Annotated in this window: 51 protein-coding genes, 5 tRNA genes, 3 rRNA genes and 1 pseudogene (2 of these 60 cut by a window edge); 19 read left to right on the top strand and 41 right to left on the bottom strand. The window is 52.2% G+C overall.

Going from position 1 to position 57671, the window contains the following annotated elements; translation table 11 throughout:
* The 3 genes in view from CMUST_RS12310 to clpS are tightly spaced (at most 5 nt apart) and all read right to left on the bottom strand, a layout consistent with a single transcriptional unit that may run on beyond the window.
* On the bottom strand, positions 1 to 940 hold the 5' portion of the coding sequence (locus tag CMUST_RS12310) for a P1 family peptidase (RefSeq protein WP_047262768.1). Its footprint begins 26 nt before the window's first position; only the first 940 of its 966 coding nucleotides appear in the window; it begins with the start codon at positions 938 to 940; its stop codon lies off the left edge, out of view.
* Entirely contained in the window at positions 937 to 1485 is a 549-nt protein-coding gene (locus CMUST_RS12315) for a DUF2017 domain-containing protein (RefSeq protein WP_047262769.1), read from the bottom strand. The genes CMUST_RS12310 and CMUST_RS12315 overlap by 4 nt, the downstream gene beginning before the upstream one ends.
* Before the next feature lie 5 nt (positions 1486 to 1490).
* Positions 1491 to 1814, bottom strand: coding sequence for an ATP-dependent Clp protease adapter ClpS (clpS, locus tag CMUST_RS12320; protein WP_083987568.1), 324 nt, complete (start codon positions 1812 to 1814; stop codon positions 1491 to 1493).
* A gap of 121 nt (positions 1815 to 1935) precedes the next feature.
* Here clpS and CMUST_RS12325 point away from each other — a divergent pair, with 121 nt between their 5' ends.
* Genes CMUST_RS12325 through CMUST_RS12340 form a run of 4 tightly spaced genes read left to right on the top strand, consistent with a single transcriptional unit; the run spans position 1936 to position 7211 of the window.
* Positions 1936 to 2502, top strand: coding sequence for a CAP domain-containing protein (locus CMUST_RS12325; RefSeq protein ID WP_052844745.1), 567 nt, complete (start codon positions 1936 to 1938; stop codon positions 2500 to 2502).
* A gap of 39 nt (positions 2503 to 2541) precedes the next feature.
* Positions 2542 to 3846, top strand: a complete 1305-nt coding sequence (locus CMUST_RS12330; RefSeq protein WP_047262770.1) for a nicotinate phosphoribosyltransferase — start codon at positions 2542 to 2544, stop codon at positions 3844 to 3846.
* A gap of 3 nt (positions 3847 to 3849) precedes the next feature.
* On the top strand, positions 3850 to 5820 hold the full coding sequence (locus tag CMUST_RS12335; RefSeq protein ID WP_047262771.1) for an ATP-dependent DNA helicase: 1971 nt from the start codon (positions 3850 to 3852) through the stop codon (positions 5818 to 5820).
* Positions 5820 to 7211, top strand: coding sequence for an AMP-binding protein (locus CMUST_RS12340; protein ID WP_047262772.1), 1392 nt, complete (start codon positions 5820 to 5822; stop codon positions 7209 to 7211). The genes CMUST_RS12335 and CMUST_RS12340 overlap by 1 nt, the downstream gene beginning before the upstream one ends.
* Here the strand turns inward: CMUST_RS12340 and CMUST_RS12345 are convergent.
* The 5 genes from CMUST_RS12345 to nrdF form a co-directional block, all read right to left on the bottom strand.
* Positions 7208 to 7963 carry a YwiC-like family protein gene (locus CMUST_RS12345; protein ID WP_047262773.1) on the bottom strand — a complete coding sequence of 252 codons (756 nt, stop codon included), beginning with the start codon at positions 7961 to 7963 and terminating at the stop codon, positions 7208 to 7210. The genes CMUST_RS12340 and CMUST_RS12345 overlap by 4 nt on opposite strands.
* A 24-nt stretch (positions 7964 to 7987) precedes the next feature.
* Entirely contained in the window at positions 7988 to 8758 is a 771-nt protein-coding gene (locus tag CMUST_RS12350) for a peptidyl-tRNA hydrolase (protein WP_047262774.1), read from the bottom strand.
* Positions 8759 to 10045 (bottom strand): phosphoserine phosphatase SerB, encoded by a 1287-nt coding sequence (serB, locus tag CMUST_RS12355; protein ID WP_047262775.1) that lies wholly within the window; start codon positions 10043 to 10045, stop codon positions 8759 to 8761.
* Positions 10046 to 10171: 126 nt separating this feature from the next.
* Complete coding sequence (ctaD, locus tag CMUST_RS12360; protein ID WP_047262776.1) at positions 10172 to 11887, bottom strand: aa3-type cytochrome oxidase subunit I; 1716 nt, start codon at positions 11885 to 11887, stop codon at positions 10172 to 10174.
* Positions 11888 to 12321: 434 nt separating this feature from the next.
* Positions 12322 to 13311: a class 1b ribonucleoside-diphosphate reductase subunit beta gene (gene nrdF, locus CMUST_RS12365; protein WP_047262777.1), complete on the bottom strand. Its 990-nt coding sequence runs from the start codon at positions 13309 to 13311 to the stop codon at positions 12322 to 12324.
* A 476-nt stretch (positions 13312 to 13787) separates the two neighbouring features.
* Here nrdF and CMUST_RS12370 point away from each other — a divergent pair, with 476 nt between their 5' ends.
* On the top strand, positions 13788 to 14273 hold the full coding sequence (locus tag CMUST_RS12370) for a ferritin (protein WP_047263630.1): 486 nt from the start codon (positions 13788 to 13790) through the stop codon (positions 14271 to 14273).
* A 283-nt stretch (positions 14274 to 14556) separates the two neighbouring features.
* On the opposite strand, the gene nrdE is transcribed toward CMUST_RS12370, so the two are convergent.
* The 4 genes from nrdE to ykgO all read right to left on the bottom strand — a co-directional run bounded on the left by nrdE (position 14557) and on the right by ykgO (position 18739).
* Positions 14557 to 16716, bottom strand: coding sequence for a class 1b ribonucleoside-diphosphate reductase subunit alpha (gene nrdE / locus CMUST_RS12375; RefSeq protein WP_047262778.1), 2160 nt, complete (start codon positions 16714 to 16716; stop codon positions 14557 to 14559).
* A gap of 53 nt (positions 16717 to 16769) precedes the next feature.
* Positions 16770 to 17219 (bottom strand): class Ib ribonucleoside-diphosphate reductase assembly flavoprotein NrdI, encoded by a 450-nt coding sequence (gene nrdI, locus CMUST_RS12380; RefSeq protein WP_047262779.1) that lies wholly within the window; start codon positions 17217 to 17219, stop codon positions 16770 to 16772.
* Positions 17220 to 17346: 127 nt separating this feature from the next.
* A complete protein-coding gene (gene nrdH / locus CMUST_RS12385) occupies positions 17347 to 17580 on the bottom strand; it encodes a glutaredoxin-like protein NrdH (protein ID WP_047262780.1) in 234 nt (77 codons plus the stop codon).
* 1036 nt (positions 17581 to 18616) lie between these two features.
* Positions 18617 to 18739, bottom strand: coding sequence for a type B 50S ribosomal protein L36 (gene ykgO, locus CMUST_RS12390; RefSeq protein ID WP_003852698.1), 123 nt, complete (start codon positions 18737 to 18739; stop codon positions 18617 to 18619).
* Positions 18740 to 19010: 271 nt separating this feature from the next.
* Here ykgO and nadE point away from each other — a divergent pair, with 271 nt between their 5' ends.
* Positions 19011 to 19841, top strand: a complete 831-nt coding sequence (gene nadE / locus CMUST_RS12395; protein ID WP_047262781.1) for an ammonia-dependent NAD(+) synthetase — start codon at positions 19011 to 19013, stop codon at positions 19839 to 19841.
* On the opposite strand, the gene CMUST_RS12400 is transcribed toward nadE, so the two are convergent.
* A complete protein-coding gene (locus CMUST_RS12400; protein WP_047262782.1) occupies positions 19838 to 20602 on the bottom strand; it encodes a fructosamine kinase family protein in 765 nt (254 codons plus the stop codon). The two genes, nadE and CMUST_RS12400, sit on opposite strands and share 4 nt — an antisense overlap.
* Positions 20602 to 21015: a pyridoxamine 5'-phosphate oxidase family protein gene (locus tag CMUST_RS12405; protein ID WP_144414211.1), complete on the bottom strand. Its 414-nt coding sequence runs from the start codon at positions 21013 to 21015 to the stop codon at positions 20602 to 20604. The genes CMUST_RS12400 and CMUST_RS12405 overlap by 1 nt, the downstream gene beginning before the upstream one ends.
* Before the next feature lie 54 nt (positions 21016 to 21069).
* On the opposite strand from CMUST_RS12405, the gene CMUST_RS12410 reads away from it, so the two are divergent.
* From CMUST_RS12410 to CMUST_RS16610, 3 genes are read left to right on the top strand one after another with little or no spacing between them, the layout of a single operon-like run.
* The gene (locus CMUST_RS12410) at positions 21070 to 21402 is read left to right on the top strand and encodes a DMT family transporter (protein WP_047262784.1); all 333 of its coding nucleotides are present in this window, start codon (positions 21070 to 21072) and stop codon (positions 21400 to 21402) included.
* Position 21403: 1 nt separating this feature from the next.
* Positions 21404 to 21721 carry a DMT family transporter gene (locus tag CMUST_RS12415; protein ID WP_047262785.1) on the top strand — a complete coding sequence of 106 codons (318 nt, stop codon included), beginning with the start codon at positions 21404 to 21406 and terminating at the stop codon, positions 21719 to 21721.
* Positions 21690 to 22184, top strand: a complete 495-nt coding sequence (locus CMUST_RS16610) for a hypothetical protein (RefSeq protein WP_144414212.1) — start codon at positions 21690 to 21692, stop codon at positions 22182 to 22184. The genes CMUST_RS12415 and CMUST_RS16610 overlap by 32 nt, the downstream gene beginning before the upstream one ends.
* Here CMUST_RS16610 and CMUST_RS12425 read toward each other — a convergent pair.
* The 13 genes from CMUST_RS12425 to pgm all read right to left on the bottom strand — a co-directional run bounded on the left by CMUST_RS12425 (position 22181) and on the right by pgm (position 32419).
* On the bottom strand, positions 22181 to 22525 hold the full coding sequence (locus tag CMUST_RS12425) for a hypothetical protein (protein ID WP_047262787.1): 345 nt from the start codon (positions 22523 to 22525) through the stop codon (positions 22181 to 22183). The two genes, CMUST_RS16610 and CMUST_RS12425, sit on opposite strands and share 4 nt — an antisense overlap.
* Before the next feature lie 10 nt (positions 22526 to 22535).
* Positions 22536 to 23444: a DUF7638 domain-containing protein gene (locus tag CMUST_RS12430; protein ID WP_047262788.1), complete on the bottom strand. Its 909-nt coding sequence runs from the start codon at positions 23442 to 23444 to the stop codon at positions 22536 to 22538.
* Between the two features lie 607 nt (positions 23445 to 24051).
* Entirely contained in the window at positions 24052 to 24255 is a 204-nt protein-coding gene (locus CMUST_RS17075; protein WP_236690115.1) for a GNAT family N-acetyltransferase, read from the bottom strand.
* Positions 24256 to 24531, bottom strand: coding sequence for a hypothetical protein (locus CMUST_RS17080; protein ID WP_236690116.1), 276 nt, complete (start codon positions 24529 to 24531; stop codon positions 24256 to 24258).
* A gap of 200 nt (positions 24532 to 24731) precedes the next feature.
* Entirely contained in the window at positions 24732 to 25484 is a 753-nt protein-coding gene (locus tag CMUST_RS12440) for an ABC transporter permease (protein WP_047263631.1), read from the bottom strand.
* A gap of 1 nt (position 25485) precedes the next feature.
* The gene (locus CMUST_RS12445; protein ID WP_052844752.1) at positions 25486 to 25758 is read right to left on the bottom strand and encodes a P-loop NTPase family protein; all 273 of its coding nucleotides are present in this window, start codon (positions 25756 to 25758) and stop codon (positions 25486 to 25488) included.
* Between the two features lie 26 nt (positions 25759 to 25784).
* Entirely contained in the window at positions 25785 to 27242 is a 1458-nt protein-coding gene (locus CMUST_RS12450) for an IS1634 family transposase (RefSeq protein ID WP_052844452.1), read from the bottom strand.
* Between the two features lie 80 nt (positions 27243 to 27322).
* Entirely contained in the window at positions 27323 to 27961 is a 639-nt protein-coding gene (locus CMUST_RS12455) for an ABC transporter ATP-binding protein (protein ID WP_052844754.1), read from the bottom strand.
* Position 27962: 1 nt separating this feature from the next.
* Entirely contained in the window at positions 27963 to 28508 is a 546-nt protein-coding gene (locus tag CMUST_RS12460) for a TetR/AcrR family transcriptional regulator (protein ID WP_047262789.1), read from the bottom strand.
* 647 nt (positions 28509 to 29155) lie between these two features.
* Positions 29156 to 29228, bottom strand: a tRNA-Ala gene (locus CMUST_RS12465).
* An 83-nt stretch (positions 29229 to 29311) separates the two neighbouring features.
* Positions 29312 to 30034: a DsbA family protein gene (locus CMUST_RS12470; protein WP_047262790.1), complete on the bottom strand. Its 723-nt coding sequence runs from the start codon at positions 30032 to 30034 to the stop codon at positions 29312 to 29314.
* 178 nt (positions 30035 to 30212) lie between these two features.
* Entirely contained in the window at positions 30213 to 30668 is a 456-nt protein-coding gene (locus CMUST_RS12475) for a DoxX family protein (protein ID WP_052844756.1), read from the bottom strand.
* Positions 30669 to 30763: 95 nt separating this feature from the next.
* On the bottom strand, positions 30764 to 32419 hold the full coding sequence (pgm, locus tag CMUST_RS12480; protein ID WP_047262792.1) for a phosphoglucomutase (alpha-D-glucose-1,6-bisphosphate-dependent): 1656 nt from the start codon (positions 32417 to 32419) through the stop codon (positions 30764 to 30766).
* A gap of 124 nt (positions 32420 to 32543) precedes the next feature.
* On the opposite strand from pgm, the gene CMUST_RS12485 reads away from it, so the two are divergent.
* Positions 32544 to 32870, top strand: a complete 327-nt coding sequence (locus tag CMUST_RS12485; RefSeq protein WP_052844758.1) for a CrcB family protein — start codon at positions 32544 to 32546, stop codon at positions 32868 to 32870.
* Complete coding sequence (locus CMUST_RS12490) at positions 32867 to 33211, top strand: fluoride efflux transporter FluC (protein WP_047262794.1); 345 nt, start codon at positions 32867 to 32869, stop codon at positions 33209 to 33211. Before CMUST_RS12485 ends, CMUST_RS12490 begins: the two co-directional genes overlap by 4 nt.
* Before the next feature lie 54 nt (positions 33212 to 33265).
* On the opposite strand, the gene CMUST_RS12495 is transcribed toward CMUST_RS12490, so the two are convergent.
* The 5 genes from CMUST_RS12495 to murA form a co-directional block, all read right to left on the bottom strand.
* Positions 33266 to 33520: a hypothetical protein gene (locus CMUST_RS12495; RefSeq protein WP_047262795.1), complete on the bottom strand. Its 255-nt coding sequence runs from the start codon at positions 33518 to 33520 to the stop codon at positions 33266 to 33268.
* A 195-nt stretch (positions 33521 to 33715) separates the two neighbouring features.
* Positions 33716 to 33832: ribosomal RNA gene (rrf, locus tag CMUST_RS12500) — 5S ribosomal RNA — on the bottom strand.
* A gap of 101 nt (positions 33833 to 33933) precedes the next feature.
* A 23S ribosomal RNA gene (locus tag CMUST_RS12505) occupies positions 33934 to 37047 on the bottom strand.
* A 398-nt stretch (positions 37048 to 37445) separates the two neighbouring features.
* Positions 37446 to 38975 (bottom strand): 16S ribosomal RNA (locus CMUST_RS12515).
* The 16S, 23S and 5S rRNA genes sit together here, the layout of an rRNA operon.
* A 557-nt stretch (positions 38976 to 39532) precedes the next feature.
* A complete protein-coding gene (gene murA, locus CMUST_RS12525) occupies positions 39533 to 40786 on the bottom strand; it encodes a UDP-N-acetylglucosamine 1-carboxyvinyltransferase (RefSeq protein ID WP_047262797.1) in 1254 nt (417 codons plus the stop codon).
* Positions 40787 to 40826: 40 nt separating this feature from the next.
* Here murA and CMUST_RS12530 point away from each other — a divergent pair, with 40 nt between their 5' ends.
* Positions 40827 to 41399 carry a cob(I)yrinic acid a,c-diamide adenosyltransferase gene (locus CMUST_RS12530; protein WP_047263634.1) on the top strand — a complete coding sequence of 191 codons (573 nt, stop codon included), beginning with the start codon at positions 40827 to 40829 and terminating at the stop codon, positions 41397 to 41399.
* Positions 41400 to 41461: 62 nt separating this feature from the next.
* Here the strand turns inward: CMUST_RS12530 and ramA are convergent, their stop codons facing one another.
* A complete protein-coding gene (gene ramA / locus CMUST_RS12535) occupies positions 41462 to 42307 on the bottom strand; it encodes an acetate metabolism transcriptional regulator RamA (protein ID WP_047263635.1) in 846 nt (281 codons plus the stop codon).
* Between the two features lie 844 nt (positions 42308 to 43151).
* Here ramA and cysK point away from each other — a divergent pair.
* Together cysK and epsC are read left to right on the top strand one after the other, a co-directional pair.
* A complete protein-coding gene (gene cysK, locus CMUST_RS12540) occupies positions 43152 to 44087 on the top strand; it encodes a cysteine synthase A (protein ID WP_047262798.1) in 936 nt (311 codons plus the stop codon).
* Positions 44088 to 44227: 140 nt separating this feature from the next.
* On the top strand, positions 44228 to 44821 hold the full coding sequence (gene epsC, locus CMUST_RS12545; protein WP_047262799.1) for a serine O-acetyltransferase EpsC: 594 nt from the start codon (positions 44228 to 44230) through the stop codon (positions 44819 to 44821).
* A gap of 127 nt (positions 44822 to 44948) precedes the next feature.
* Here epsC and CMUST_RS12550 read toward each other — a convergent pair whose 3' ends face one another.
* Positions 44949 to 45233, bottom strand: a complete 285-nt coding sequence (locus CMUST_RS12550; RefSeq protein ID WP_047262800.1) for a GNAT family N-acetyltransferase — start codon at positions 45231 to 45233, stop codon at positions 44949 to 44951.
* A gap of 193 nt (positions 45234 to 45426) precedes the next feature.
* Between CMUST_RS12550 and CMUST_RS16115 the strand changes: the two genes are divergently transcribed.
* Together CMUST_RS16115 and CMUST_RS16120 are read left to right on the top strand one after the other, a co-directional pair.
* Positions 45427 to 46353 (top strand): LbetaH domain-containing protein, encoded by a 927-nt coding sequence (locus tag CMUST_RS16115; RefSeq protein ID WP_052844760.1) that lies wholly within the window; start codon positions 45427 to 45429, stop codon positions 46351 to 46353.
* Positions 46353 to 47228, top strand: coding sequence for a hypothetical protein (locus CMUST_RS16120; protein WP_052844762.1), 876 nt, complete (start codon positions 46353 to 46355; stop codon positions 47226 to 47228). Before CMUST_RS16115 ends, CMUST_RS16120 begins: the two co-directional genes overlap by 1 nt.
* Positions 47229 to 47267: 39 nt before the next feature.
* On the opposite strand, the gene CMUST_RS12565 is transcribed toward CMUST_RS16120, so the two are convergent.
* Positions 47268 to 47340: transfer RNA gene (locus tag CMUST_RS12565), tRNA-Phe, on the bottom strand.
* 22 nt (positions 47341 to 47362) lie between these two features.
* Positions 47363 to 47436 (bottom strand) — tRNA-Asp (locus CMUST_RS12570).
* Between the two features lie 422 nt (positions 47437 to 47858).
* Here CMUST_RS12570 and CMUST_RS12575 point away from each other — a divergent pair.
* Both CMUST_RS12575 and CMUST_RS12580 read left to right on the top strand, forming a co-directional pair.
* Positions 47859 to 50387 carry an ABC transporter ATP-binding protein/permease gene (locus tag CMUST_RS12575; protein WP_047262801.1) on the top strand — a complete coding sequence of 843 codons (2529 nt, stop codon included), beginning with the start codon at positions 47859 to 47861 and terminating at the stop codon, positions 50385 to 50387.
* Positions 50387 to 52108, top strand: a complete 1722-nt coding sequence (locus CMUST_RS12580) for an ATP-binding cassette domain-containing protein (protein ID WP_047262802.1) — start codon at positions 50387 to 50389, stop codon at positions 52106 to 52108. The genes CMUST_RS12575 and CMUST_RS12580 overlap by 1 nt, the downstream gene beginning before the upstream one ends.
* Positions 52109 to 52198: 90 nt before the next feature.
* Here CMUST_RS12580 and CMUST_RS12585 read toward each other — a convergent pair.
* The 3 genes from CMUST_RS12585 to CMUST_RS16125 all read right to left on the bottom strand — a co-directional run bounded on the left by CMUST_RS12585 (position 52199) and on the right by CMUST_RS16125 (position 53140).
* A tRNA-Asp gene (locus CMUST_RS12585) sits at positions 52199 to 52272 on the bottom strand.
* 41 nt (positions 52273 to 52313) lie between these two features.
* Positions 52314 to 52386: transfer RNA gene (locus CMUST_RS12590), tRNA-Glu, on the bottom strand.
* Between the two features lie 115 nt (positions 52387 to 52501).
* Positions 52502 to 53140 (bottom strand): DUF1345 domain-containing protein, encoded by a 639-nt coding sequence (locus tag CMUST_RS16125; protein WP_052844764.1) that lies wholly within the window; start codon positions 53138 to 53140, stop codon positions 52502 to 52504.
* A 157-nt stretch (positions 53141 to 53297) separates the two neighbouring features.
* On the opposite strand from CMUST_RS16125, the gene CMUST_RS12600 reads away from it, so the two are divergent.
* Positions 53298 to 53936: a DUF2335 domain-containing protein gene (locus CMUST_RS12600; protein WP_047262803.1), complete on the top strand. Its 639-nt coding sequence runs from the start codon at positions 53298 to 53300 to the stop codon at positions 53934 to 53936.
* Positions 53937 to 54008: 72 nt separating this feature from the next.
* Here CMUST_RS12600 and CMUST_RS12605 read toward each other — a convergent pair whose 3' ends face one another.
* Positions 54009 to 57431: a Swt1 family HEPN domain-containing protein gene (locus tag CMUST_RS12605; protein ID WP_047262804.1), complete on the bottom strand. Its 3423-nt coding sequence runs from the start codon at positions 57429 to 57431 to the stop codon at positions 54009 to 54011.
* 18 nt (positions 57432 to 57449) lie between these two features.
* Positions 57450 to 57671: pseudogene (locus CMUST_RS12610) on the bottom strand (DUF1156 domain-containing protein) (it continues 2532 nt past the right edge of the window).

Here is a 57671-nt window from a genome sequence, read left to right on the forward strand (position 1 = left end):
CGAAAAGCTCGTTTAGGGTGGTGAGCCCATAGCCGGGTTCTGCGTTCATTACTGCCGCGATGATGGCTTCTGATACGACCGTAGCTGCGGCGTGGGACAAGTGCCGCATGGTGTCTGTATCAACGTTTGCCGGTTCCTGAGCAGTAGTGAGGGCAAAAAGGGTGTCGCCGTCGAGTGGACTGTGGGCAGGTCGTATCGCCCAGGCTATCCCGTCGTGGCCCGCGATGGCGAGTCGTTTCGCTTGGGATTTGGTGATTGGTGCGTTGGTGGCTATCACGCCAATTGTCGTGTTCAGCTGCCCGGTATGGGATGCTAATGCGCGGTATTTCGCCAGGTTGATCCGAATATCTGGCCGCGCCCAGAGCGCACCAGTTTCTACGTCAACAATCTCGCCAACCGGGTTAGCAACGATCGCTGCGGCAACCACCCAGTCCCCGACGTGAGTCGACGCTTGCCCGAATCCGCCACGCAGTTTCCCGGCGGTTGCTCCGCAGCCTGCCCCAATGTTGCCATTGCTTTTCGACGGCTCCCTGGTCAGCGCCGCCTGCGCAGCCTGGTATCCATCCGTGGCCGTGGGCCGATTATCTGCATCTCCGACCAATAGGTCGAAGATGACTGCGGCGGGCACAATGGGGACTATCGGACCGGTCACGGATTCCCCCAATACCGGGAAGCCAATCCCGGATTTCTCCAATAGGGTCATGACGCCGTCAGCGGCCGCCAACCCGTAGGCGGATCCGCCGGATAATGTGATGGCATGAATGTGCTGTACCGTGTTATGCGGTTCTAGGAGGTCTGTCTCCCGGGTGCCTGGTCCGCCTCCTCGAACGTCAACTGCACAAATTGCTGGGGTTTCTGGCAGTATGACGGTACAGCCGGTATCTCCTAGGCTGCGGTGCCCAACTCGGATGCCGGGGACGTCGTCAAGCGTTCCACTCACGAGGGATGTTCTCCTGTCATTGCGCTCAACAGCGATTCTTGGTTATAGGCCAACCATTCCACTAAATTATCTCGGTCTTCCGCATGTTCTGTATCGGGCACATCGCTGGCTGCGAGGAAGAGCCGCATATCATTGAGTGCGATCAGCCAGGCGCGGGCTTCTTCTTCTGTGATGGTCACTGATATTGACCCGTCTGGGCCCACCGCCTCGCCCAGGATTGCGAGATTGCTCAGTTTTTCCTTGGTTATATCCGATTCGTGGAGGGATCTGAGCAATGAATTGTCGCCGTCGTATTCTTCGTCGCCGTCGCGTTCAAAATTAGGCAATAGCCGTAAAAGCGCTGGATCGGTCGGGGCGTCTTTGTGGCCGGAGGGCATTCCTGCTAATTCGGCTAGTTCGTCCCTTGGTGCGGATTGAGCCCGGTGCATAAGAGCATCGGCGACGGTGGCTGCAATATTGCCCAATACTTCTCTTTCGATCGGCTCGAATACGCAGTGGTATTTGGGCTGGCTAAAAATCCCTTTTTTGCGTTTCCATGATTTCATGTTTTCTAACCCGCCTGTTGCATGGTGGCCCACAGTCCGTGGGTGTGGAGCTTTTTCACGTCTGCTTCTACTTTGTCTTTTTCGCCGGAGGAGACAACTGCTTTTCCTTCGGTGTGGACTTGCATCATTAATTCCATGGCTCGTTTCTTGTCGTAGCCTAGAACCGTTTGGAAAACATAGGTGACGTAGCTCATGAGGTTTACTGGGTCATCCCACACGATGCATAACCAAGGTAGGTTTTCGCTGGTTGCCACGTCGACGACAATGTCCTCATCGAGTTCCGGCGAGGCCATTGGGGAAGACAGCGTGACTGTGTGGTTTGTGTTCATGGCTAATACAATAGTCAACCTCTTAAAGCCTGTGCACTGTAAGGGATAGTCAAAGTGTATTTCTTATGAGAAATTTCTTGGTAGAATGAGCTTCCGAAATGCAGGTGGAAGGTGTTAGGTGATGAATCAGATTGTTAATTGGTTGGTGCAGTGGATTCCTGGAGTGAACCAACCTGAGCGATATCGACACATCCAAAATTTGCTATCTGTGATTTTGGCGGCACTCACATTCGCGGGTGCAGCAGTAAATTCCTACAATTCCCTCACTGATGCTGGCAGTTCGGATAATAAGGCTGATCAGCCGAAGTTGTCGGAATTGGTTCAGCCGCTGGATACATCCCGGTTATGGGAGGACACCAATATCCGTAATGATTTGACCAATATTTTGAATCAATCTCGGATTGAAGCTGGCCGGAGCATCGTTGAGCCCAATTATGACTTGAGCATGAGTGCCCAGCGGTGGGCGGAACGTAACGCCATGACCGACAGTTTCAAGCCAACTCCGGACAACGTGGTTATGGTTCAGTCCTCATTGCCTTCTGCCGATGCAAAAGCGGCCCGGTTCTTAGGCGGTTGGTTCAACGATCCGCAAAGCCAGGAAGCGCTGGGGAAATCCGACTTACGCCATATTGGTGTCGGAGTTGCTAGTGCCAATGGCAAAACTTTTGCGGTGATTCAACTTAGCTAATCACAGGCTCGCCCATTAAGCTGGGGTGCTGTGAATCCTATGCAATCTACTGCCCTGTTAACAGACATGTATGAGTTGACCATGTTACAGTCAGCTCTTGCCGATAACACCGCGCACCGGATGTGTACCTTCGAGGTATTTGCCCGCCGACTGCCTAACGAGCGTCGTTATGGTGTTGTGGCGGGAACCGCCCGAGTGTTATCTGCCATTAAGGAATTCCGGTTCACCGAGGAACAAATTCAATCGCTGGATTTCCTTAACGACGAAACCCGTGACTACCTGCGTTCCTATTCCTTTTCCGGCCAAATTGATGGTTACCGTGAGGGGGAACTGTATTTCCCCCACTCCCCAATCTTGACGGTACGTGGGACTTTCGCTGAGTGCGTGATTTTGGAGACGGTTATCTTATCCATCCTCAATGCGGATTCAGCGATAGCCTCCGCCGCTGCTCGTATGGTCACCGCGGCGGATGGTCGCCCAATCATCGAAATGGGGTCACGGCGTACCCATGAGCTGGCCGCTGTCACAGCCTCTAGGGCTGCTTATCTGGCGGGTTTTGTTGCCACCTCGAATCTGGAAGCAGTTCACCGCTATGGCATTCCCGGCTCTGGTACCGCAGCGCACGCCTGGACATTGCTGCATATTAATGATGATGGTTCTCCTAATGAGGCCGCAGCCTTCCAATCCCAGGTGGATTCCCATGGGGTTGGGACCACCTTACTAGTCGATACCTATGATATAACCCAAGGGGTGAAAACGGCCATTGAGGTGGCTGGCACTGAATTGGGTGCGGTTCGAATCGATTCCGGCGATCTGGGGGTATTAACCCGTCAGGTGCGTCAGCAGCTGGATGATCTAGGCGCGCACAACACCAAGATCATCGTGTCCTCTGATTTGGACGAATATGCGATTGCCGGCCTGCGTGGCGACCCCGTCGATGGCTTCGGTGTGGGTACTTCAGTTGTGACTGGTTCCGGTGCACCTACCGCATCCATGGTGTACAAGTTGGTGGAGGTCGACGGACACCCCGTCGCAAAGCGATCGCGCAATAAGCAGTCGGCAGGCGGGACGAAGCGAGCCATCCGCACCCACCGGGATACTGGCACCGCGGTGGAAGAGATCGTATTCCCCTTTGACGCTGATATGCCGGATATCGGCCATTTGAATGCTACCGAGCTTACGATTCCGCTCATGCGGGATGGCGAAATTGTTCCCGGCCTGGCTACGTTGAGCCAGTCGCGTGATTACTTGGCCAAACAACTGATCACACTGCCGTGGGAAGGCTTGGCTCTAAGTAAGGATGAGCCCGTAATTAATACTCGTTACGTTGGGTTTTCGCGTTAGTACATGAGCACGGAACTAGCCTGCACCACCGAGGAAGTACTAACCGCTGCAGTTGACAGTATCGGCGGCGCCACCCGAGACGGCCAGGTGGCGATGGCTCAAGCAGTCACCCGCGCACTGGAAACTCAGCGGCATTTGGCGGTGCAGGCAGGAACCGGAACCGGAAAATCGTTAGCGTATTTGGTACCAGCCATCCGCTACGCGCAGTTAACAGATTCCACCGTGATTGTTTCCACCGCCACCATTGCGCTGCAACGTCAATTGGTTGAACGGGATCTCCCCCGCTTGGCGGACGCATTGGAGCCAATTCTTGAAAACCGTCCTACCTTCGCCATCATGAAGGGGCGGCATAATTATTTGTGTCAGAATAAGGTCGCACATGCCGAAAGCCTCGCAAACGAGGAAGATGCGCTTTTAGACGAATCCGAGATCAGTTGGTTAGGGGCGCAAATAGCCCGCCTGTATGACTGGGCGAATGAAACCGAAACCGGTGACCGTGACTCACTGGAACCAGGCGTATCCGATTTGGCATGGCGGCAAGTATCCGTTAGCTCCAAAGAGTGTATTGGGGCAAGTCGGTGCCCGCACGGCGATACATGTTTTGCGGAATTGGCCCGGCGTCAAGCCAAAGACGTCGATATTGTCGTGACCAATCATGCCATGTTGGCCATTGATGCCATGTTAGATATCAACGTTTTGCCGGAGCACGACGTGGTCATTATCGACGAGGCTCATGAATTAGATGGCCGGATCACGTCAGTTTCCACAATGGAGATTTCCACCACCGCTTTGACATTGACCGCACGGCGCGCTGGGAAACTGGGCGCTGAGGGAAGGGATGAGAAGCTCAAAGAGGTGGCCACACAGTGGGAGCAATCCATGTTGGGGGTTGAGCCAGGTCGGTTAGTGGCGTTACCTGAGCAGCTGGGGCCTACGTTGACCGCACTGCGGGATTGTTTATGGCAGTTGAAACAAACCATTGGGCAAGCCCCAGCAGGTGAGGCCGCGCACCAACCGGAACAACACGCGGAGCGGTTAAGCCTGGCCAATCATATCGAAGATCAGCACGATTGCGTGGTGCGGATCTTGGAGGTTTTCGCCCAGCCAGACGAGTCCCAGCATTCAGATGTGGTGTGGGCAGTTGTTGATGAGCGCAGGGGCACGATGCTCAAGGTTGCCCCGCTGTCGGTGGCGGGATTGCTGCACGACCGGTTGTTCGGTTCCAACACGGTGGTACTTACCTCTGCGACGTTAACTATTGGTGGGAATTTTGCAGCGATGGCCGCGAGCTGGGGGTTGCCGAAGGGAAGTTGGGATCATTTAGATGCGGGCACCCCGTTTGATCCGGCGAAGTCAGGGATTTTATATACGCCCCGCCACATTCCGGAGCCAGGCCGAGACGGATTGCCGCAGGAAATGGTGGACGAGATTTATGATCTCATCATGGCTGCGGGGGGCCGCACGCTGGGGTTGTTTTCCTCACGCCGGGCTGCAATGCAGGCCACGGAATTATTGCGGCCACGGTTACCTTTCGATATTTTGTGCCAGGGCGACGATACCACTGGCGCACTGGTGGATCGGTTTGCTAAACAAGAAAACACGTGTTTATTTGGTACGTTGACGTTGTGGCAGGGGGTGGACGTACCAGGTAAAAGTTGCTCGTTGGTGTTTATGGATCGAATTCCATTTCCCCGCCCTGATGATCCGTTATTGCAGGCACGTAAGGAGGCCGCTGATGCGGCTGGCCGAAATGGTTTTATGGAAGTTGCTGCGACCCATGCCGCGCTGCTGATGGCCCAGGGGGCGGGTAGACTGCTCCGGCACGTAACGGACCGGGGCGTTGTTGCGGTGTTGGATAAGCGCATCGTGGAGAAGCGTTACGGTGGGTTTTTACTAAATTCAATGCCGCGATTTTGGCGAACTACGGATAAGGCTGTGGTTACCGCCGCATTGGGTAGATTGGTGACTGGCTAGTGGATTTCCCCAATGTATCGTTAACCCGGTTGCTTTTCGACGCCGCCCCGCCGGAGCGCACCGCTATCGTTTCCGCGTCGGGCACGCGAAGCTACCGGGAGCTTTTCCAGGATATTCGGCAATTGGCTGCCCGGTTGGATATTTCTCCCGGCGCGGTGGTGGGGGTTCAGTTACCCAATGGGGTGGATTTCGTGATTGCGTTTCACGCAGTGCTGTCTGTCGGCGGGGTGGTCACGCCTGTCCCGATGTCCGCCACTGAGACGGATGTGGCGTATCAGGTGAAGAAAACTGGGGCGGTTATGGTTATCACCGCTTCTGAATTGACCCGGCTGCGTGCCCGCCCCCCTATTGTTCAAATGTCGGTGACATTTGAACAAGCGACGGATCTTGCGTGTTTGCCGATGAGTTCGGGAACAACCGGGTTGCCGAAAGCAGTGATGTTAACGCACCGCAATTTGGTTGCTAATACCATGCAGTTTGCCCAGGTGGTGCCGGTTTCTCCCGGCGAGCGGTGTTTGTCTGTTTTACCGTTTAGTCATATCTATGGTCTCACGGCGCTTTTACATACTCCGTTGTATTTAGGGGCCACGGTGATTGCTCAGCCTTTTACCGCCGAGTCGTTTATCCAGGCACATGAGCAGCACGATATTAATGTGACGTTTATTGCGCCGCCGCTTGCCACGTTGTTAGCGCGGCATCCATTGGTGGACACAACCGATTTCTCTTCGCTGCACACAATAATAAACGGCGCGGCGGCATTGCCGACTGCCACGGGGGCGATCGTCGAAAAGCGAGCCGGGGCGCGCGTGATTCAGGGGTACGGTATGACGGAAGCGGCACCAGTTACACACTTAGCGCAGCACGGTGACACGCCCATGTCGTCAATCGGGAGTGTTTTACCTGCGACGGAAGCTAAGGTAGTTGATCCCGACACCGGAATGGAATCCGGGCGTGGCGAATTATGGGTACGTGGGCCGCAGGTCATGGCTGGATATCTATCTGATGTTGCTGCCACCACGGCCACGCTTGTCGACGGCGGCTGGTTGCGCACTGGCGATATTGTTATCCGTGACGGCGAAGACTTTTTTGTGGTGGATCGGTTAAAGGACATCATTAAATCACACGGAATACAAGTGTCCCCGCAAAAGCTGGAGAATATCATCGTCACAATACCAGGTGTGGTGGATTGCGCAGTTGTACGGGGTTTTGGTGCCGATGGAGAGGAACAACCAGTGGCGGTGATCGTGGGTGATGTCGCAGAGGCCACGGTCATGGACGCCGTGGCGGCCCAAGTCACTCCCGCTGAACGGATTAGGCAGGTTCGGTTCACCGATAGCATTCCGCGTTCGGCTTCGGGGAAAATCCTCCGGCGGCTACTGCAAGATGGTTAGGAGACCAACACAACAGCGGCTAATGCGGCACTGGCGAACATTTCCCCAATACCTATTTGTTTCGGTCGCCACTTTCGATTCATTGTAGGAATCCACCAGGCACGCAGCCCATAGGCTAGGAACAGCGGTAGTGCCCACCAGCTAACCAGCTGGTTCCAGGCAAGCTTGGCGACGATAAAAACCGCCACCGCATGGAAGCCTACTGATCCTTGTAACCAGGCGGGATCTTGTCGGTTCCGAATCAATGTCTTCACATAGGGAATTGTTCCGCAAAAATACAGAGCAACCAGGAGGGTTCGCGCCCACACCGACCATGGATCTGCGCCTGCGGCAGCAACGGTTACTGGCAACATCAATGCGCTGGCAAGAACCGTTGCTAGGCCAGAGATCAGTGATCGGGGTCGATGTTTGATTGCTTCCCATGCTGCCACCACCACGAGAGGAGCAAACAGTATCCCAAACCACATCAGTTGCGGGTTTAGCCAGACGGTTATTAGGACAGCGACGGCCGAGATGCTGGCGTAGGTGATAAGCGCTGGCAGGTATTGGGCTTTTCTGTTGGGGCGTGCTTTTATCCATAAAGATGCCGCGAAAAAGCAAAAATAGCCCACTAACCAAGCGATAAGCAGGGGCAGGTGAATAAGATGCGGTCGTGCGATAATGACACCTAAGGTAAATGGCAGGAATACCATAACCCATGCGCCGTGTTGATCCGGTATCCATGCCCGATTACGCACTATCTTTCCCATCATCTTTTAAGTTGATATTTTCCAGCACTAAAGTATAGCCCGCGGGGCGGCAAGAGCTGTTGCGCTTCCGGCAGCTACCTCCGTGAAACCTGCATCACGGACAACCACTACGTCGGTGCTTTCAAGAAGCTGACCAAAAACCTGCGAGTCAACTTTTTCCACTGCTAGCGGAAAGTCAGCACGCGCCCACTCCTGTACCCAATCCAACGACATGTTGGCGGCTAATAGCATCGATGCATGTCCAGCCTGGGCGGCCAGTTTGCCCGTAGACATGTCCAGACCAGCATCGAGATAAATATGCGGGCAGTCAGATGGCCGCTTGTCGACGTTGCCATCATCGACGTTGGTTCCGCCAATCTGAAGCTTTGCTACCACCGGATCTACCCGATGCACGGCGCTCGGCACAATTGCCCGTGCCTGCGCACCGTCATAGCTGGCGGTAATTCCGGGAACCAGCTGTACTCGCTCCCACGCGGCGTTACGTGCCCGGCGAGTGACTTTGCGAATCCTATGCTGATACCACGCATCAATTGCTGCGGCGAAAGAACCATCGCCTTGCTCGAATCCAACGCCGGCCCGGTCATCCAGACACAACCGCACTGTCGCTTCAGCGGCTGCCGCCACCAACGCCAACTGCGGCGGTGGATCAAGCTTCGGAATGTTCACCACAATCTGCATGGCATGAATGGTTTCTGGGTCGCTGGGGTCCTCGCCGTGCTTGTCCCAGTCCCGATTCGTTACGGCCTGTTGAAGGCGTCGAAAAGCAGTATCGAAAAACTCCGATTGTGGATCTAACACCTAAGGCTCCAACGGGACTCGATGGACAGTACCAGCTTGTTCATCAGCGGCATCAACCTCAGCTCGGGTAATGCCCAGCATGTGTAAAACTTCATCCAAGAACGGGGAATTCACCGATGTATCAGCAACTTCCCGTAAGGCTGGTTTAGCGTTAAAAGCGATCCCCAAGCCAGCAGCAGAAATCATGTCAATATCATTAGCCCCATCCCCCACAGCAACGGTTTGGTGCATCTCCAACCCAGAATCGGCGGCAAATTCCGCCAGAAATTCTGCCTTGGCGGCACGATCCACAACCTTGCCAATAACGTTTCCAGTGAGTTTGCCGTCTATTATCTCCAGGGTATTCGCACGAACATAATCTAGGTCTAATTCCTTGGCCAGATCGGCTAATACCTGAATGAAACCGCCGGAAACAACAGCTGTTTTATAGCCCAAGCGCTTCAATGTTCGGATTGTTGTACGCGCGCCAGGTGTTAAAACAATATCGGCCGCAACCTTATCGATAACTGATGCGTCTAACCCTGCGAGAGTTTTCACTCGTTCCCGCAAGGATTCCTCAAAGTCCAGTTCCCCGCGCATGGCACGTTCTGTCACCTCGGCGACTTCTTTCTCACGCCCCGCATGAGCCGCGAGCATTTCGATCACTTCTCCGGTGATTAGCGTCGAGTCACAATCGAAACAGATCAACCGTTTGGACCTACGCTGCAAACCAGCCCGTTCGATTGCAATGTCGACCCCCAGTTCCGGAGTAAGCTGAGCCAATGCCTTACGAATCGGAATCCCGCCACCTGGTTTGGGATTAGGAATAGTTACCTTCAGTTCAAGCCCCGTCACCGGGTAGTCAGCAATACCACGGATGGTGTCGATATTGGCACCGTAATCCGCAAGAGTCTGGCCAATTCGGGAAATATCCTTAGCTTCCACCGGATTACCAAGAATCACAATCTCGTGAGTGGAGCGAGGCCGGGACGACTGGGCCTCGGCTTGCAATTCCACGGACACCGTCTGCCCATACCCTTTCAGTGTTTCCCGTAGCCCTTCGTCGACCTTGTCCACTTTCGCCGCAGCGATACCGACGAAAGCCGCCAACGATAAATAGCCACGAAACTGAGACTGTTCAACGTCGAGTACCTGGACACCGTTTGCCGCCAACACCCGGAAAAAAGCGGCGGTCACCCCCGGGCGATCATTGCCCGAAATAGTCACCACTGCGGGAATTAACCCATGTTGTAGCGCAACTGTTAACTGAGTGGAATTTGCATCAGACACGTTGTTGTATTCTTCCATGAAACTCCAGACGGAGAAATTCCGGCCCGCCTACTGCCCTAAACAAGGGGACAACAAAAAGGGTTAACGGTGACAAACAATGTCCCGTTAACCCTTTATGTAAAAGTCAGTGAGGTAAAGCAGACTTTACTTCTTGTTCACCGGCTCGTGGTGGTGCCCAACGTGAGCTTCACGACGCATCCGCTCCACCATGTGTGGATAATGCAGTTCGAATGCAGGACGCTCCGAACGGATACGCGGCATGGACACGAAGTTATGGCGAGGCGGTGGGCAAGAGGTAGCCCATTCTAAGGAGTTACCGTAACCCCACGGGTCATCCACGGTGACGATCTCGCCGTAACGCCAGGACTTAATGACATTCCAAATAAACGGAATGACCGACATACCCAGCAAGAAGGAGAATACGGTAGAAATCTGGTTAAGCGTAGTGAACCCATCGGAGTCGAGATAGTCAGCGTACCGACGAGGCATACCCATGTTACCGACCCAGTGCTGGATCAGGAAGGTGCCGTGGAAACCTACGAAGGTGAGCCAGAAGTGCACCTTACCCAAACGCTCATCAAGCATGCGGCCAGTCATCTTCGGGAACCAGAAGTACACGCCAGCAACAGCGGCGAATACCACAGTACCGAACAGGGTGTAGTGGAAGTGAGCGATCAAGAAGTAAGACTCAGCCAAGTGGAAATCCAACGGTGGCGACGCGAGCATAATGCCGGTCAAACCACCGAAGAGGAAGGTAACCAAGAAGCCCACTGCCCAAATCATTGGGGTCTCCCAGGAAATGTGACCCTTCCACATGGTGCCCAGCCAGTTGAAGAACTTCACACCGGTTGGAACCGAAATCAGGAAGGTCATGAAGGAGAAGAACGGCAGCAAGATTGCGCCAGTCACGAACATGTGGTGCGCCCACACAGCCATCGACAGCGAACCAATGGACAACGTAGCGAATACCAGGCCGATGTAACCAAACATTGGCTTACGGCTGAACACTGGGATGATCTCAGAAACGATGCCGAAGAATGGCAGCGCGAGAACATAAACCTCGGGATGCCCGAAGAACCAGAACAAGTGCTGCCACAAGATAGCACCACCGTTACCTGGATCGTAGATGTGCCCACCCAGCTTGCGGTCATACAAAACGCCCAATGCTGCAGCGAGCAGCAGCGGGAAGATCATGAGCACGATGACTGAGGCAACGAAGATGTTCCAACAGAAAATTGGCATACGGAACAAGGTCATGCCTGGAGCACGCATGGTCAGTAGCGTGGTGATCATGTTGATTGCGGAAGCAACGGTACCGACACCGGTAGCACCGACACCGACGATCCACATATCGGAACCAATACCTGGGGAGTGAATAGAGTCCGCCAATGGCAGGTACATGGTCCAGCCGAAGTCAGCAGCACCACCTGGGGTAAGGAAGCCTGCCAACATGGCAACAACGCCGATGGTGGTAATCCAGAAACCAAAAGCGTTCAATCGGGGGAACGCTACGTCAGGTGCGCCAATCTGGAGCGGCAGCACATAGTTAGCGAAGCCCCACACAACAGGTGTACCGAATGCAAGCAGCATGATTGTGCCGTGCATCGTGAACAACTGGTTGAATTGTTCGTTGGACAGGAACTGGAGTCCTGGGGTGAAAAGCTCGGCACGGATAAGAAGTGCCATTAAGCCACCAAGGAAGAACCACACGAAGGACATGATGATGTACATAATGCCCAGCAGTTTGTGGTCAGTGGTGGTCAACATCTTCCAGGCCAGAGAGCCAATGCGGGCCCCTCCGGTTGGTGCGGGCCGAGTTGGCTCGGAGTAATTCTCCTGCCGTGGCACCACAGCGGTCATACGATCCTCCTGACTTTATGAGATAGCGGTCCCACGTTCTAAGCGTCTGGACTGTATCTAAAAATTACGCTTCCTTATTCTAAGGGAGCGCAACGCGGATATACTAGCTATTCCCAGCTAGACTTCCCTCTACCCTACCTGTGTTCTTTGCTGGTTAAAAAGTATTTTTTGACAGCCCCTAGGGTTTTCGCCGCCACCACCTGCGGTGAGCTTAGATTTCACCCAATTTGTGTGATCGTCAACACATTTGTGACGCATGGTGCCACCAGCCCGCCACCCCCGTTCTTGGATAATCCACACCCCCAGGTGGTATCAATCCAAAGGTGGATCGAAAGATGATGATCACATTCCACCCTCATTCGTCGTAACGCAAAAAATGGCCCGGATGCTACCCCGCCCCCGAGATAGCATCCGGGCCATTTTGCCGAAATTACTTAAAAGTCCCAGTCGTCGTCGGTGGTGTTTTCAGCCTTACCAATAACATAGGAAGAACCAGATCCCGAGAAGAAGTCATGGTTCTCATCAGCATTCGGAGACAAAGCTGACAAAATCGCTGGCGATACTCGACATTCATCAGCCGGGAACAATGCTTCATAGCCCAAGTTGTTCAACGCCTTATTGGCGTTATACCGCAGGAAGCGTTTGACATCTTCAGTCCACCCCAACGGGTCATAGAGATCTTCGGTGTAGTGAATCTCGTTCTCATAGAGATCGTAAAGGAGATCGTATGTATACTCCTTGAGCTCTCCTTGCCGCTCCGGCGATTCGTGACGCAGCGCTTGTTGATATTTATAGCCAATGTAATATCCGTGCACCGCTTCGTCACGAATAATTAGCCGGATGATATCCGCAGTATTAGTTAACTTGGCATGGCTTGACCAATACATAGGAAGATAAAATCCGGAATAAAAAAGGAATGATTCCAGCAAGGTGGAGGCAACTTTACGTTTGAGCGGATCGCTACCTTCATAATAGGAAAGAATAATCTTCGCCTTCTTTTGCAGGTTCTCATTCTCCTCCGACCACCGGAATGCCTCATTGATTTCCTTAGTTGAGGCCAGAGTCATGAAGATATTGGAATAGCTCTTGGCATGTACCGATTCCATAAAGGCAATGTTGGTAAGGACCGCCTCCTCATGCAGGCTCACCGCATCCGGCAACATAGCCACCGCACCAACGGTTCCTTGAATAGTGTCAAGTAGCGTTAATCCGGTAAAGACCCGCATTGTTGTTTGTTTTTCCAGATCATTAAGCGTTCCCCAGCTCTTAATGTCATTTGATACTGGAATTTTTTCCGGCAACCAGAAGTTTCCGGTTAGCCGGTCCCATACCTCAAGGTCTTTTTCATCCGGAATGGTGTTCCAGTTGATTGCTCGCACTGGCTTGGGGTGGGTTTGGATATATGCATCCTCAACGCTATTCATAAAGCGCATTCTCCTCGATCCAACAGGACTATCGGTGGTATTAACATTTGTGCGCCAACACACAGAATCACTAGCCGTGAGCACGCAATATAGACGCATACGACATCACGGTCACGCTGATTACGCGAATAGTTAAACAGTACCCGAATATCCGCTGTTTCTATATTCCCCCACCGCAACAACCCGTTTCAAGACCACCTTGCCCCATAAAACCACAACCCAAAATATGATCTTAGTCACAAAATGATTTCTGGCCTTAATTTTACCTACCCTTAGTAGCATCCGCGCCAGAGGCGAACAACTCCACCAGCCCCAGCCATCAAAAGTGGCATTCACCACATTAATTAGACGACTGTTTCAATAATCCAACCAGTATTTTGGATAGGTTATCTTAGGGTATCCAAATTGCATAAATGCGGGTTAAGCTGGGCTAACTTTAGCTGACAATGTGGTTTATTGCCCTTAAACTCCTTTGCATGAGGATTAATGAAAAACTTGCATCAGCAATCAATAATCAAGTAACTGCCGAACTTGAAGCCGCAATGGTTTACCTGCAAATGTCCTACATTCTTGAGGATATGTCGCTTACCGGAATGGCTTCCTGGATGAAGAAGCAGCACGAGGAAGAGCTGGATCACTCACAGCAGTTTGCTCAGCATCTACTCGACCGTGGCTACACCCCACAGATCGGCGACATCGCACCACCAAAGGTGGATGTTTCCTCCGCAGTCGATGCCTTCGAAGCAGCATTGGCACACGAGCAGAAGGTCACCGCCATGATTCGGGAGATCGCCGTTCTGTCCGATTCCCTACAGGATTTCGAATCCCGCCCATTCTTGGATGAATTCCTTCAGGAGCAGATCGAAGAAGAGTCCTCCGTTGAGGAAATCCTCGACCGCCTGAAGCTTGCCGGCGAAGGCCTCGGCACCATCATCATGGATGGCGAATTGGGCAAGCGCTAATCCGCCCCATAGCAGACGGATACACACAGTAACGCCACTACCCCACCGGTTTAAACTGGTGGGGTTTCGTGTTGGTTATAACAACCATCCTGCCGCTTTGCACGAAAACTATCGAGCACACCTAGTAACAGCGGGATTAGGCGTTAATCTACCTGTTTTGCCATATACCTAGGACCGATACCTAAAGCATCTCCCCTAACTAACAAGGATTATGTCTATATAGAAAAGGTCTAGGGCACCAAACATGTCGAAGTCCCTAGACCTTTTCTATGCGTATAGCGCGTTACAGCATGCAGGATACGCAGCCTTCGACTGCGGTGCCTTCAAGGGCCACCTGCCGCAACCGGATGTAGTAGAGGGTCTTGATTCCGTTACGCCACGCGTAGATCTGTGCGCGGTTGATGTCACGGGTGGTCACGGTGTCTTTGAAAAACAGCGTCAGCGACAACCCCTGGTCAACATATTTGGTTGCCACCGCATAGGTGTCGATGACCTTTTCGTAGCCGATTTCGTAGGCGTCTTGAAAATATTCCAAATTGGAGTTATCCATGTGTGGCGCCGGGTAGTAGACGCGCCCGATCTTTCCTTCTTTGCGGATTTCAATCCGGGAGGCAATCGGGTGGATCGACGATGTGGAGTTATTGATGTAGGAAATCGACCCGGTTGGCGGCACAGCTTGCAGATACCGGTTGAATAACCCGTGTTCCATAACATCAGCACGTAGTTGTGCCCAATCCTCAGCGGTTGGGGTGTGGATGCTGGAGTTAGCGAATAATTCCTTAACTTTGTCGGTCTGCGGCTGGAAATCAGCCGGGTCGAATCGATCGAAATATGCACCGCTTGCGTATTCGGAGGTTTCAAACCCACCGAATTTGACGCCGCGTTCCCGTGCGATCTTATTGGAAGCGCGCAGGCACTGGTACAACACAGCGGCAAAGTAGGCATTGGTGAAATCCAGTGCTTCCTCCGACCCATAGAAGATCCGTTCCCGCCCCAGGTAGCCGTGCAGGTTCATTTGCCCCAGGCCGATCGCGTGTGCGTCGTCGTTGCCTTTGCGGATAGACGGAACGGAATTGATAGAGGTTTGTTCTGACACGGCCGTTAATGCCCGAATGGCGGTCTCAATGGTGTCGGCGAAGTTCGGAGAGTCCATCGCCATCGCAATATTCAGCGAGCCCAAGTTACACGAAATGTCTTCACCAACCTCCGAATAGGTAAGGTCGTCGTTGTAGTACGACGGGGTGTTTACCTGGAGGATTTCGGAGCATAGGTTGGACATGTTAACGCGGCCAGCTATCGGGTTGGCCTTGTTCACGGTGTCCTCGAACATGATGTAGGGATAGCCGGACTCGAATTGGATTTCAGCCAAGGTTTGGAAGAATTCTCGTGCGTTGATCTTCTTCTTGCGGATCCGGGGATCTTCAACCATCTCCTGGTAGTGTTCGGTGACTGAGAGGTCGGCGAATGCTTTTCCGTAGACCCGTTCGACGTCGTATGGGCTAAAGAGGTACATGTCAGAATTGGTCTTAGCCAATTCGAATGTGATGTCAGGGATAACCACCCCCAGGGAAAGCGTCTTAATCCGAATCTTCTCGTCTGCGTTTTCGCGTTTGGTGTCGAGGAAGTTGAGAATATCTGGGTGATGTGCGTTCAAATAAACGGCACCAGCGCCTTGACGTGCTCCTAATTGGTTGGCGTAGGAGAAGGAATCCTCCAATAGTTTCATAACAGGAATGACGCCAGAGGACTGGTTTTCGATGTGTTTAATCGGTGCGCCAGATTCCCGCAGGTTAGACAACAGTAAGGCCACACCGCCGCCACGCTTGGATAGTTGCAGTGCGGAGTTAATGGATCGCCCAATCGATTCCATATTGTCTTCGATGCGTAGCAGGAAGCAGGATACTGGTTCACCACGCTGGGCTTTACCCATGTTGAGGAAGGTTGGGGTGGCAGGCTGGAACCGGCCGGTCATGATTTCGTCGACAAGGTGGCGGGCGAGATCACGGTCGCCGTCGGCTAGCGCGAGCGCCACCATACATACCCGGTCTTCGAAGCGTTCGAGGTACCTGCGCCCGTCGAAAGTTTTAAGGGTGTATGAGGTGTAGTATTTGTACGCCCCTAGGAAGGTTGGGAACCGGAATTTATGGGCGTATGCCTGTTTAAAGAGGTCTTTGATAAACGCGAAATCGTACTTATCCAACACCGCTGGATCGTAGTACTTGTTTTCTACCAGGTATTCCATTTTTTCTTCCAGATCATGGAAGAAAACCGTGTTCTGGTTGACGTGCTGCAGGAAGTATTGGTTGGCCGCTTCGCGATCTTTATCAAATTGGATCTGGCCGTCCTCGGAATAGAGATTCAACAGTGCGTTGAGGGCGTGGTAGTCGAGTTGTTCCTCACGAGAGGCGGGTTCTGCCACGTTTTTTCCGTAGGTAGTTGTCACGTCGGTTGCACCTTTGCGGGTTGTGTCGTTTTTATCGTTCTAGCAAGTGATATTTAGTTGGAAGCTTGGGTGTAAAGGGGTTGAAGGCCGAGTGTTTGTGCGTTGTCGATCAACCCTTGTCGCACTGCGGCTACATCTTCAGGCATTCCCATGAGTTCAAAGCGATAAACGTAAGGAACGTTGCATTTTGCAGCGATCAAGTCGCCCGCTTTGCCGAAGTCCGACCCAAAATTTGAGTTGCCGCCTGCGATGACTGCCCGCAATAGATCCCGGTTGTGTTTGTTGTTGAGAAACCGAATGACTTGCGGTGGCACCGGTTTGGTGTTGGTCGCTCCACTTATCGACGCCCCACCGCCATATGTGGGACAAATGAGGACGTATGGCTTGTCGACGATCAATTCTGGATCCGTTTTATGTAACGGAATCCGCTTCGCTGGCAAATCAAGCTTTTCGACGAATCGATGTGTGTTTTCCGTCGCAGAGGAAAAATAGACAACCAACATTGTGTCTTTCCATCAGTGGGGCTGGATATGAAAGTGCTGCCCACCATACCACTTTCCATACCTGCCAATTACAGTGTTTTCGGCGGGCTCGGTGAGGGCGTTTGGGCAGCTATATCGAAAGATTGAGTTAAGCCACCTGGCTGGCAAGTCCACTGATGCGCTCCGGCCGGAATCCAGACCAGTGCTCGCCGTTCGCTTCCACCACTGGCGCCTGGAGGTAACCAAGAGCCATCACGTAGTCACGAGCTTCCTCATCAATGCTGATATCCACGAGGTTGTAGTCGAGCCCTGCGCGGTCAAGTGCCTTCTTGGTTGCGTTGCACTGCATGCAAGCTGGCTTGGTAAAGAGAGTGATCGACATAGCTCAAAATTCCTTAGTTCGCTTTCGGCTGACCACAGTGGTCGTCCTATGGGGATTTTTGTTACGAGCCGCTACTTCACCTGACTACCGATGGCCATTGCGGTGTCACGCTGCGTCCGTGGCGACAAAAACGACACTATACGTTGTGGCAAATTAACGCAACAAGCACTACATATAGTAGTTACAACAATGAAATTCCCAGCAAACAACCACCCATAGCACCACATGTAGGCATTGGTTCACCCAATCAAATTACAAAGATGTGAGCTTCAACTTTCACACACGTAACATCTTCCCAGCTCGTAGCCGCCATCGCTCAAAAATGTGATTTACAGCACATATAAGATAAAGTGCTACCCCATACCCCCTGCAAGAAAGATGTTTTTCATAAAGTAAACATTGAGTAACATCTACCCAATCCTTATCAAAAAATTAAGTTTAGGATCGCGTTTACATAACAATCACAGCTACATAACCAATCAAGTGCAGCATGGTTGCTATTCTAATAATTCTAAAAACCTATGACTGATTCGATGGAATATACCGGTAAAAATGAGAAATTATGCAGCACAATTTCCCTCGAAAAGTTTGTTGACAAAACATGAAAATAACACCGATAAACAGCCCGCACCTATCACGCTTAGTTGTCATGACACCTAGCCAGCGGCGCTACGATAATCGCAATCACATCAACATAATTCAAGAAATACCTTAAACGGCACCAACTCAATCAATAGGACTTCAGCTACCCCCATCGACCTTTCGACTACCCCGGATACCCCCGCCCCATTTCAGCTACCCCCAGCTGCGCTCGGGGCGTCGACAAGCGGGCACCCGAAACCACAACACGATCCTACAAACCTGCGAACTGCAGTACCCATCGCACATAACCCGCCAGCACGACAAAGCCGCACAGGTTTTAGCCCATGCGTCCGCATGAGTTACTTAGCAGTACAAAGGATAAAACCGCCTGGAAGAGATTCGCTAACCGAAACCAACCAGGCGGCTAAATAAAGCTCGCGCGTTGAGGATGTAATTAACCTTGACGAGCCTTGAAGCGTGGATCCTTCTTATTAATCACGTAGACCTTGCCACGACGGCGCACAACCTGAGCGCCCGGCTTGTTCTTCAGCGACCGAAGGGATTTACGGACCTTCATCGGGCGCTCCTTTCTTGTTAAGGGAAAGCCAGTTGCGACTTACACATTCCTAGTGGCTGGGACAACGAATATGTGTATCCAGCCAATGACACGAGGAACAATGTTATCGTACGTTTAGCGTAAATACCAAACTGGTTACCTACGCCTACGATCACCCAACTGCGCATGCCACTCCAATAATCACCCAGTATTCGTTCTTTGCACAAGCACCGCCCTAAGCTATAGAGCCAGCACGCTTCACTGGGACTTTTTGACGCTAAGCTTAACAAGCATGGATCTTGATTTACAGCGGGAAATCCGCGCTCAACTTCACACCACCCCAACCATTGATCCCGCTGCTGAGGTTACCAGCCGGGTGTCGTTCTTGGTCGATTATCTCCGTCACTCCCGCACAAACGGGTTCGTTTTGGGAATTTCTGGCGGCCAAGATTCCACCCTTGCTGGACGGCTCGCCCAGTTAGCAGTAGAGGAAATTCGCCGCACTGGCGGCAATGCGGAGTTCTGGGCGATGCGTTTGCCCTACGGAGTTCAGTTTGACGAAGAAGACCGCGACATTGCATTGCAGTTTATTCGTCCTGATCACACGCTGACCTGCAATATTAAAGACGCTACCGACGCGATTGCAGACAGCGTGGCACAAGCGCTGGGTCAACCGCGCCTGGGAGATTTTAATAAAGGAAACGTTAAAGCACGCCAGCGCATGATCGCCCAGTATGCGCTCGCTGGGGAAAAAGGGTTATTGGTTATCGGCACTGACCATGCAGCCGAAAACGTCACCGGCTTTTTCACGAAGTTTGGCGATGGTGCAGCGGATCTCATGCCATTGTTTGGACTTAATAAGAGCCAAGGCGCAGCGATGTTGCAGTATCTTGGTGCACCGGAATCCACCTGGCTCAAGGTACCTACCGCTGATCTGGAAGAGGATCGCCCAGCGATTTCCGACGAGGACGCATTAGGGATTCGCTACCGCGATATTGATGGGTATTTATCAGGTGAAACCGCCATCAATGACATTGCGGCAAGCCGGATTGAGCATCTATGGCGGATCGGCCAGCACAAGCGTCATCTGCCAGTGACCCCACAAGACACCTGGTGGCGTTAGCCAAGCAGTGCAACCACCAGACGAGCACATGCCACTAATTCATCACCATAGGCTGCAGAATGTGTAACAGCGTGGACTGCCAGGGGATGCAACTGGTGAACCGGGATATAATCCGCCCAGGTATCCGGCAGCGGCGACACTGTGTGGTAGCCAGCGATAATATGCTCAAAATAATCCGCACCGAACAGCGCCAACATAGCCAGATCAGTTTCTGGGTGTCCGCCGTGCGCCGCAGGGTCGATAAAAACTGGGCGCACCCCGGTGCCAGTATTCTCGTAGAGAAGATTGCCACGCCATAAGTCGCCATGAATGCGGGCAGGCGTGACAGCGCCGAAATCATGATGGCTGATGCATTCCAGAGCACGTTCGATAACACCCTCCGGGTCATGAAGATTGCCGTTATCGACGGCAGCAGCAACGAAAGGCGCGACCCGTTGCTCGACGTAAAAAGTGGCCCAATCGTCGGTGGGGACGCACAGCTGTTGTTGCGTGCCAATAAAGTTTGGGCCCTCCCAATCAGGCGGAGGGCTGCCAAACGCCGACGCGCCCGCCCGGTGGATCGTTGCTAATTGCTCCCCCGCAAAAATCGCCGCGTCTGCTGTGGGCATGGCAAGGCGGACTTTGCGGGTGGCAATCCGCGTCGGCGTTGCCTCTATGACGTCAACAACACTTGTCGACGCTTCCCGCAGCCACCGCAACCCTGCTGCCTCGGCTTCAGCGGCGCCTGGTTGCGCCGGATACTTAACAAAACTCTCCGGCATTAGTAGCGTTCCGGTTCCTCCCCTAACCGGAAGGCCCGGCCACTAATTTCTTTAGGCTCGATGCGGACATAGTTGTATTTCAAGGTCGGGACCCACGGCCGCAGTGGCAAAGCGTCGCAGCGTTGAATCTCGCTATAATCTCGCACAATCTCGGCATGGCCTTTAATCACCACTGACCAAGCGGTATAGGCAGTGGAATTATCAACCTCGAACAAAACATAATTATTTAATCCCACGCTAAAAAGCTTGTTGCCTTCCGCCGTTCGGAAATAGATATTTTTGCCATCAACAACGTAATTGATGGGGAAAATATCCATATCATCGGAACGACGAACAACAAGCCGACCAAGCTTCTCGGTCTCAAGCTTAGAATAGGATTCATCTTCGGTAAGAACAATCACTGGGCTACTCATACTTTCCATACTGCCATTTCCGCCCCACCTATGGGTAGGTGTACCGTTTTGGGGGTGGGTAAATGGTGGTTATTGACACTTACTGTGTGTTGTGAAGTGACAGCAACACTGTGTTTAAAAGCGGCGCTCTCCTACCCGTGGCTTTACGCCATTGTGGTGGCAGGATACGTTGCTTCTTACTGGTTACTGTCAGTTCTCCTCCGCCGCGGCATGCCACTCGGCGTCACTTACGGAATCTGGGGTGCATGCGGTGTGGCATTGACTGCGGTTTTAGGCTCAGTATTCTACCAAGAACACATCACAGTTCTAAGTGGGATAGGAATTGCGGTGATTATTGCAGGTATCGCACTGGTGGAATTCGGTTCCCCACACTCGGGTGGGAATTAACATGGCGTGGTTGTACCTTTCGGCGGCAATCATCTTGGAAGTCATTGCCACCCTAAACCTTAAAATTGCCACAACAAAGCCCTGGGCATACGCTATCGTGGCGGTTGGTTATATCGGGGCTTTCGCCGCGCTTTCCGCTTCGCTTGCCGCCGGTATGGGTATTGGGGTGGCCTATGGATTATGGACCGCGTTTGGGGTGGCATTAACGGCGTTATTATCACGGGTGTTATTCAAAGAAACGCTTACCCCCACCATGATTGCTGGAATTGGGCTTATTATTACAGGCGTTGTTCTCGTGGAATTTGGAGTTAACCATTAACCGCATTATTTCGCTTTTCGACGCCGAATTAGCCGCTTTTGGCACCCAATCCGAATGGACTTGTCAGCCCACCGAATCCGGCTGCGCTGCCCGACATCTGCCATCTGGTGCCCTTTTCCATATTTCTGAGGCCAAACCCGACCTGGAACTGTTCATTCACGAAATAGTGGCACGCACCCATCGCACCCCGATGCAGTTGCAGCGTGACGACCTGGTTTCCGGCACGTTTGTATACCAGCTCCACGAAAACGCGATATTTGACACTGCCCTGTGCGCTGAATTGATTGCCACACTCTCAGACAACACTGATCCTGCTGATGTCGCCTGGCTGATCGCAGCGGTGGATGCGCACTTTTCCTATCACCACGATGAATCCGACTTATTTGTGATTCGCAATTACACCGCCGAAGTGGAAGATCAATGGCGCACAGTTTTTAAACCACAGTTGGCCTATCACAGCTAGTGGCGCAGACCGCCATCAACTTCGAGCACCGCCACCTGCGGCGGGTCGACGGCGTCGAACCCCTCGATATAGCGTGCCAAAATCCCAGCGCGATCAGCATTCCACTGCCGCTGCATTTCCACATCACCGCATTCAGCAACTATGCGATCTGCAAAATCCACAAAGCCACCCGGCCCTGACTCCGCAAACCAAGCCCACACGAGATCACGGCAATCGACGAATACGGTGGTGTGCTTGTCCGGCTTGTCTGCGTCGTCAAGCTTTGACAGCGCAAACCGGGCTTCCTCAAAGGCACGAATCGACGCCAGCGCTGGTTGTCCGTTAAATAAATCCGTAATCATCACTTTTCGCTTATACTTCGCGTTTATCGTCGGTGTACAAAATCCGATAGTAATCGTAATCTTTGGAGTCCATGTCCCCTAAATAACGGCGTTCATGTTCCGGCACCGCTTCATATGCCTCCCGTAGCATCTCGCGACTAAAGTCACTTGGCTCCTTCAAATACTCGAAATATGCCTGCCTGCACTTTTCTGCTGCCATCTGTTTCCCCACCGCGCGGGCACTTTGCCCCTGGAGCGATTTCTTAAACTCCGTCACATTCTCTACGATCGCGAACTCGGGCTTTAACCGCAGCTCCCCGATATTCGCCACCCGCACCCAGGCATCTTCGGTAATGGTGATCGCCAGGTCACCAGCGTCGATCATGTTTTCACATTCAGCAAAGCTGAAATCACGTTCCCCGATTACCGAAAGGCGAAACGTCTCGTCGGCGAACGGCACGATTGTTGTTATCTCCCAACCGGCATCCGTGCGAAGAAAAGCCTCTAAGTTAAACGCCACCGTGGCACCTGCATGATTGAGGTTATACATGGGATCAGTTTTCTTCGGGTGCGGCTCATCCAGATTCGCCCGCGAAAGCGGAAAATCCGGCACGGGGTGCGACTGCTCACCACGAAGCTTATCCACCACAGATTCAAGAAAACCCAGGTATTCACCCGGCGTGGCATGCGACCACCGCGCTTCCAACACCCGGAAATCCCCCAATTCAGAAATGCGGACCGTCTCGCCGACCGGAATCGCGGGCACAACCCAGCCCGATTCCACATGATCCCGCATACCGGCCACATCCGTCTTACCCCAACAATCGACAATACCGTCCTCATAGACAGTGAAATCCGTGAGAAAATACCCGCCGTTGTTGATCATCCCGTAAACAGTGACTCCGGAAACCTGTTGTAACCGATACACCGGAATTGGCATTTTTGTTATTCCCCTTAACAAGATTTTCTCACTAGAAATCTTTACTGAGCTTTGTGTGCTGGGTATTTATGGCGATGACGGGTACTTGTGTAGGAGAAAGCATATTTTCACCGTGATACCTGGTCTGTTGCCCTTCGAGAATTTTCCTGGTGAGAAAACCTTAACATGTCCAATTAATCGCTAACCCCCGAACAATCCTCATCTCTGACAGAAAAACACCTAGCGGACCATACTGGCACAATTCTTGCGGTGAGCATTCAGTTTCGTCATAACACTGTACATAGTGACTAGCGACGACAAAATGCGTAATGAGCACCGAGTACATTTTAACCTGGTCTGCACCATTATGGACAATGCGGTGAATCTTTGGTATGTGGCCTAGATTTTTGATAATCCAGAAATAACTTTTTCTGTGTTAAGCATCTCCGAGTTAGATTTCATAAACCCCAAAACAAGCATGCAGTGGGTTCATGATGCAACTCGACTCATTCGCTTCCCACACCGTGTAACCAACCACCAACTCACGAAATAGTCGAGTTGTCTTTAGGATACCTACACCAATTACCCGTCTCGCTGAGACTGTTGAATTACACCGTTGCGGGGGTATTTAAGTGGCCAAGGACTTGACCATCACTCCATCATGTCCTCTTCCTGCAACATCAAAAAAGCCTTCGGCAAGGTATAAGCTCTTGGCAATATTGTCAGCTTCCACCGATAAACTAAGCTGTAATAATTCCCTGCACCTAGCCTCAGCTACTATGGCACGCAATAGCTGTCGACCAAGACCACATCCACGAGCGTGCGGTGCCACCTAGAGACTAAGTTCAGGGGTGGTTTCATCAATGAAACCGAACCCAGGATTTGACTGCGGCAAAAACAACGCCCACACTACACCGGTCTGAATACAAGCATCTTCGGCAACAATTCCGAAATCACCTCTGTTTGGTTGCAATCGAGTGTAATGTGCGAACAACTCATTCTCGCGAACGTCGTCAAGCGTAAATCGCTCTTCACACCAGTTGATGTTTCCCAACGTCGCGGTTTCCAGCAATTCGCTTTCCAACGCCGACAATGCGCGAAACTTCATAACTGCCACTCCCTCCCATTATTTCCGCACCTCGACGTTTTACGGCGCAAGCTTGCGGTGATCTGACCCGATTCTATTGGACATACCCGTGTAATGAGAGGAATATCCATCTTTTTACTCACGAAAGTCGGGTGCATCAAATCGAAAAGATGACACATCATGTTGCTATTCGTTTCACGCTTTCTTGCTCGAACATACCTTCATCGATCAAGCTCCAGATGCCTCCATGACCAGCACACAAGAAAAGCGAAACCAGCAGCAAAACCAGCCGTAAAAGCGAGTTGCAATAGCGATACTGCAGTTCCAGCCGATAATGCCCAAAGGGCAGGAACAGCAGGTGGCACCCAGCCACCAATGCCAGCAAGAATACCAATCTGAGCGAGAACAATCAATACAATAGTGCTGGCAACCCCAGCCAACAACGAACGAGTCAAGGTAACGATCCAGGCTACCGGAGTCACCAGTACGATAGAAAACATCAACAACACCCATAGCCGCCCAAATGCTGCCCACGCATCCGCGTCAGGCACCCCGTAACCAATCAACAACCCGAGAACAAAAACCACAAGTAAAACAGCATTGCTCACGGTGAAGGCCCAAGTCAGGTATACGGCAAATTTGGCAAGCGCAATACGGGTAAGACTAATAGGCAACGCAAATAAAGCAGTGACAGTATGATCCGAAAACTCACGTCCAAAAATCCATGCCAACACAATTCCGAACCCAAGAAGCATAGAAACAGTGGAGATCTGCGTTGCCGCTGAAAGCAAGCCACTCCAATCCAGCGTTGCCGCTGTACCAGCCTTCCTTATCAGGTCTGGATTTCCAGTTACAATGCCAGCAGTTATTCCACCAAGTAGACATATTACGCCGAATACAATGACAAACGTAGCCACGATGCCAACCAGCGATCGAGCCAGCTTAAGCGATTCGATATAGAACGCAGCTTTCATTTCAACCACGCCCTATCATCCTGCGACGTTCATCATCAAGTTGAATGTGCTGAAAAAAGGCTCGTTCTAGGTCGTTTCCTGTCGTATCCAATTCGCCAATCAGCCGACCCGCGTTCATCAATAACACTCGGTCTGCAATTCGTGCCACCTCGTCTAAGTGGTGGCTGCTTACTAGGATCGCGGCTCCTGCTTCAGCGCGTTTTATAAGCTCTTCGCGTAGGAGAATTACTGAGGCGGGATCCAGTGAATTGCTTGGTTCATCTAGCAAGATCAACCGAGGATCACCTGACTTGCACAGTTTTAGTACGACATTTTGTTGAGGATTTCTTGGGCTTCTGGTGTGATTTTTGTGGGGATGGTTATCGGGCCGTGGGGTGTGTTGATGGTTACGTCTCGTAAGGGTTCGAGGATGTTGATGATTTTTTGTCGACTGAATCCGGTGAGATCTTGTAGGAAACGTGCGACGGCTAGGGCGACAAAGACGAGATTTAGGTGGGCGCGGATGGAATCTTCTTTCCGTACGTACATTGGCCTGGCTTGAAGGTCGCTTTTTGCCATTCGGAAACTTCGTTCCACTTCGTATAGGTCATGATATGTTGCAATGATTTGTTCACCTGACATGTCCTCGGCCGAGATGTTGGTGATGTATCCTTTCCAGCCTGCTAGTTGTGACGCTTTTTCAAAATCATCAGTGTTGAACTCACAACGGCCGCTGGTGTGGGTAACAAACCGTGCCCGTTTTTGTTTCCGCGTTCCTGTGACGATTTCTTCAGCACGTTGACGTTGCTTGGCAAGAGTGTGCTTGTCGTTGGCAAATCGCTTGTGTGAATACTGACAGACCATTCGCCGTGTGGTTCGGTGAGTTGTGCTAGGGCCCATTGTTTTCGTTGATTCGACGATATGCCCATCATCAATAGCGTGTCCTGTCTCATTGATGGGCATATCCATCTTGTAGGGAGCTTTGGACATTCTTGCCCCGATAATGAATTGAAACCCAAGCGCTTCTAGATGATTGCAGTTGTCCGCAGAAATCATGCCAGCATCGGCGACAACAATGATATTTTCCACGTTATGCCGCCTGCGAAAGCTATTCAGTACATCAATCATGGTGAGTGCTTCTGCTTTGTTTCCCTCGAAGCAGGAAATTTCCAAGGGAAGTCCACGGCTATCAACAAGCAGTCCCACAACAACCTGTGGATCGATACGACGCTCTTTCGAGTACCCCACTTTACGTAAATCGTCTTCACGATCTGCTTCAAAATACAACGTCGTAACGTCATAAAGCACCCACGCTACTGTGCCACGTGCCAGGCTGAAATCAAAACATGCTCGGGAAAACGCACTGTACTTATCCTCATCAAAAGCTGTTTTCACTGCAGCTGAAACCGTGTTGCGATGAACAGCAGGTAACCCTAACCGTTGAAGCACCATGGGTACTTGTGACTTCGAAGAAGGCTGGACTACACGTGCAAAAACAGTGCGGGCAAAAACAGAATCCACCGGATAGATCGCATCAAAACCAAGCGTCGACCACGCACAAGCAAAAACATCCAATAATACGCGAGCAGTCATCGACTCCACCGTCAACGAGTCTTCGGTATCACCTGCCACTGGTAACTCAAGATCTAACTCAAGCTGATCAGCGTAAAGCAGATCACGCGCTTTTTTGAGTAAAGCGTGAAGTTCAATCTCGTTATGGGCAGAACCGACATGATAATCCACCACAGTTCGGCGATGCACATCCCGCACGATCTGCACGGCAGTCGCACCGCTAGCAGTCCTAACTTTCCTAATCCGCACCACACAACAAGACTAACAAGCCCAAAAAACCCACCAAATTAGTACGACAAAAACCCAAAAAACACCCTAAAACCCCAGCTCACCCACAACCAAACCCACCAAAACCACAAACCACTGTGCAACTCAGGTACTAGGATCGCGGCTCCTGCTTCAGCGCGTTTTATAAGCTCTTCGCGTAGGAGAATTACTGAGGCGGGATCCAGTGAATTGCTTGGTTCATCTAGCAAGATCAACCGAGGATCATGTTGAAGTGATGCAGCAAGACCTACACGCTGTTGGTTACCCTGCGAAAGAAGTCGGAATTTCTTATCAGCTACTAAGTCGAGTCCCCACATTGCAATCATTTTATCGACGCGCTCGAGTCTTCCCTGATGCATCAAACACGCAGCACGCAGATTTTGGCGTACCGAAAGTTCTGGGTAGGCAAAAGGAACCTCAACTAGCACCCCCACCTGAGCCCATACTTTGGCAGATATCTTGCCCAGCGAGGAGCCAAATATCCGTATTGCACCTTGCTGCGGACGTATCATCCCTAACGCAAGCCGCATCAGTGTGGTCTTACCAGCACCATTTAGCCCGACTAGCGCAACGATTTCGCTGGGCATCACACTAAACGTTAGGTTTTGTACGCCCGAGCCACCACGAAATAGACGACCAACACTTTCAAATGAAAGCATCTCAGTTACCACCTAAAAGATCACATGCCGATTCTAAGGCCTCACTCAGCGTGCACCGTTCCGTGTTCGCCCATATGAGTAATGCGGTACTCAATCCGGCGATCACTGCAGAGGATGCGATACGCGCCCATACGTCATCAACCCCCCGATCAACCAGTGCATTTGCCAATTCCATGACAGTTTTTCCATTAGATCGCTCTATCGCACCAGTTAATGCTGGCGTCTGTGCGATTATTTTCAAGCGCCTTCTCAAAAATGCCACCGCTTCTTCCGGCAGCTCTACCCAAGCAGCCCTTACCCCTTCGGTCAACGCTTGCATTGGCGGCTCGCCAACAGGACGAACTCGTACCGCTTCAGCCATAAACGGGTCGAAAGAATCAGCCACAATAAGGGATTCTTTCGTAGGAAAATGTCGAAACAAAGTCATCTCACTAACACCAACATGCTCAGCAACCTGCGCAGTCCCCGTAGCCTCATACCCGTACTCAGTGAATAAATCTAATGCCGCCTTCCTTAACGCTTCATGCGTTCGTTCCCATCGTCCCATAACAAAAATGTTAGTGACTAACATAAAGTTTGACAAGTCTCAATGTACAATAAATAGCCAGGTATACGTTCAAGGTTCTCCCAACCCCGGTACCCAAAACCATGTGTGCAGCAATACAGTAAAGGAAAAGCGCGACGCAGCTGCCGACAAATGGCAGTAGTAATTGCAGCGCTATCAATTCAAAAGCTGTTGACGTTGTTTGTGAATGTCATTGATGTCAAGATTGTTTAAATGCTGTTTTACGTTGCTGAAAGTTGCTGGTTGATAATGATTTTTCATTCGGTCTAGAAGTGTGTGACCGGGGTGCAATCAGGTCAATACAACAGCATCCATATCAGCTTTTGAATTGAGACCGCTATGATTGATCAAAGCCTTTGTTCTTAGGCATCCCCACACATGAGCGAATCTAGCGCTTCGTTCCGACACCCAAATTAGTGCCTGCGGGACGCAAAGGAGCAATTCCAATTTTCACCCAACACGGGGACGATTCCCTCAACTTACCAAACACGAAGATCACACAGGCGTATCCCTTCTTCGCCTCTTAACCCCCTTTTGAATCCCTTAACCCTTTGGTGTTATCCACACAGCATACGCAGAGTAAAACCCGCTCCCCTGATGTTTCCACCATAGGAGCGGGTTTAGTAGGGTGGAGCTAACGGGATTCGAACCCGTGACCCCCACACTGCCAGTGTGATGCGCTACCAGCTGCGCCATAGCCCCGTTTCGCTCCTTCTACCGAAGGCAACGCATTAAGGCTACACGACAATAGTCAAAGCTATCAAATCGGCAGGTTATTCCGAATCTTACTTCCTAACAACTTCGTTAACCCAATCAAACACCGACTCTCCCTGGATTTCGGTACCATCCACAATTACACGGGGAGAAGATACCGTTCCGGTTTCCTTTTCCAATTTGTCAGCATTCTGTTTGGCTAATTTTTGATATTCTTCAATAAAAGTTCCAGAAGTAATGTGGTTCAAGGTTTCTTCTGAGGCACCGACAGCACGAGCTGCACTGACAAAATCATCAGTATCCCAGCTTCCGTAAATATCCTCCTGATCCTCCATCAGAATCTTTCGATAATTCCAGTAAACATTCGCTGGTTCATTTTTCGCAATAACATATGCAGCAGCACCAGCGTTTGTCGAATGACCAATTTTTCCCCGATCAAGGAAGTTAAGGCTCCAAATAGTTACGACGACTTCACCATCCTCAATTGCTTTTTTCATATCTGCATCGGTGCTTTTAGCCAGCTGCGAACAATAGGAACAAGAATAATCTTCGTATAGATCAACTTTTTTTGCATTTGCCTTAGCATTCGCTGCTTTCAATGTAATACCATTGTCTTCGTATGAAGTCTCAAACGCTACGGTTTCCGTTGCTCGTTGAGCAAGCTCTTCTTCTTTAGCATTTTTCCCGGAAACGACGACGTACCCAATCAGGATAGCCGCTAGTGTCAACAGTACAATTACTGCCCAGATAAATCCTGAGCCCTTTTCATTCGGATTTTTTATTTTTGTGCTCATTTGTTCCACACCTTGTTTAGTATTCCTTTCAAGAGTTACGAAGTAATAGCAGTCGCTTGTCGCAACCGTCAGAAAGCAACTTAACTATTACACAATCATTTAAACTACATTAACTGTTCATTCATTCCATAAAAGTTAAAAAATACCGAACAATTTCATCAAAAATAGCTGGGAATCATCAAGGATGAATGGCAAAACGCTTATATGGCCGGTACATTACCCAGAGCGACATCAGGAACAGCCCGACATCCCGGAGAATTGTATACAGATAATCCATGCCTCCATCCGATAGATCTACATCACCGAAGCACCCACAGTCGATTACCAGACCACGCACCCAGGCTTGTCCCACCCCGATCATAAATAAGATCAGAACCATTGCAGAAATTTTTGCGGCAGAACGAAGAAAGATACCAACCAGAAGCACAACGCCACCAGCAAGTTCGAGCGGCCCAATAATCCTTCCCAAAAATATCGACCATTCAATAGTAAAGATCTCATACCCTTGAATAGCTTGCGCCTCTGCCATGGTTTTACCAAGTTTTTGCCAACCTGCAACAATCCATACTACTGCAAGCCCAAATCTTGTTAGGAAACTGATAGTATCCGAGACTTTTGTATTTAGTCTAGTCACGGTAATTCAGCATAATTGTTTAACGCCCTAAATGGCGAACCTTTGTTCTTGCGATCAATCGCATAAGATTCACACTACTTAGGGTTTTACGCAGGTTAGCTACCTAGTACGGCAGATACCAGTGCCTGCGCTTCCTTTTGTACTTCCACAAGATGAGATTCACCTTTGAAGGATTCGGCGTATATCTTGTATTTGTCTTCTGTTCCGGATGGGCGGGCGGCGAACCAGGCGGATTCGGTGCACACCTTGAGGCCACCGATAGCAGCACCGTTGCCTGGGGCAGCAGTGAGTTTCGCGGTGATGGGTTCCCCGGCGAGTTCGGTGGCGGTTACTTGTTCCGGCGACAGGGCCTTGAGAATCGCCTTTTGTTCCCGGTTTGCGTCCGCATCGGTACGGGCATATACCGGCGCACCGAATTCGGCAGCGAGTTCCGCGTACCGCTGCGATGGGGTCTTGCCAGTGACTGCGGTGATTTCGGCAGCGAGCAGGTCCAAAATGATGCCGTCTTTGTCGGTGGACCAGACGGTGCCGTTGTGGCGTAGGAAGGAAGCACCGGCGGATTCTTCGCCGCCGAAGCCGATGGAGCCGTCGATAAGCCCTGGCACGAACCATTTAAATCCGACGGGAACTTCCACCAGTTTTTTGCCGAGGTTTGCCACCACGCGGTCGATCATGGAGGAAGATACCAAGGTCTTACCCACCGCGTCGGTACCCCAATCGGGCCGGTGGGCGAAGAGATAGTCGATAGCGACCGCGAGATAGTGATTCGGGTTCATAAGTCCCGCATCGGGGGTGACGATACCGTGGCGGTCGGCGTCGGCGTCGTTACCGGTAGCAATGTCGTATTTGTCACGGTTGTGGACCAAAGATGCCATGGAATTAGGGGATGAGCAGTCCATGCGAATCTTGCCGTCAGTATCCAAGGTCATGAACCGCCAGGTAGCGTCGACAAGCGGGTTGACCACGGTCAGGTTGAGCTTATGCGCATCGGCAATCGCACCCCAGTAATCTACCGAGGCGCCACCCATGGGGTCGGCACCGATGGCCAAACCTGAGTCCCGGATTGCCGCGATATTAATCACATTCGGCAAATCAGCCACGTAGCTGTCGAGGTAGTTATACGGCGTCACGCGTGGATCAAGCACACCAGCAACGCTAGTGCGGTTAACCTCAGCCATACCGCCCCGCATGATTTCGTTGGCGCGGGCTGCGATCCAATCGGTAGCATCGGTATCCGCCGGGCCGCCGTTTGGCGGATTGTACTTAAAGCCACCGTCGCGTGGCGGATTGTGCGACGGAGTAATTACAATGCCGTCGGCACGTTTCGGGTCGGTGCCGGTCACTCCGCCGTCTAGCTTGGCGTTGTGCGCCAAAATAGCGTGCGATACCGCAGGAGTTGGGGTGTAGCGGCCCCGATCATCGACAAGCACGGTGCAATCGTTGGCAAGGAGAACCTCAAGCGCGGAAATCATGGCTGGCTCGCTCAGCGCGTGCGGATCCCGCCCAATAAAGACAGGGCCGCCGATGTTTTGGCTACAGCGATAATCGACGATCGCTTGAGTGGTTGCCAAAATGTGGTTTTCGTTAAAGGCAGTATCCAGTGACGATCCCCGGTGCCCGGAGGTGCCGAAAGCAACTTGCTGGTCGGGGTTTTCCACGTCTGGGGTGCGGGTATAGTACGCCGTGACTACTTCTGCGATGTCAATGAGATCCTGCGGTTGTGCAAGTTGGCCTGCGCGTTCATGAGCCATTACGGGAAACTCCTTTTAGTGAAGGTAATGATACGACTTACATTCCATCATCTACTTTTTATTCCGGTTGCGCACGATTTCGCTATAAAAGTCACAATAAGGGCTATGTTAAAGGGGTATGCGTATGGTTTTTGTCGCTGCGGCTGGGGCCGCCGCCGGGGCTGGATGTCGGTTTATCCTGCATCAAAATTCACTTTTCGACGCCCCGACGTCTGTCCTACTCATCAATGTCCTGGGAAGCTTCCTGTTTGCCACCGTGCCGAGCGAACCAACATGGTTAAGGCCCCTTGTATGTTCCGGTTTCTTGGGTGGTTTTACGAGCTTTTCGACGTTCCTCGTGCTGGCGGTCTCCCACACAATCATTGGGGCAGCCATCTACACCTTGATTACCGTCACCTCCTGTCTCGCCGCCTGGCTTGCTGGGACAGAACTCATGAGGCGGTGGAAATGATCGTCGTATCTTTGGGTTTTGTGTGCCTAGGTGGAGCGCTCGGTGGTGCAGTGCGCTACCTGCTTAGTGTTCTACTCCCCCGGCTTGTAGGGACACTAGTAGCCAATTCTGCTGCCTGCATTCTGGCTGGTATTGCCCTCCAATGTTTTACTACGTCCTCCGTAGCCTATGCCGCACTAGCTGTAGGTGTAGCTGGCGCAATGTCCACCTGGTCAACACTTGCTGCGGAACTTGGGCAACTACTGAAAGAAAACCGCTATAGGACGTGTGTTCTCTACTTCTGTGCCACGATGATCGGCACAACAGCTTCCTTGGCGTTAGGAAGTTGCATTGGGACTTAGGTTCGTATAACCACAAAAACCCCAGCAGATTATGCTGGGGTTTCCATAACGAAGTTAGAAAGTTGGGGCACCGGGCCACGGGGTTTTACCCTTGCCACGGGTAAAGAGGTTATACAAAGTACCAATGACAAAATATAGTGCAGCGAAGGAACTCAACCCACCGAGAACAGTACCTGCAATGGTATCGAATTGCAGATGTGGGTGGGTTGTGGACTGTGCCATAGCTGCGGGGCTAAAAATGATAAACATCGTAATCACTGCGGATACAACAACAAAAGCTGCAGCCAGAGAACGAACAGACAAAGACATCACGCTAAAAATCCTTCACCTAAAAGAACAATAACCTTGGAACATCAACGCTTATGTCCACCAGAAAAACTGAGGTGGTAAAAATTCTTTGCGTTGAACACATATCGTTATCGCCGAGTCCGACGAAATCGTTACACTGAGGTAAAAGTTAACCCCCACCTGTGTTGGGTGGGGGTTTGTTTGTTGAGTTTTTGTGGTCGGCGGTGTCTTACTCTCCCACAAACTTCCGTTTGCAGTACCATCAGCGCTGTCGGGCTTAGCTTCCGGGTTCGGGATGGGTCCGGGCGTGTCCCCGACGCTATTGCCACCGACACGATCATTATTATTATTGTTGTTTTTGTTTTGTGGTGGTGTTGTGTCAGATACTGTGTAGTGGACGCGGTTTTTTGTGTTTGTTTTGTTTGGGTTGTTTTGGGTGGTGTTTGTGGGTGTATTAGTACCAGTCACCTGAGCATATTACTATGCGTGCAGTTCTGGCCTATCGACCCGGTAGTCTTCCGGGCACCTCATTAGTGAAACCTCATCTTAGAACAGGCTTCCCGCTTAGATGCTTTCAGCGGTTATCCTTTCCGTACGTAGCTAACCAGCTGTGCCACTGGCGTGACAACTGGCACACTAGAGGTACGTCCGTCCCGGTCCTCTCGTACTAGGGACAGCTTTCTTCAAGTTTCTACGCGCGCGGCGGATAGAGACCGAACTGTCTCACGACGTTCTAAACCCAGCTCGCGTGCCGCTTTAATGGGCGAACAGCCCAACCCTTGGGACCTACTCCAGCCCCAGGATGCGACGAGCCGACATCGAGGTGCCAAACCATCCCGTCGATATGGACTCTTGGGGAAGATCAGCCTGTTATCCCCGGGGTACCTTTTATCCGTTGAGCGACACCACTTCCACATGTAGGTGCCGGATCACTAGTCCCTACTTTCGTACCTGCTTGAGTTGTCACTCTCACAGTCAAGCTCCCTTGTGCACTTACACTCTCACACCTGATTGCCAACCAGGCTGAGGGAACCTTTGGGCGCCTCCGTTACGTTTTAGGAGGCAACCGCCCCAGTTAAACTACCCACCAGGCACTGTCCCCAACCCAGATCATGGGCCAAGGTTAAGGTGCTCAATCCGATCAGAGTGGTATTTCACTTGATGACTCCACCGGCACTGGCGTGCCGGGTTCGTAGTCTCCCACCTATGCTACACAAACCGAACCAAACACCAATACCAAGCTATAGTGAAGGTCCCGGGGTCTTTTCGTCCTGCCGCGCGTAACGAGCATCTTTACTCGTAGTGCAATTTCACCGGGCCTGTGGTTGAGACAGCAGGGAAGTCGTTACGCCATTCGTGCAGGTCGGAACTTACCCGACAAGGAATTTCGCTACCTTAGGATGGTTATAGTTACCACCGCCGTTTACTGGGGCTTAAATTCTCCGCTTCGCAACACAAAGTGTTACTAACAGGTCCTCTTAACCTTCCAGCACCGGGCAGGCGTCAGTCCGTATACATCAACTTCCACGTTTTCGCACGGACCTGTGTTTTTAATAAACAGTCGCTTCCCTCTCTTCTCTGCGACCACCACCAGCTCACATCAGTCTGTCACCAGCAGTGGTCCCCCTTCTCCCGAAGTTACGGGGGCATTTTGCCGAGTTCCTTAACCACAGTTCACCCGAACGCCTTAGTATTCTCTACCTGACCACCTGTGTCGGTTATGGGTACGGGCCATATACACACTCACTAGAGGCTTTTCTCGGCAGCATAGGATCACCAACATCCCCACACATACGTGGGTACGCATCACGCCTCACCCAACATGTAGAACGGATTTACCTATCCTACGGGCCACACGCTTACACCACAATCCAATAAGTGGCTCGGCTACCTTCCTGCGTCACCCCATCGTTTAACTACTACCCACGAAGGTCCCACGCACCATGAAACAACACCATGAAAAACACAGTCTCATCCCACAAATGGGTGGTTAGTACCATGGATTCATTAGGGGCGCATGTATACGGGTACCAGAATATCAACTGGTTATCCATCGACTACGCCTGTCGGCCTCGCCTTAGGTCCCGACTCACCCTGGGAAGATTAGCTTGACCCAGGAACCCTTAGTCATCCGGCGGATATGTTTCTCACATATCATTCGTTACTCATGCCTGCATTCTCACTCGCACACACTCCACACCACGGTCACCCAGATGCTTCACAGCTGTGCACGACGCTCCCCTACCCAACCACCACACACAAAAAACATATGATGGTTGCCGCGGCTTCGGCGGTGTACTTGAGCCCCGCTACATTGTCGGCGCAGAACCACTCGACCAGTGAGCTATTACGCACTCTTTCAAGGATGGCTGCTTCTAAGCCAACCTCCTGGCTGTCTTCGCGATCCCACATCCTTTCCCACTTAGTACACTCTTAGGGGCCTTAACCGGCGATCTGGGCTGTTTCCCTCTCGACCAACGGAGCTTATCCCCCGCAGTCTCACTGCCATGCTTACACTTCACCGGCATTCGGAGTTTGGCTGACATTGCTAAGATTGTAGTCCCGCTCAACCAACCAGTAGCTCTACCTCCAGGAAGAAACACACAACGCTGCACCTAAATGCATTTCGGGGAGAACCAGCTATCACGGAGTTTGATTGGCCTTTCACCCCTACCCACAGCTCATCCCCTCAGTTTTCAACCTAAGTGGGTTCGCGCCTCCACAGCATCTTACTGCTGCTTCACACTGGCCATGGGTAGATCACCCCGCTTCGGGTCCAAGACATGCCACTCAACACACCCTCATTAGGATTCGCTTTCGCTACGACTACCCCACACACGGGTTAACCTCGCGACATGCCGTTGACTCGCAGGCTCATTCTTCAAAAGGCACGCCATCACCCCACACAAAAAAGAGAGGGCTCTGACGGATTGTAGGCACACGGTTTCAGGTACTCTTTCACTCCCCTCCCGGGGTACTTTTCACCATTCCCTCACGGTACTTAATCCGCTATCGGTCACACTAAGTATTTAGGCTTACCGGGTGGTCCCGGCAGATTCACAGCAGATTCCACGAGCCCGCTGCTACTCGGGCACCCAACCAACCACACGCACACATGCATTCACGTACAGGACTCTCACCCTCTCCGGTAGGCGATTCCACACCACTTCCGCTTACACACACACGCACAGCAAAACGTCAACAGCCGTCTTATAAGTCAGGCCCCACAACCCCGCACACACAACCCCTGTCAAGTATCACATGCATACGGTTTAGCCTCCTCCACGTTCGCTCGCCACTACTAGCAGAATCACATATTGTTTTCTCCTCCTACGGGTACTGAGATGTTTCACTTCCCCGCGTCAACCCCCACACCAGCTATACATTCACTGATGGGTGACCACACATAACCATGGCCAGGTTTCCCCATTCGGACACCCTCGGATCAACGCTCGATTGGCAACTCCCCGAGGCATATCGCAGCCTTCCACGTCCTTCATCGGCTTAGCATGCCAAGGCATCCACCGTGCGCCCTTACACAACAACACACAAATGAACCAAACAAAAAACACTAAAACACAAAAAAGAAAAAACACACCACACCCACACACAAACATGCATGGGCACAATGCTCGCGTCCACTATACAGTTCTCACACAACACAACCTGCAACCTGCCACCACCCACACAGGCAGCACCAGACCACAGGCACCACACGGAACAACACACGTCATCCCAGACACCCAACAGCACACCAACACACAAAAGTTTCTCTACACAGTCATCTTCTATACCGCTGCTTCTCATCATGACAACCCCCACCCAGCACACACACAACGCATGCACCACACAACAGGGGCGGTTATGCTCCACCTGGATTAAACAAAAATACTCACAAAACGAGCACCACAACCACAACACGTGGCCAAAAAAACATGCTCCTTAGAAAGGAGGTGATCCAGCCGCACCTTCCGGTACGGCTACCTTGTTACGACTTCGTCCCAATCGCCAATCCCACCTTCGACCACTCCCTCCCCAAAAAGGGGTTAGGCCATGGGCTTCGGGTGTTACCAACTTTCATGACGTGACGGGCGGTGTGTACAAGGCCCGGGAACGTATTCACCGCAGCGTTGCTGATCTGCGATTACTAGCGACTCCGACTTCATGGGGTCGAGTTGCAGACCCCAATCCGAACTGAGGCCGACTTTCAGCGATTCGCTCACCCTCACAGGCTCGCAACGCGTTGTACCGACCATTGTAGCATGTGTGAAGCCCTGGACGTAAGGGGCATGATGATTTGACGTCATCCCCACCTTCCTCCGAGTTAACCCCGGCAGTCTCTCATGAGTCCCCACCACCACGTGCTGGCAACATAAGACAAGGGTTGCGCTCGTTGCGGGACTTAACCCAACATCTCACGACACGAGCTGACGACAACCATGCACCACCTGTACACCAACCACAAAAGGGAAAACGTATCTCTACGCCGATCTGGTGTATGTCAAGCCCAGGTAAGGTTCTTCGCGTTGCATCGAATTAATCCACATGCTCCGCCGCTTGTGCGGGCCCCCGTCAATTCCTTTGAGTTTTAGCCTTGCGGCCGTACTCCCCAGGCGGGGCGCTTAATGCGTTAGCTACGGCACAGAAATCGTGGAAGACCCCTACACCTAGCGCCCACCGTTTACAGCATGGACTACCAGGGTATCTAATCCTGTTCGCTCCCCATGCTTTCGCTCCTCAGCGTCAGTTACTGCCCAGAGACCTGCCTTCGCCATCGGTGTTCCTCCTGATATCTGCGCATTCCACCGCTACACCAGGAATTCCAGTCTCCCCTACAGCACTCCAGTTATGCCCGTATCGCCTGCAACCCCGAAGTTAAGCCCCGGTATTTCACAGACGACGCAACAAACCACCTACGAGCTCTTTACGCCCAGTAATTCCGGACAACGCTCGCACCCTACGTATTACCGCGGCTGCTGGCACGTAGTTAGCCGGTGCTTCTTCTACAGGTACCGTCACCTTAAAAAGGCTTCGTCCCTACCGAAAGAGGTTTACAACCCGAAGGCCGTCATCCCCCACGCGGCGTCGCTGCATCAGGCTTGCGCCCATTGTGCAATATTCCCCACTGCTGCCTCCCGTAGGAGTCTGGGCCGTATCTCAGTCCCAATGTGGCCGTCCACCCTCTCAGGCCGGCTACCCGTCGACGCCTTGGTAGGCCATTACCCCACCAACAAGCTGATAGGCCGCGGGCTCATCTCGCACCGAAAAAACTTTCCACCACCAACACTAAATGATGGTCCTATCCGGTATTAGACCCAGTTTCCCAAGCTTATCCCGAAGTACGAGGCAGATCACCCACGTGTTACTCACCCGTTCGCCACTCGAGCACCCCGCAAGCAGGGCCTTTCCGTTCGACTTGCATGTGTTAAGCACGCCGCCAGCGTTCGTCCTGAGCCAGGATCAAACTCTCCACAAAAAACAAGAACAAAAACAATTCCTGCACGGCTCTGCGAAAAGCCCAAAACCAGCAAAAAACAAACAACCAACAAAAAACAACGATCAGCCAAAACCAACCGCCATCAAAAAATTGATCATCCAAAAAACAAAAACAGTCCCCTCACCACGTTGGACAAAAATCACAACATAAGCAAAGAAACCAACAAAAAACAACAAGCCATCAACCCATCATCTTCTGCACAGCTAGTCATTTAACAAGCAAGCCACACTTGCCAGCCACAACCAAAAGCCACAACAAAAAACAACAAGAAAACAACCAAAAAAACAAAAGTACATTGGCACACTATTGAGTTCTCAAACAACGTTCGCACGCTACTTTGAGGGATTTTTCCTCCCAGCCGGTCGCGGCGACTCACATAAAGTTACACAGAACTTCTCAACAAAACAAATTGCCAGTTCAGACGAGTTTTTTAGTGCACTTTTCCACCCTACTGTGTGACTTTTTCATAGAGAATGCTTAGTGTCCCCACAGTAGGCGGCGGTTAGGTGCCCCGCATTCGTCGAAAAGCGATCGCACTATCTCACCCGGGTGATGGTTGCGCCCAGGCTTTGGAGGTTTTCCACAAAGCGCGGGTAACCGCGATCAATGTGATACACATCGTGCACTTCGGTCACCCCATCGGCGCATAGACCAGCCAAAACCAGGCCAGCACCAGCGCGGATATCGGAGCTCCAGACCGGGGTGGAGGACAGCTGCTCTACCCCTCGTAGCACTACATGGTGCCCGTCGACGGTGGCGTCAGCACCAAGCCGCATCATTTCGTCGACAAACCGGAATCGTGCTTCAAAGATGTTTTCGGTGATAACGCTGGTTCCGTCCGCGATTGCAGAAATTCCGATTGCCATTGGCTGCAAATCGGTCGGGAAACCAGGAAACGGCAGGGTTTGATAATCCACGGCCTTAGGGCGGTGCGGCATGACAACGCGGAAACCATTGTCATAGGTTTCAATTTGCGCCCCAGCAAAGCGAAGCATTTCTAATGGAAGGTGGAGGTGTCGTGGGGCTATTCCGCTGACCGTGATGTCACCTTGAGTCATGGCTGCGGCATATGCCCATGTTCCGGCAACAATGCGGTCCCCAATCACCTCGTGCTGGGTAGGGTGTAGTTTTTCCACCCCGTCGATGGTGATGGTTGGGGTACCTTCACCGGTGATTTTGGCACCCATTTGGCGCAGCATTACGCAAAGGTCAACAATTTCGGGTTCTCGTGCTGCATTTTCTAAGATGGTGCGTCCGTTCGCTAACACAGCTGCGGTAAGGATGTTTTCCGTCGCCCCCACTGACGGAAAGTCCAGGTCAATCTGAGCTCCGTGTAATCCGCTGGCTTCGGCAACGACTGCGCCATGCCGAATGTAGGTGGTGGCACCAAGTTTTTCCAGGCCGGATTGGTGCATATCTAAGGGACGGCTACCGATCGCGTCGCCGCCAGGTAGCGCAACCACTGCGTGTCCAATGCGTGCGGTAAGGGGGCCTAATACGCAGACCGAAGCGCGGAATTGTCGTACCGCCTCGAAATCGGCATTGGGTGAAACTTCGGCGGGGGTCGTTATCGTCACTGTGTCGCCATTAATGTCGACGTGGCAGCCCAGCCCAGATAAAACCTCACCCATCAGTGGTACGTCGAGAATTTCCGGGCAGTTTGTAAGTGTGGTGGTACCTTCAGCGAGCAGTGCTGCTGCCATGAGTTTCAACACACTATTTTTTGCACCTGCTACTTTTACTTCACCTACCAGGCGCGCACCGCCTGTGACCAAAAAACGATCTTTCACAATCGCCCAGCATAATAAACTGTTCGCGTATTTTGGTGTTATGGCTGTTCACTTAACAAAAATTTATACACGCACGGGTGATGATGGCACCACTGGGTTATCTGATTTCTCTCGGGTGTCTAAAAACGATGCCAGGCTATCGGCCTACGCTGATTGCGACGAACTCAATGCCCAGCTCGGCGTAGTTTTGGCGTTGGGGCAACCAAGCCCTGAGGTTGCAGCAACGTTGCAACGTATCCAAAACGAGCTTTTCGACGCCGGTGCCGACCTAGCAACCCCGGAAAATCCAGATTTGGGATACGAGCCGTTGCGAATCACGCAGGATTATATTGATCGTTTGGAAGCGGAATGTGACAGTTTCAACGAAGCGTTGTCGAAATTGGATTCTTTTATCTTGCCAGGCGGCACCCCCACCGCAGCATTGCTACATGTGGCACGCACGGTGGCCCGGCGTGCTGAACGCGCCGCATGGCTGGCGGTGGAAGCTTATCCTGAGACGACTTCCGTTATGCCTGCTAAATACCTCAATCGGCTGTCGGATTTGCTGTTTATTCTGTGCCGGGTGACCAATAATTCCCAGGATATAAAGTGGGTACCGGGCGGCAAACGTTAAAGGCGTCGAAAAGCGAAATGCTGCTTTTCGACGCCGTAATAGGTGTTTGTTTTGTAAGCCAGCTAGGGTAACGCCCCGATGCGACGGGCAGCATTTACCGCCTCGTATCGGGTATGCGCACCAAGTTTACGCATGACGGATCGCAAATAACTCTTAACAGTTTCTGCGCCGATACCCATTTCTTCTGCCGCTTCAACGTTAGTATGTCCAAGCGCTACACAGGACAGAACATCAAGCTCACGTGCTGAGAGCTTGGTGGTTTGCTTAACCCGAACTGGGGCAACCATTTGGTCGCACAGCTCTTCTAGTTCAGCGCGGATATCCTCTTGTTCGATTCGATTGGCTAGCATGCGCAACTTTGAGTGGGTGGAACGGATCTGTTCCCATTCCGCGCCATTCATCATTCGGCCTTGCCGTGGTGCCGCACCACCACGTAGCCCCTCGGCGCGTCGCGCGGCAGCATTGACAGCTAAGTCCTGCTCCAGGGTGCGCGCAGTCATGGTCACTTCTTCGATGACCTTATCGCCCAAGCGTACTGGGGAGTGAACGCCAACATACAGCACACCACGAATCTCACGATTCACGATGACCGGGACAGCAACGATGGAATGCAGCCCTTCATCTTGAATCACCGAGTCGAGCTCGTGGGAGATAACGTTGGCGCGGGTGTAATCGGAAACGCCGACGGGACGCCCGGTGGTAACTACCCGACCACCAACACCTACGCCTGGTTCGATAATTAAGTTTTGTAACGCGGGTGTTCGTAGACCAACCCATTGTGTGATTTGGATGCGATTATCGGTCAGTACTGTTGCGTACATAGTGACCGGGATACCCGTCTTTGTTTTCAGCGATGCAAGTGCCGAGCGAACGGCATCGTCATCATCTTTCACACGCTGAATCTCCACATTTTCCTCCTGTGTATCACGCATGGCATGAATCCTCTTGGGCTACAAACACACTGTGGATTGTTTAAGTGTCATGCGCTGTAAGAATTCTTCCTATGGAAGTTTTGCAGCACGCAACCGTTAAAACCACATAATCACGCAAACTGTTTGCGAGTTGTTATGCAATCTCAAGAAGCAAACAAGCTAGCCTGCCGTATGCATTACCCCCGGAGTGTGGGTGACGCATACCTGCAACCTCACAGCAGTATAACCATTGAACGGGGGGTAGCAAAAGCTAGTAGATATGTGGGAAATTACCGTTCAATGCCCGCTTTGTACGGAATCTGGGGGTAACCGAGTGGGGAAAATACCCCAGTTTTTACACCACCCACCGGAATTAAAAATCATAAAGTTATCAACACCTCAACCCCGCAGCAAATTATATACTTTCGTACACAAATAGCGTTCTAGCTTACGATTCACCCCCAACAAGGGGAAGCTGAATGAAGTCGCCAACCGCGACAATATATTGCATATTTTTCATCTAATCTGCGCAAAATACTGGCGGGGGTAACTATGCCCAACATGCGCCAAAATCGGACATTATGACACATTGCAATACGCACTAAACCCACAAAACCACATTGCTCAACAAGAAAAATTTTTAAAAAAGTGCCATGAATCACCTGAAAAATACCAAATTCGGCAATTTTATCGCTTGATAGACAACCCTGTCTACAATGCGTTGAATATTATAGACTCATTGGTCTATGCGTTTGCTATACTGATGTCCGGCATCTCTGCAGAAATTCAAAAAATAGACTGCACAAGCCCTAAAAAATTCTCTCACTGAAGGAGCTTACTCATGGCAAAAATTTATAACGACATCCTGGAGACCATTGGCAACACCCCTATGGTGCGCCTTAATCAATTAGATAAAGACCTGCCCGGCAACGTCGTCGTAAAGCTTGAGTTTTTCAACCCGGCAAACTCCGTCAAGGATCGCATCGGCAAAGCGATCGTTGATGCTGCCGAAGCCTCCGGCGAGCTTAAGCCTGGCGGAACCCTCGTCGAAGCAACCTCCGGCAATACCGGCATTGCACTAGCACTGGCCGGAGCCGCACGCGGCTACAATGTGGTGCTTACCATGCCAGAAACCATGTCTACGGAGCGTCGCGTCATGCTCCGGGCATTCGGTGCCGAGATTATTCTCACCCCCGGCTCCGCCGGAATGCAAGGTGCGGTTGACAAAGCGAATGAAATCGTTGCGGAACGGCCTGGTGCAATCCTGGCTCGTCAGTTCGCAAACGCAGCTAATCCACAGATCCACCGCGAAACCACCGGTGAAGAAATCTGGCGCGATACCGATGGCAATATCGACATCTTCGTCGCGGGAATCGGCACCGGCGGAACCATCACCGGCGCTGGCGAAACCTTACGTAAACACAAACCCGAAATTGAAATTTACGCAGTGGAACCAGAAGCTTCACCGCTACTGACTACCGGTAAAGCCGGCCCACACAAGATTCAGGGAATGGGCGCAAACTTCATCCCTGAAGTTTTAAACCAGAAGATCTACGACGAAGTTATTACCGTTTCCAACGAAGACGCCGTAACAACCTCCCGCAACCTAGGTGTTCAAGAAGGTATCCTCGGCGGAATTTCAGCAGGGGCAAATGTCAAGGCGGCTCTCGACATTGCCGCCCGTGAAGAAAACGCCGGGAAAACCATCGTCACTGTCATCCCAGACTTCGGTGAGCGCTACATTTCCACAGTGCTTTACGACGACATCCGCGACTAAACCTCTCCCCTTTTTTTGCGCATCACCGCCCTACTCGATCACATCTTTGGCTTCTTCCGTAGGGCGGTTTAGCCATTTTTCCACACAGGTTTTATTCGCCGCATGCGACACCCACCCAACTACTGTTACGCTGGTCAAACATGTACTCCATTATCAAAATGATTCGTGAAGATTTAGCCAATGCCCGTGACCACGACCCGGCTGCCCGAGGAAACGTGGAAAACGCCATAGTTTATTCCGGTCTACATGCAATCTGGCTGCACCGCATCGCCCATTGGCTATGGGTGCGCCGCATCAAAGGACCCGCGAGGATTCTCGCCCAATTCACCCGCTTTCTCACCGGTGTTGAGATACACCCTGGTGCCACCATCGGGCGCCGATTTTTTATCGACCATGGTATGGGAATCGTCATCGGAGAAACCGCCGAAATTGGCGAAGGTGTCATGTTGTACCACGGCGTCACCCTAGGTGGCCAAGTGCTTACCCAGACCAAACGCCACCCCACTATTGAGGACAACGTCACCATCGGCGCAGGCGCCAAAGTCCTAGGCCCTATTACCATCGGTGATGGTTCCGCCATCGGCGCAAACGCCGTGGTAACCAAGGACGTACCGCCTAATCACATCGCTGTGGGGATCCCCGCCAAGGCCCGTCCCCGCAAGGAAGAGGAATGCATCAAGCTGGTAGACCCAGATTCCTATGTAGCCAAAGACGGCGGAGATTTCATTATCTAGCACTCCACCACATAGAAAAACGCTTGCGCACCACGACCCATAAGTATGGTGTGCAAGCGTTTTTATTTAGGCCACTCTTGTTTTAACAGGAGTATGGCGTTTTAGATGCGATAACGACCTCGTGTCACTAACTGCCTACCAGGTTACGATATTCGCTGTTTTTATTGATGAATCGCTTAACCGCAGGGCAGCTTGGGGTAATGCTTAAGCCCTCGTCACGGGTTGCGTCTAAAGCTGCCTTGATAAGCGGTGTGGAAAGCCCCTGTCCCCGGAACTTCTCCAAAACAACCGTGTGGTTAAAATCGCGGTTACCCGGGTTTGGGCGATATGCTGCGAATCCGGCTTCCTCGCCATCAACGGATATGACAAAGCGGTTGTTTTCTGGTTCATGAGTGATTGATGGTGATTCCATTACGTAGCTCCTTTACTAATGTGCTAACTATCTAAACGGAGCACTCCGGCGGATTCTAATAATCGCGTACCAGAGCCGCACCGTAGTGATTCATTCTAATGGCACCTATCATAGGATGAGTAACTCCCAGCCAGTGCGCTGTCGCAGCCTTGGGTTAAGATCCGCCTTTCGAGACTAAGGTTTTTAAAAACTTATGACCAAACACTTCGAACTCACCGATGAAACTTTGCTGGTTGAAGGGGTAACCCTATACCGGATACGGGCTACCCGCGATCTGCCACATAAACATCGGGTTGTAAGATCCGGCGATCTTGGCGGTTGGGTGGAATCGAAAGACAACCTTTCAGAAAACGCCTGGGTGTACGACGAAGCGAAGATCTATGGTTTTGGCAACGCCACAGGCACCGCGCTGGTATTCGGGCACGCTGAGGTGTATGGGCACGCACAAGTAAGCGGAACCGCCCAGGTTTCCGGAAACGCTAAGGTATTTGACTTCGGGCATGTGCACGACGGCATGGTGTACGGCAATGCCCAGGTATATGGGCATTGCGAAATCACAAGTAACGCAAAAGTGTACGACGATGCGATCGTTCATGGCTTCGCGCAGGTAACGGATCAAGCATGTGTGTACGGTGCGGCTAAGGTGTACGGGCATGCGAGCGTCGAAAAGCAAGCAGAAGTCTACGGCAACGCTGAGGTTTTCGACTTCGTCAGCGTCTCCGGCTCCGCCCGAGTATGCGATAGCGCACGGGTTTTCGGCCATGTTGTGATAACCAATTGCGGCGGTGTGCGAGACGATGCGGAAGTGTTCGGCTACACCGAAGTGGATACTCGCATGCCAATCGGCGGAAACGCCTTAGTGTCGGGGCATGTGAGCATACCGGTGGCCGCAATGATCGCAGGTGACGCGCGCATATCCGGGCCGCATCATGTCCGGGTAGCACGAGTCGGCTCAGGCCCTTGGGTGACCACATATCGCACCGCGAATGGTCACCGCATCTGGTACGACTCATGGGTGGGAACACTGTCTCAGTTACGTTCGGAAATCGGCACGGAACCAAACTGGGCCGCTGAATGCGATGCCATTGAAAAATTTTTGGCTAGTTGGGACGAAGAATAGTGGCGCATTTCGAGTTCACCGACGAAACCTTAACCCTAGGTGACACGGTACTCCACCGCATTCGCGCCACCACCGACATAGCTGGACACATTGAGCGCGGCGAACTCGGCGGCTGGGTGGAGTCGCCACGAAACCTCACAGGTGCAGCCTGGGTTGCGGACGAAGCAAAGGTGTATGGCAATGCCTGGGTGACCGATGAAGCGCGGGTATCGGGCACCGCCGAAGTCTTCGACTCCGCCAATATCTGCGGCTTAGCGCAGGTCGGCGACAACGCCCGGGTTTTCGAAAACGCGCGGATGTTCGACCAAACCGCGATCTCCGGCAATGCCCAGCTAAGCGGTAACGCTGAACTCCTTATGGATTCTTTCGTTTCCGACAATGCGATCGTGTGCGAAACCGCTGTACTCACCGACAGCGCACAGGCACGCGGTGACAGCTGGGTGGGCGGATTCGCCTGCTTACACGGCGCAAGCGTTGCTACCGGCAACGCCAAGATTTCCGGCCGAGTATGGCTTTTCGACGCCCCCACTATCCGCGACAACGCAACCATCTCCGGTCACATCACAATCTGCGGCGGCCCCACTATCGCCACCACAGCACAGATTACGTCCGCTGAAGACATAATAAGCATCGTCCTAGCGGCAGACTGCGCCGAAACCATCACCGCCTATCGGTGCTGCACCGGGCATAGGATTCATTACGGCGATTGGGACGGCACCCTTGACGGGTTCCGCACCGAGATTACCCGACGCGCGGAAACTAACTGGCCACAAGCAAACGCCGGTGCTGCGTCGCTTAATCGGTGGCGCTACGAATTGGATCAGCTAACAAACCTGCTGGCCAGCCGGGTGGAATTTTGGGAAAGCAATAACTAACGCCCCAACACCATCAAAGATGTTGGGGCGTTATAAATGTGGCACGGACCAGGATCGAACTGGTGACCTTCCACTTTTCAGGCGGACGCTCTACCGACTGAGCTACCGCGCCACCGGCTGATTACTCAACCTAGCGACCCTGACGGGGCTCGAACCCGCGACCTCCGCCGTGACAGGGCGGCGCGCTAACCAACTGCGCCACAGGGCCAAAATTGTGATAGAAAGTTTCCCTTCAACGTTTGATAACAATACACAGCATTATCAAGACTAATCAAATCCGCAGGTAAAAGATGATATAGCCGCCAGTCACGTCAGTGAACTACCGCGCAAATTCCACACCTTATGCCAGGCGCCATGCGGCAACCACCACATCCTTTTTAGGCAAACCCCGGAGATACATACATTCGTTTCAATAATCGCAGCAAAGCGGAAGCACCCCAGCGCAGCAATTTTCCCCAAAAACATTGTAATTAAGGGTCGCCTACCCTAAACTTTCCGGCAATAAACATTACGTTTCGTCACACCGCTGCATAGGGCTCGTTCCGGGATAACTTAACCCTCGTCTGTTTGGTCTCCAGTGGCTGGATCACACCTGAACCTGCACAGTGATGGAACAGGAGGAGGCTTACCGTGAGTAAAGGAATTCAAGGAGCAGTACTCCGGGCCCTTGGTGCCAAGGAACATCTGGCGACCGTCACAGGTTCCGACTGGATCACCCCGCATGTGCTGCGTGTAGATTTCCATTCCACCCACCTACTTGACCCAGCGGGTGAATCCCCCAGCGCCTGGGTACGCGGCTGGTTTCCAGATCCTGATGGTAAAAATACTCTCCACCAGCGTGGATACACCTTCCTAGACTCCGATTCAACGACTGGCACTTTTTCCATCGCATTCCTGGTCCACGAACCTGCCGGGCCTGCCTCCACCTGGGCTGTGAACGCCCAGCCAGGAGATGAGATCGTGTTTCAGCGCTATGGCAGCGAGGGTTTTAACCCGTCGGATCCGCCCCCAGTTGGCTATCTGCTGCTTGGTGATGCAGCTTCATGGCCAGGGATACAATCGATCGTCGCATCCCTTCCCATCGATGTGCCAATCAAGGTGATTATGGAGCAGCATCACGAAGCGGATAATAAGCTCCCCTTCCCCAAACACCCGAACCTCTCCGTCACATGGGTACCCACCGGTGGAGATTCCCGCACATTAGTCAATGCGCTCAGGGGCACTGACTACCACGGTTGGCGCACGTGGGTTGCCGCAGAATCGGTAGCCACCCGGTTGGTGCGGCAAGCCCTACAGATCGACCACGGCCAGAACAAGGGAACCATGCATGCCCAAGCCTACTGGGTACACGGCAAAGCAATGGGCAAAAAAGTCGAGGTGGAAACCACCGCAGAACAATCCACAGACCAGGTGGCACGACCTGCATCAGCCGTCGACAAGGCAGAATCTACCCCATCGATACTGCGGCCCGCCCGAACTGCACTGATCACCGCCGGTATCGCGCAGGGATTGTTGTCGTTACTGGAAGTCGCCCCACTGATTCTGTTCGCGGAACTTGCGCGCCGCCTGCTTACTGGGGCCGAGCGCGACGTTTTAGTCTCCCTCGGCATAACGGGAACAATCATTATGCTTGCTGGTGCTGCAGGAACCGCATTAATGCTTTTTCTGCTGCATCTTCACGATGCCCGCTTCAGCGCCGCATTGCGAAAACGCGTGTTGCACAAACTCACGCGAATGCCGCTGGGGTGGTTCCGACAGCGCCGCACCGCTGAGGTGAAAAAACTCGTTCAGGACGATATCAACGCCCTGCACTACCTGGTCACGCACGCTGTACCGGATCTGGTTGCAGCAGTGGTAACCCCGCTAACCATCGTGCTTTACCTGTTCACCATCGATTGGCGGCTGTGTTTCGTGTTGCTAGTACCCGTGGTTCTTTATGTGATCGTAATGCTGCGGATGGCAACCGCCGACAAGCCGCGGATGCGCAAAATGTTGCGATACAACGCTACACTTCCCGGTGACGCTGAACGCTTCATCACTGGTCAACCTGCAGCTCGTATCTTCGGCGACGATGCCACCATCAACCTGCCCCGCCAGCTGTCCGAGCTGCGTGCATTCCTCACCGCGTGGCAATTGGAAACCATCAACGCTAAATCCGCAAGCATACAACTTAATCGCCCACTCACGGTGATGGTGTTGCTCAGTGTTGCCGGCACCGTGTTGATTACCACCGGGCTGATGCCTGCGGCTTACCTGCTACCGTTCCTTGTGCTGGGCACGAGTTTTGGCAATCGTCTCCTTTCAATCTCCTACGCTGCGAACGGATTACAGGCTGGAATGACTGCCAAAACCGCGCTTGAGTTGATGCTCGCTTCCCCGGAACTCGCAGCGCGGTCACCCGGCGCGACTTCGGCTCCCCATAGCACCGCGCCCGCTGACATCCGCCTTCACGATGTCACTTTTGGCTACGCTCCGGGCCAGCCGATCTTAGAGAACGTCAGTCTTGCGTTGCCCCCTGGAAAGGTTACTGCAATTGTAGGCCCATCAGGAGCTGGTAAGTCCACGATCGCGGCATTGGTGGCGAGGTTTTGGGATCCGGATTCCGGCATGATTACCTTGGATGGCACGGATATTAAAGATATCCCGGAGGCACAGTTACACAGCCACGTTGCTACCGTGTTGCAAGATGTTCAACTTATCCGTGGCACCATCCACGACAACATAGCTTTGGGGCACCCTGATGCGACCCGGGCGCAGGTGGTAGCGGCCGCTACGACGGCTTTTATCGACCAGGTTATTCAGCAATTGCCGGCAGGCTACGACACCGTGGTGGATCGGGATAGCCTTTCTGGTGGTCAGCGGCAGCGTATTGCTATCGCCCGGGCGTTATTGGGTAATCCACGTGCGGTGATTTTGGATGAGGCCACCGCAGCGGCCGACCCGGACTCAGAGTGGGCAATCCGACAGGGGCTTAGTCAGCTCCTTAAAGGTCGCACTGTGCTAATCATCGCGCACCGGCTGCATACCATCGCGGACGCGGACACGATTGTTGTGCTGGACAAGGGGCGCATCGTTGAGAAAGGCACCGATAGTGCCCTGCGGAAACGGGGTGGCCTGTACGCTACTTTGACCGATAACGCTCGGAAGGCCCTGCAATAATGCTTAAAGATTTCACCGTAATCACGGGCACCGCTGGACGCCGCTACCGGATGCTTTTTATCGGTCTGACGCTTCTGTCAGCTGCGCTACAGGCGGCTGCTGTCATGATGCTCGTTCCTGTTCTTTCTGCGTTATTCAGCTCCAATCCGGCGTCCGCTTGGCCGTGGCTTTCCGTGCAGGTGGTTGCCGTCGCTGCCGTGTGGGTCATTGATAGCCTAGCGATGCGGGCGGGTCTGCGGCTGGGATTAATGATCATGCAGGAGATAGAAGACTCAGGCGTAGACGCCATTCGGCATCTCGACCCAAGTGACTTGCATGGCACCCGTGCATCGAAGATACGCGACTTGGTGTCTACTGCTGGCAGCGAGTCCGTTTCCGCAGTGGTGTTGTTGATTGCTCCGATTGTGCATTCGCTTGTGTTTGTTCCGCTACTGAGCCTTATGCTGCTGGTGATCGCTTGGCAGCTGGCGGCAGTCGCCGTGCTCGGTGGCCTATTGCTTGCCACCGCGTTTATTCTCGGCAGACGTGCGATTGACCGGGCAGATCGCGCTTATGCCGATTCTTCCCGGGAGCTTGACGATCGCGCGTTAGACTTTGCCTGGGCTCAGCCGACGCTGCGTTCCACCGGCGTTGCTGGTAGTGCCCTCGATAACGTTCTTCGCGCGTCCCGCAAGCGTGGGCTTCAGCTGCTTGTGTGGCAGATTCCTGGCGATACGCTCTTTAGTATCGCCTTGCAGTTGATCCTCTTGGGATTCGGCGGAGTTACCGGCTGGCTTTATCTCGACGGGGCACTTAGTGGCGCCGCAGCCGCCGCAATGGTTGTTGTTTTGCTTCGGGTCGTCGAAACCGTCGGCTCCTTGTCTTTACTGGCCACGCCTATGGCGTCGATAAGCAGGCGTCTTGACGAAGTACGAACACTGGTGGAGCAACGAAACACGCGTGGCGACTCTGAAAAACCACCGACAACCAGTAATGACGAGCCACCCGCCGTCGGCGTTAACGGGGTAAGTTTTAGCTATCCGGACGGCACTTGCGCCCTTGACAGAGTGGACCTAACAGTGCCCGCTGGCAGCTTCACTGTGATCGTGGGTGGCTCCGGCTCCGGCAAATCCACCCTGCTAGACATCCTCGCCGGCCTGCGTGAACCCACCGTCGGCGAGGTCCGATGGAACAACGTTCCAACCTCGGCGCTACTACGGCGTGCGGGCACTTCCATGATGTTCCAAACCACGGACCTGCGGCCAGGCACACTACGCGACAATGTTATGCCTGGTTCCGGTCCCGATGAGGCACCGCTTCTTGCCAGCATCGCGAAACAAGCACAGCTCACCGAGGTGCTGGCGGGGCTTCCGGATGGTTGGGATTCCCGCATCGGCGAGGGCGGCGGCACCCTATCCGGCGGTGAACGTCAGCGAGTCGGGCTCGCCCGCGCCTTGGCCAAACCCGCCGGGTTATTGCTTGTTGACGAAGCCACCTCGGCGCTTGACGCCATTACCGAGCATTCGGTTGTGGATGCATTAGGGGAACTTCGGGGCAAGCGCACCATCATCGCGGTCACGCATCGCCCCGCAATGATTCAGTTAGCAGATACCGTGGTGGTACTTGATAATGCCACAATCGCTGAGCACGGTTCAGTTGACGACTTACTCGCCCGGGGTGGCATGTTCGCTGATCTGTGGGACAGGTGGCGGGCCGTCGAAAAGTGGCAAGTTCGCTCTTAACCGCACTCCCCTACCCGGCATTGAAAATACCGAAAACCACATGTGGGGTGAGAAGAACTTTCATCCTTCTCACCCCACATGCGTGAAATGCGACCCTGACGGGGCTCGAACCCGCGACCTCCGCCGTGACAGGGCGGCGCGCTAACCAACTGCGCCACAGGGCCATATTCATTTAAAAACACCCTTACTTAAATAAGGGTGTTAGTACTCCCAACGGGATTCGAACCCGTGTTGCCGCCGTGAAAGGGCGGAGTCCTAGGCCCCTAGACGATGGGAGCAAGCAGATAGTGTCGCACCAAGTTTTACCCTAGTGCTTTCCTAAGCAGCTGGAAGAAAACTATACTTTAGACACCAAGCTTTGGCAAAACCGCAGTTAAACCCACCAAAACCACCTTATTTAATAAGCCCCTGCAACACCTGAATCGCCACCGCCACAACAATCGCGTTATAGAAAAACGCCACAATACTATGCAGCAACACCACCCGCCTACCCGACGGCCGCACCACCGTCGGATCCGATGTGGCAAAAGACGAACCAATGGTGAAGGCGAAATACAGATAGTCCATTAGTTCCGCCCGGCGCGTATCGCCATCGCCGGGAAACTGAAACACTCCACGTTTCTCGGACGCATCAATCATTTCATAAATCTGAGCGAAGCCAATCTGCATCAACATCCAGGAAAGCACCACCCCAATAGCTGCAACCATTGCATCCACCGAGGAATCAGCATGAACCTCTTGCTTTGCAATCAAAGCTATAACCGCCGAGTTAATGCCGGTAAGACTCGCAAGCTGCGTAAACCACCAGGACATCCGCAAGATTCGCTTTCGATCCACCGGAGCCACATTTGGGGCTTCAATTCCACCCCAGGCCGCAACAAATACCAGAACCACGTAGATGGCCGCGAGCAGCTCCCAACCAATCAAAACAGCAAATTCATCGACAATCAGGTAGGAAATGCTTGAGACGATAATGATCGTCTCAATGACAAGTTTTATCCACCAAAAATGATTGCGAAAGATTGTTTCCATGCATTTCACTGTGGCATGAAGCGGGGGCGGGTTCAAGGGTTTTTGATGGGGCACGAGACAGGAAAAACTGTCATCACTGTTGTATCACGCAGTTCGATCTGGAAAAATGAGCTGTGCTAAAATCGCAGTTTTTCAAGCTATAAAAAGCGGATGCGGAGTGTTTGATGACAATTCCAGTAACACCCCGGACGAACCGAAAGAGTCAGGTGATCGCGCACTCACGCGACGGTCGGGTAATTCGGACAGCCCGAATTCACGATCCGATGGAGAACGTGGAGAAGGGTTGGCAGCGAACCGGAAAGGCTATTCGGGAAGCAATGGACAGTTACAGACTGACGAAGTAATAGAAGCAGAATTAGTCGATCAAGTCCGGGAACAAGTACACCAGATGATGAGTGTAACTCGAGTCGGGCCTATTCCAAATCCCCGCGAGCTTAAAGAATATGAAGCAATTCAAGAAGGACTCGCGGACAGGATTGTACGAATGGCGGAGAATTCGTCGGAAGCTGCCAACTATGCAACGCGTTCAAATGTTGAAGTAAACAACGCTTTGGCAGATTCGATTCGCACCAAAGGGCACTCAATAGCGAGGGGGCAGTGGATCTCGTTCGCAATTGCAAATGCGTCCTTAATTTGCGCTGTTGTTGTCCAGCTTTTTGGAAAAACACAGGCTTCCTACAACTGGATGAGCGCTCTAATGAGTATCTTTAGTGCCTTGAGTTTTATCGGAGCTATTTTAATCCCCAAATTGGGCACAGACTGGATGCCTGTAAGCAATGAAGATGCTGAAAAGTAAGGCGAAAAAGCACTGCTAGCTGAGTTATCGTACGGGGATTGAGCGCAGTCTCAATCCCCGATCACACACAAATTATCCCTTCTCAAATCCTGAATTTTCAAACTTGAGTGCGTTGGAGTTTTCCTTGATCGTGCGTATTTCAGATTCGTTGAATCCCTCCGGTTTTTCCGCCTGAATGTCAAGACTGATTGTGAGTTTCGCACCAGCACCCACCAACCTGTCGATTATTTCTCGGGTTATTTGGCCCAAGTCACGACTGTACCGTTCTGGATCGATCTTCACTGATCCAAAGTAACGAACAATCGTGTCCCGAATTACAGCTTCAACCTGCGAACTGTCGGACGCTATCGAAACCTCACCGCCACCTAGGACTGGCGGAATAACACCAACTTTTTCGCTATCGGTCTCCGCCCCAGTCAATACATCAGCATTCAGACTCGCGGTTAACAGATTTTCTTTTTCCCGCGCGATTCGATCTTCCTCTTGTTGGGCTACCGCTTTCTCCCATTTCACAATGAGGGTGCTGTCAGTGACGTGAATCAATTGTGCTTCATTATTTGGGGGGATTATCAGACCACGGTATCGCCCTGTATCTTCGTCAATGCTGTGGGCGATAGCAAATCGCTCATCGCCTACCATAATGCTGGTTGCCGCTTGCATAACCGCATTATCAAGGACAGATCGCCGAACAAGACGGTACAAATAAATAAACCTAGTGAAGTATTCCCATAGCTCACCCACATAGACGTGGTCGCGTTCCGACCACCAATTGCCCAATTTTTCGTTAATCGTTGCCGCGAGCACGCTCGAAGCCAATTCAGGTACTATGTGTCCGCTACGGTCAAGCTTGTCACCAATCCGCACTGCGAAAGGCATATCTCCTGAATCAGAGATCTTTTCACACCAAATGTCGAATGGCTGTGTTGGGTCTTCTTGTTCTGGAATTAACACGCGTGTGTATGCGCTACGAATGCGGTCACCAACGGTTTGATCACATTTCTTTACCCAGTCTTCAGCTTGGCGATGTTGCTGAGCTGTGAGGTTGAACTCTTCAGCACCATCATGTACAAGTTTCCACCCTAGATAGCTACGGGCTGCTGCTTCCAACCCACTTAGTTCAGCGTCATCTACGGATAGAAAAATCAGAGCATTGCGATGTACTCGTTGGCTTCCACCCTTATTTTCGATAGCCGAATATACCCAATCATAGGTAGTACTCCCAGCGCTAGTAGTTTTGCCCCAGGTAAATTTGGGATGCATGATAACCAGGCGGGTTTCCTCAAAGTCGGGAATTTCACCACTATTAAGTGGCGCAATATGGACGCGATCGAATACTCCACGATTACTATCTTCCGACTGTAGTCGCCGAATGATTTCGTTCCACACGGCCTCAGGTTCTTCCCGAAGCCGTTCAGCATGATCCCGAGCGGTTTTGGACACGGAAGGTTGAGTATCAAACCAATAATGTCCTTGTTCCTCATAGAAGTAGGTGGATCGTTGCGAAAGATTTTCGATCGCACTGCTGAAATTGCCCAAGGCATCACCAGGAATGGCGGTTCCCAACCAGAGATACTGCTTATCTAAGCCTTTACGGTTGGTATTGTTCCGTGGTGCGGCACCAACGAAGATCGTGCGCGCTATTCGTTGTGTGATATGGCGTTTACCTAGGGCAGGTTTTTCTTTATCAATCCGACTCGCTGTGCAATCGGGACCGTCAATGTCAGAGTCAATGATTGGCTTCCAGGCATCTTCTAAGTACTGCGTAAGGTCAGTGTTTACGGATGAAGCTGATAACGGTACGTTGCCAGGAAGAATGAGCGGCGATGTATCATTTGATGCCCATAATTCGTGAATGATGGATGAAACCAGCTTGAGCACGCCCCGGGTGCGTTGGAAGCGCTCTAAAGTAGACCAGTCTTCATACAACCGATCTAACAGTTCTGGGTGAAGCGGGTAGGAGGCGCGAATACGAGTTTCATATTCATTCGATGCTGTAACCGCATCACGTGGAAACGCAGACAAATTTTCCCGATACATAGTGACAAAACTGCGTGAGACTGCAGCGATCATGGCCAAGCTCTCGGCATCGGGCGTTTTAAATAGCCTGCGGCGCACAATTTCAAAGGATTCGTCGCGGGTTGAAGGGCGCCATTGATCCGCCACGCGTCGAATGACGTTTTGCAAACGTTCCAGTGCCCGTTGGCCTTTTTCACCACCAATTTCAATATCAGTTCCTGCTTGTGCCGAACCGTCTGATGCGGGGATAGACACCACCAGCATGGTGCCCGGAATCGAACTGACCATCTCAGTTAGTGATTGTGCGAACGTGAATTGGGTATCAAATGAACCCGCTGGTAGCTCCTTATCAGTAATAAGTTGCCGTGCGTAAGCGACCCATTCATCAACAAGAATTAAGGCTGGCCCATAGGTGCTCAGCAGCGTGTGCAGCGCCTCGCCAGGGTTCGTGCCCGTTTTATCTGCTTCAGCAACAATGTCATACCCGGCGCGGCCGCCCAGCTGCCAGGCTAATTCACCCCACATGGTTCGTACTTCCGTGCCATCTTCTTTAATGCTGGGCGAACCGGCCTGAAGGTAGGTTCCAACCAGCGCGGCGCGGCGCACGCCGAGCTTTTCCAACCCCTTAACTCCGCTGCCGTGGACCAGCTCTTGGACTTCTTGCGGAAAATTTTGCGCTGACACCCCACTGAATAAGTGATAGAGAGCCAGCATCGAGTGGGTTTTCCCGCCACCGAAGTTGGTTTGCAAGTTCACCACTGGGCTAGCGTTCGCGTCACCGTTCAGCCTCCGTAGCGCACGGTCTAACAAATCCCGCAAACCCTCGGTCAAGTACGTTCTGCTGAAAAATTCGACTGGGTCACCATATTCAGGGCTAAGTGCCTGTTTCGTATGTACCAGATGCAAGTCGGCTGCGAACTCGGAAGCGGTAAACTCGCCTCGCGCAACGTCGTCATGGGGTTCAATGACTTCCCGCCAAGGTTTTAATCCAGCACCAGGTTCTAGCTTTACGACGTTCGCACGTTTTGCTTGGTGCCGAGCGCGATCCTCGTACACGTTGCGCTGAAGATCATCACGGAGCTTTAACACATCTTTCGCCGAATCTACCGAGTCGACTGCTTGCAGCAATCTTGCAATCGTATCGAGTGCGCGGAAAGCATCGTCTGAGCTAAAGGGCTCGTTATGCGCCCATAGGTTCCGCGTTTCCCGCAATTCAGAGGCGAAACCTTGTTGTGCCCGTGACAGTACTTCTTTAAACTCCCGACCATATTCAGTCAGTGCCCGAAGCTGTACTTGAACATCGCTTTTGCTAATAGTCCGTTTCGAACTACCGTATTTTAAAGCATCTTTTTCCGCCCATTTGTCAGTCCACGAATTGGACTGAAATACCCGCGTCATTACCTCATCGACGACATCAAACAAGCCCTCTGCCAGAAGATCTAGCGCTTGCCCTACCCGATCCCGGTTACTGATTGCCACTTATTCCTCCTACCCGTTTTAAAAATCGAAAGCTTGTTGTTCCGCTCGTGGTCGACTTGCATACTGACGGGCCTGTTCATTCAATTCGCCCCAGGAACTGACCAGTCCGTTAAACAAGACTGCGTCTTCAGTGTCTTTTTTCTTCTCTGCCTCGTGGAATAGTAAGAAGCCCAGTTCTTTGACCGCCTCAAGACTCACTTTGTCCTGTACCGAAGGCAAAAGTTCCGCGACTTTGTCTGC

The sequence above is a fragment of the Corynebacterium mustelae genome (genome assembly GCF_001020985.1).
Lineage (GTDB): Bacteria > Actinomycetota > Actinomycetes > Mycobacteriales > Mycobacteriaceae > Corynebacterium > Corynebacterium mustelae.

Bases quoted from the DNA above. Each gene is read 5' to 3' on its own strand.
- CMUST_RS12315 (WP_047262769.1), bottom strand. From the start codon at position 1,485: ATGAAATCATGGAAACGCAAAAAAGGGATTTTTAGCCAGCCCAAATAC.
- clpS (WP_083987568.1), bottom strand. From the start codon at position 1,814: ATGAACACAAACCACACAGTCACGCTGTCTTCCCCAATGGCCTCGCCG.
- CMUST_RS12325 (WP_052844745.1), top strand. From the start codon at position 1,936: ATGAATCAGATTGTTAATTGGTTGGTGCAGTGGATTCCTGGAGTGAAC.
- CMUST_RS12330 (WP_047262770.1), top strand. From the start codon at position 2,542: ATGCAATCTACTGCCCTGTTAACAGACATGTATGAGTTGACCATGTTA.
- CMUST_RS12335 (WP_047262771.1), top strand. From the start codon at position 3,850: ATGAGCACGGAACTAGCCTGCACCACCGAGGAAGTACTAACCGCTGCA.
- CMUST_RS12345 (WP_047262773.1), bottom strand. From the start codon at position 7,963: ATGATGGGAAAGATAGTGCGTAATCGGGCATGGATACCGGATCAACAC.
- serB (WP_047262775.1), bottom strand. From the start codon at position 10,045: ATGGAAGAATACAACAACGTGTCTGATGCAAATTCCACTCAGTTAACA.
- ctaD (WP_047262776.1), bottom strand. From the start codon at position 11,887: ATGACCGCTGTGGTGCCACGGCAGGAGAATTACTCCGAGCCAACTCGG.
- nrdF (WP_047262777.1), bottom strand. From the start codon at position 13,311: ATGAATAGCGTTGAGGATGCATATATCCAAACCCACCCCAAGCCAGTG.
- CMUST_RS12370 (WP_047263630.1), top strand. From the start codon at position 13,788: ATGAGGATTAATGAAAAACTTGCATCAGCAATCAATAATCAAGTAACT.
- nrdI (WP_047262779.1), bottom strand. From the start codon at position 17,219: ATGTTGGTTGTCTATTTTTCCTCTGCGACGGAAAACACACATCGATTC.
- nrdH (WP_047262780.1), bottom strand. From the start codon at position 17,580: ATGTCGATCACTCTCTTTACCAAGCCAGCTTGCATGCAGTGCAACGCA.
- ykgO (WP_003852698.1), bottom strand. From the start codon at position 18,739: ATGAAGGTCCGTAAATCCCTTCGGTCGCTGAAGAACAAGCCGGGCGCT.
- nadE (WP_047262781.1), top strand. From the start codon at position 19,011: ATGGATCTTGATTTACAGCGGGAAATCCGCGCTCAACTTCACACCACC.
- CMUST_RS12400 (WP_047262782.1), bottom strand. From the start codon at position 20,602: ATGCCGGAGAGTTTTGTTAAGTATCCGGCGCAACCAGGCGCCGCTGAA.
- CMUST_RS12405 (WP_144414211.1), bottom strand. From the start codon at position 21,015: ATGAGTAGCCCAGTGATTGTTCTTACCGAAGATGAATCCTATTCTAAG.
- CMUST_RS12415 (WP_047262785.1), top strand. From the start codon at position 21,404: ATGGCGTGGTTGTACCTTTCGGCGGCAATCATCTTGGAAGTCATTGCC.
- CMUST_RS12425 (WP_047262787.1), bottom strand. From the start codon at position 22,525: ATGATTACGGATTTATTTAACGGACAACCAGCGCTGGCGTCGATTCGT.
- CMUST_RS12430 (WP_047262788.1), bottom strand. From the start codon at position 23,444: ATGCCAATTCCGGTGTATCGGTTACAACAGGTTTCCGGAGTCACTGTT.
- CMUST_RS17080 (WP_236690116.1), bottom strand. From the start codon at position 24,531: ATGAAGTTTCGCGCATTGTCGGCGTTGGAAAGCGAATTGCTGGAAACC.
- CMUST_RS12440 (WP_047263631.1), bottom strand. From the start codon at position 25,484: ATGAAAGCTGCGTTCTATATCGAATCGCTTAAGCTGGCTCGATCGCTG.
- CMUST_RS12455 (WP_052844754.1), bottom strand. From the start codon at position 27,961: ATGCTTTCATTTGAAAGTGTTGGTCGTCTATTTCGTGGTGGCTCGGGC.
- CMUST_RS12460 (WP_047262789.1), bottom strand. From the start codon at position 28,508: ATGGGACGATGGGAACGAACGCATGAAGCGTTAAGGAAGGCGGCATTA.
- CMUST_RS12470 (WP_047262790.1), bottom strand. From the start codon at position 30,034: ATGAGCACAAAAATAAAAAATCCGAATGAAAAGGGCTCAGGATTTATC.
- pgm (WP_047262792.1), bottom strand. From the start codon at position 32,419: ATGGCTCATGAACGCGCAGGCCAACTTGCACAACCGCAGGATCTCATT.
- CMUST_RS12485 (WP_052844758.1), top strand. From the start codon at position 32,544: ATGGTTTTTGTCGCTGCGGCTGGGGCCGCCGCCGGGGCTGGATGTCGG.
- CMUST_RS12490 (WP_047262794.1), top strand. From the start codon at position 32,867: ATGATCGTCGTATCTTTGGGTTTTGTGTGCCTAGGTGGAGCGCTCGGT.
- CMUST_RS12495 (WP_047262795.1), bottom strand. From the start codon at position 33,520: ATGTCTTTGTCTGTTCGTTCTCTGGCTGCAGCTTTTGTTGTTGTATCC.
- CMUST_RS12530 (WP_047263634.1), top strand. From the start codon at position 40,827: ATGGCTGTTCACTTAACAAAAATTTATACACGCACGGGTGATGATGGC.
- cysK (WP_047262798.1), top strand. From the start codon at position 43,152: ATGGCAAAAATTTATAACGACATCCTGGAGACCATTGGCAACACCCCT.
- epsC (WP_047262799.1), top strand. From the start codon at position 44,228: ATGTACTCCATTATCAAAATGATTCGTGAAGATTTAGCCAATGCCCGT.
- CMUST_RS12550 (WP_047262800.1), bottom strand. From the start codon at position 45,233: ATGGAATCACCATCAATCACTCATGAACCAGAAAACAACCGCTTTGTC.
- CMUST_RS16115 (WP_052844760.1), top strand. From the start codon at position 45,427: ATGACCAAACACTTCGAACTCACCGATGAAACTTTGCTGGTTGAAGGG.
- CMUST_RS12580 (WP_047262802.1), top strand. From the start codon at position 50,387: ATGCTTAAAGATTTCACCGTAATCACGGGCACCGCTGGACGCCGCTAC.
- CMUST_RS16125 (WP_052844764.1), bottom strand. From the start codon at position 53,140: ATGGAAACAATCTTTCGCAATCATTTTTGGTGGATAAAACTTGTCATT.